This window comes from Microbacterium sp. AISO3 (assembly GCF_002204305.1).
In the GTDB taxonomy this organism is placed as follows: Bacteria; Actinomycetota; Actinomycetes; order Actinomycetales; family Microbacteriaceae; genus Microbacterium; species Microbacterium arborescens.
The window spans coordinates 46,781-102,206 of the sequence record NZ_NHRF01000002.1 but is presented as its reverse complement, the minus strand read 5'-3'; the positions used below and the strand labels follow the sequence as shown (position 1 = coordinate 102,206).

General features: G+C 69.8%; 57 protein-coding genes (2 of these 57 cut by a window edge). 15 read left to right on the top strand and 42 right to left on the bottom strand.

The genetic code is table 11. The features are described from left to right. Window positions 1–1,328 carry the 3' portion of a long-chain-fatty-acid--CoA ligase gene (locus CBF90_RS03285; protein WP_088379926.1) on the top strand. 370 nt of this gene lie to the left of the window's left edge, so 1,328 of the gene's 1,698 nt are visible here — the last part of the coding sequence; its start codon lies off the left edge, out of view; its stop codon occupies window positions 1,326–1,328. A 343-nt stretch (window positions 1,329–1,671) separates the two neighbouring features. On the opposite strand, the gene ligA is transcribed toward CBF90_RS03285, so the two are convergent. Together ligA and CBF90_RS03275 are read right to left on the bottom strand one after the other, a co-directional pair. Beyond that, entirely contained in the window at window positions 1,672–3,984 is a 2,313-nt protein-coding gene (gene ligA / locus CBF90_RS03280; RefSeq protein WP_088379925.1) for an NAD-dependent DNA ligase LigA, read from the bottom strand. 9 nt (window positions 3,985–3,993) lie between these two features. Continuing rightward, window positions 3,994–4,668, bottom strand: a complete 675-nt coding sequence (locus CBF90_RS03275) for a DUF4166 domain-containing protein (protein WP_088379924.1) — start codon at window positions 4,666–4,668, stop codon at window positions 3,994–3,996. A 25-nt stretch (window positions 4,669–4,693) separates the two neighbouring features. On the opposite strand from CBF90_RS03275, the gene CBF90_RS03270 reads away from it, so the two are divergent. Beyond that, window positions 4,694–5,710 carry an epimerase gene (locus CBF90_RS03270; protein ID WP_064956626.1) on the top strand — a complete coding sequence of 339 codons (1,017 nt, stop codon included), beginning with the start codon at window positions 4,694–4,696 and terminating at the stop codon, window positions 5,708–5,710. Here the strand turns inward: CBF90_RS03270 and mnmA are convergent. Beyond that, the gene (gene mnmA, locus CBF90_RS03265; protein WP_023950924.1) at window positions 5,667–6,764 is read right to left on the bottom strand and encodes a tRNA 2-thiouridine(34) synthase MnmA; all 1,098 of its coding nucleotides are present in this window, start codon (window positions 6,762–6,764) and stop codon (window positions 5,667–5,669) included. The two genes, CBF90_RS03270 and mnmA, sit on opposite strands and share 44 nt — an antisense overlap. 9 nt (window positions 6,765–6,773) lie before the next feature. Then, on the bottom strand, window positions 6,774–7,961 hold the full coding sequence (locus CBF90_RS03260; RefSeq protein ID WP_088379922.1) for a cysteine desulfurase family protein: 1,188 nt from the start codon (window positions 7,959–7,961) through the stop codon (window positions 6,774–6,776). Between the two features lie 44 nt (window positions 7,962–8,005). Between CBF90_RS03260 and glgX the strand changes: the two genes are divergently transcribed. The 3 genes from glgX to glgB are packed head-to-tail and all read left to right on the top strand — an operon-like array spanning window position 8,006 to window position 14,363. Then, window positions 8,006–10,075: a glycogen debranching protein GlgX gene (gene glgX, locus CBF90_RS03255; protein WP_088379921.1), complete on the top strand. Its 2,070-nt coding sequence runs from the start codon at window positions 8,006–8,008 to the stop codon at window positions 10,073–10,075. A gap of 47 nt (window positions 10,076–10,122) precedes the next feature. Next, window positions 10,123–12,207, top strand: a complete 2,085-nt coding sequence (locus tag CBF90_RS03250) for an alpha-1,4-glucan--maltose-1-phosphate maltosyltransferase (RefSeq protein ID WP_088379920.1) — start codon at window positions 10,123–10,125, stop codon at window positions 12,205–12,207. Next, window positions 12,204–14,363 (top strand): 1,4-alpha-glucan branching protein GlgB, encoded by a 2,160-nt coding sequence (gene glgB, locus CBF90_RS03245; RefSeq protein ID WP_071918144.1) that lies wholly within the window; start codon window positions 12,204–12,206, stop codon window positions 14,361–14,363. The genes CBF90_RS03250 and glgB overlap by 4 nt, the downstream gene beginning before the upstream one ends. A gap of 63 nt (window positions 14,364–14,426) precedes the next feature. Here the strand turns inward: glgB and CBF90_RS03240 are convergent, their stop codons facing one another. Further along, window positions 14,427–15,368, bottom strand: a complete 942-nt coding sequence (locus CBF90_RS03240; RefSeq protein ID WP_088379919.1) for a tetratricopeptide repeat protein — start codon at window positions 15,366–15,368, stop codon at window positions 14,427–14,429. Then, window positions 15,369–17,153 (bottom strand): glycosyl transferase, encoded by a 1,785-nt coding sequence (locus CBF90_RS03235; protein ID WP_172407782.1) that lies wholly within the window; start codon window positions 17,151–17,153, stop codon window positions 15,369–15,371. A 155-nt stretch (window positions 17,154–17,308) separates the two neighbouring features. On the opposite strand from CBF90_RS03235, the gene CBF90_RS03230 reads away from it, so the two are divergent. Then, window positions 17,309–18,379, top strand: a complete 1,071-nt coding sequence (locus CBF90_RS03230) for an AI-2E family transporter (RefSeq protein ID WP_023950933.1) — start codon at window positions 17,309–17,311, stop codon at window positions 18,377–18,379. A 3-nt stretch (window positions 18,380–18,382) separates the two neighbouring features. On the opposite strand, the gene CBF90_RS03225 is transcribed toward CBF90_RS03230, so the two are convergent. The 9 genes from CBF90_RS03225 to rpsB all read right to left on the bottom strand — a co-directional run bounded on the left by CBF90_RS03225 (window position 18,383) and on the right by rpsB (window position 24,931). Beyond that, on the bottom strand, window positions 18,383–19,102 hold the full coding sequence (locus CBF90_RS03225; RefSeq protein WP_088379917.1) for an alpha/beta hydrolase: 720 nt from the start codon (window positions 19,100–19,102) through the stop codon (window positions 18,383–18,385). Beyond that, window positions 19,099–19,380, bottom strand: a complete 282-nt coding sequence (locus tag CBF90_RS18740; RefSeq protein ID WP_023950937.1) for a hypothetical protein — start codon at window positions 19,378–19,380, stop codon at window positions 19,099–19,101. The genes CBF90_RS03225 and CBF90_RS18740 overlap by 4 nt, the downstream gene beginning before the upstream one ends. A gap of 9 nt (window positions 19,381–19,389) precedes the next feature. After that, complete coding sequence (locus CBF90_RS03215; protein WP_242435573.1) at window positions 19,390–20,055, bottom strand: transglycosylase SLT domain-containing protein; 666 nt, start codon at window positions 20,053–20,055, stop codon at window positions 19,390–19,392. A 63-nt stretch (window positions 20,056–20,118) separates the two neighbouring features. Next, on the bottom strand, window positions 20,119–20,688 hold the full coding sequence (locus CBF90_RS03210; RefSeq protein ID WP_023950941.1) for a DivIVA domain-containing protein: 570 nt from the start codon (window positions 20,686–20,688) through the stop codon (window positions 20,119–20,121). Continuing rightward, on the bottom strand, window positions 20,685–21,695 hold the full coding sequence (locus tag CBF90_RS03205; RefSeq protein WP_064956631.1) for a phosphatidate cytidylyltransferase: 1,011 nt from the start codon (window positions 21,693–21,695) through the stop codon (window positions 20,685–20,687). The genes CBF90_RS03210 and CBF90_RS03205 overlap by 4 nt, the downstream gene beginning before the upstream one ends. Window positions 21,696–21,700: 5 nt before the next feature. Continuing rightward, window positions 21,701–22,255, bottom strand: a complete 555-nt coding sequence (frr, locus tag CBF90_RS03200) for a ribosome recycling factor (protein ID WP_064956632.1) — start codon at window positions 22,253–22,255, stop codon at window positions 21,701–21,703. A 54-nt stretch (window positions 22,256–22,309) separates the two neighbouring features. Further along, window positions 22,310–23,029, bottom strand: coding sequence for a UMP kinase (pyrH, locus tag CBF90_RS03195; protein WP_023950947.1), 720 nt, complete (start codon window positions 23,027–23,029; stop codon window positions 22,310–22,312). An 87-nt stretch (window positions 23,030–23,116) separates the two neighbouring features. After that, window positions 23,117–23,944, bottom strand: coding sequence for a translation elongation factor Ts (gene tsf, locus CBF90_RS03190; protein WP_023950948.1), 828 nt, complete (start codon window positions 23,942–23,944; stop codon window positions 23,117–23,119). A gap of 105 nt (window positions 23,945–24,049) precedes the next feature. Then, window positions 24,050–24,931, bottom strand: a complete 882-nt coding sequence (gene rpsB, locus CBF90_RS03185; RefSeq protein ID WP_088379916.1) for a 30S ribosomal protein S2 — start codon at window positions 24,929–24,931, stop codon at window positions 24,050–24,052. Between the two features lie 277 nt (window positions 24,932–25,208). Between rpsB and CBF90_RS03180 the strand changes: the two genes are divergently transcribed. Continuing rightward, the gene (locus CBF90_RS03180) at window positions 25,209–25,727 is read left to right on the top strand and encodes a murein hydrolase activator EnvC (RefSeq protein ID WP_088380043.1); all 519 of its coding nucleotides are present in this window, start codon (window positions 25,209–25,211) and stop codon (window positions 25,725–25,727) included. Window positions 25,728–25,730: 3 nt separating this feature from the next. Here CBF90_RS03180 and CBF90_RS03175 read toward each other — a convergent pair whose 3' ends face one another. From CBF90_RS03175 to CBF90_RS03130, 10 genes are all read right to left on the bottom strand, one after another. Further along, window positions 25,731–26,303, bottom strand: a complete 573-nt coding sequence (locus CBF90_RS03175; RefSeq protein ID WP_088379915.1) for a DUF3060 domain-containing protein — start codon at window positions 26,301–26,303, stop codon at window positions 25,731–25,733. Window positions 26,304–26,383: 80 nt separating this feature from the next. Then, window positions 26,384–27,295: a tyrosine recombinase gene (locus tag CBF90_RS03170; RefSeq protein ID WP_088379914.1), complete on the bottom strand. Its 912-nt coding sequence runs from the start codon at window positions 27,293–27,295 to the stop codon at window positions 26,384–26,386. 58 nt (window positions 27,296–27,353) lie between these two features. Further along, window positions 27,354–28,553, bottom strand: a complete 1,200-nt coding sequence (dprA, locus tag CBF90_RS03165) for a DNA-processing protein DprA (protein ID WP_088379913.1) — start codon at window positions 28,551–28,553, stop codon at window positions 27,354–27,356. After that, window positions 28,550–30,094: a YifB family Mg chelatase-like AAA ATPase gene (locus tag CBF90_RS03160; RefSeq protein ID WP_088379912.1), complete on the bottom strand. Its 1,545-nt coding sequence runs from the start codon at window positions 30,092–30,094 to the stop codon at window positions 28,550–28,552. Before CBF90_RS03160 ends, dprA begins: the two co-directional genes overlap by 4 nt. Beyond that, complete coding sequence (locus CBF90_RS03155; protein ID WP_088379911.1) at window positions 30,091–30,453, bottom strand: YraN family protein; 363 nt, start codon at window positions 30,451–30,453, stop codon at window positions 30,091–30,093. Before CBF90_RS03155 ends, CBF90_RS03160 begins: the two co-directional genes overlap by 4 nt. A 90-nt stretch (window positions 30,454–30,543) precedes the next feature. Beyond that, a complete protein-coding gene (locus CBF90_RS03150; protein WP_023950963.1) occupies window positions 30,544–30,867 on the bottom strand; it encodes a DUF2469 family protein in 324 nt (107 codons plus the stop codon). A 63-nt stretch (window positions 30,868–30,930) separates the two neighbouring features. Then, entirely contained in the window at window positions 30,931–31,590 is a 660-nt protein-coding gene (locus CBF90_RS03145; protein WP_088379910.1) for a ribonuclease HII, read from the bottom strand. Then, complete coding sequence (lepB, locus tag CBF90_RS03140; protein ID WP_023950967.1) at window positions 31,587–32,330, bottom strand: signal peptidase I; 744 nt, start codon at window positions 32,328–32,330, stop codon at window positions 31,587–31,589. The genes CBF90_RS03145 and lepB overlap by 4 nt, the downstream gene beginning before the upstream one ends. 141 nt (window positions 32,331–32,471) lie before the next feature. Further along, window positions 32,472–32,819 (bottom strand): 50S ribosomal protein L19, encoded by a 348-nt coding sequence (gene rplS / locus CBF90_RS03135; protein ID WP_023950969.1) that lies wholly within the window; start codon window positions 32,817–32,819, stop codon window positions 32,472–32,474. 155 nt (window positions 32,820–32,974) lie between these two features. Next, window positions 32,975–33,469 (bottom strand): hypothetical protein, encoded by a 495-nt coding sequence (locus CBF90_RS03130; RefSeq protein ID WP_064956776.1) that lies wholly within the window; start codon window positions 33,467–33,469, stop codon window positions 32,975–32,977. Window positions 33,470–33,521: 52 nt separating this feature from the next. Here CBF90_RS03130 and map point away from each other — a divergent pair, with 52 nt between their 5' ends. Then, complete coding sequence (gene map / locus CBF90_RS03125) at window positions 33,522–34,304, top strand: type I methionyl aminopeptidase (RefSeq protein ID WP_023950973.1); 783 nt, start codon at window positions 33,522–33,524, stop codon at window positions 34,302–34,304. Between the two features lie 29 nt (window positions 34,305–34,333). Here the strand turns inward: map and trmD are convergent, their stop codons facing one another. The 4 genes from trmD to rpsP are packed head-to-tail and all read right to left on the bottom strand — an operon-like array spanning window position 34,334 to window position 36,319. Further along, window positions 34,334–35,038: a tRNA (guanosine(37)-N1)-methyltransferase TrmD gene (gene trmD / locus CBF90_RS03120; protein ID WP_088379909.1), complete on the bottom strand. Its 705-nt coding sequence runs from the start codon at window positions 35,036–35,038 to the stop codon at window positions 34,334–34,336. Window position 35,039: 1 nt separating this feature from the next. After that, complete coding sequence (gene rimM / locus CBF90_RS03115) at window positions 35,040–35,657, bottom strand: ribosome maturation factor RimM (RefSeq protein ID WP_023950976.1); 618 nt, start codon at window positions 35,655–35,657, stop codon at window positions 35,040–35,042. A gap of 1 nt (window position 35,658) precedes the next feature. Further along, window positions 35,659–35,889, bottom strand: a complete 231-nt coding sequence (locus CBF90_RS03110; RefSeq protein ID WP_023950977.1) for an RNA-binding protein — start codon at window positions 35,887–35,889, stop codon at window positions 35,659–35,661. 4 nt (window positions 35,890–35,893) lie between these two features. Further along, a complete protein-coding gene (rpsP, locus tag CBF90_RS03105; protein ID WP_023950978.1) occupies window positions 35,894–36,319 on the bottom strand; it encodes a 30S ribosomal protein S16 in 426 nt (141 codons plus the stop codon). A 183-nt stretch (window positions 36,320–36,502) separates the two neighbouring features. Here rpsP and CBF90_RS03100 point away from each other — a divergent pair, with 183 nt between their 5' ends. Further along, the gene (locus CBF90_RS03100; RefSeq protein WP_023950979.1) at window positions 36,503–37,672 is read left to right on the top strand and encodes a glutamate--cysteine ligase; all 1,170 of its coding nucleotides are present in this window, start codon (window positions 36,503–36,505) and stop codon (window positions 37,670–37,672) included. A 16-nt stretch (window positions 37,673–37,688) separates the two neighbouring features. Here the strand turns inward: CBF90_RS03100 and ffh are convergent, their stop codons facing one another. Next, window positions 37,689–39,242 (bottom strand): signal recognition particle protein, encoded by a 1,554-nt coding sequence (gene ffh / locus CBF90_RS03095; RefSeq protein WP_064956639.1) that lies wholly within the window; start codon window positions 39,240–39,242, stop codon window positions 37,689–37,691. Window positions 39,243–39,275: 33 nt separating this feature from the next. Further along, complete coding sequence (locus CBF90_RS03090; RefSeq protein WP_172407781.1) at window positions 39,276–39,842, bottom strand: TetR/AcrR family transcriptional regulator; 567 nt, start codon at window positions 39,840–39,842, stop codon at window positions 39,276–39,278. Between the two features lie 58 nt (window positions 39,843–39,900). Here CBF90_RS03090 and lipB point away from each other — a divergent pair, with 58 nt between their 5' ends. Then, window positions 39,901–40,539 carry a lipoyl(octanoyl) transferase LipB gene (gene lipB, locus CBF90_RS03085; protein ID WP_023950982.1) on the top strand — a complete coding sequence of 213 codons (639 nt, stop codon included), beginning with the start codon at window positions 39,901–39,903 and terminating at the stop codon, window positions 40,537–40,539. 14 nt (window positions 40,540–40,553) lie between these two features. Then, on the top strand, window positions 40,554–41,558 hold the full coding sequence (lipA, locus tag CBF90_RS03080; RefSeq protein ID WP_036304889.1) for a lipoyl synthase: 1,005 nt from the start codon (window positions 40,554–40,556) through the stop codon (window positions 41,556–41,558). Window positions 41,559–41,585: 27 nt separating this feature from the next. Here the strand turns inward: lipA and CBF90_RS03075 are convergent, their stop codons facing one another. The 4 genes from CBF90_RS03075 to smc are packed head-to-tail and all read right to left on the bottom strand — an operon-like array spanning window position 41,586 to window position 46,970. Next, window positions 41,586–42,029, bottom strand: coding sequence for an MSMEG_6728 family protein (locus tag CBF90_RS03075; RefSeq protein WP_023950987.1), 444 nt, complete (start codon window positions 42,027–42,029; stop codon window positions 41,586–41,588). 1 nt (window position 42,030) lies between these two features. Next, a complete protein-coding gene (locus CBF90_RS03070; protein ID WP_023950989.1) occupies window positions 42,031–42,531 on the bottom strand; it encodes a DUF2004 domain-containing protein in 501 nt (166 codons plus the stop codon). Window positions 42,532–42,586: 55 nt separating this feature from the next. Beyond that, entirely contained in the window at window positions 42,587–43,459 is an 873-nt protein-coding gene (gene ftsY, locus CBF90_RS03065) for a signal recognition particle-docking protein FtsY (RefSeq protein WP_023950991.1), read from the bottom strand. Window positions 43,460–43,463: 4 nt separating this feature from the next. Continuing rightward, window positions 43,464–46,970 carry a chromosome segregation protein SMC gene (smc, locus tag CBF90_RS03060; RefSeq protein WP_088379908.1) on the bottom strand — a complete coding sequence of 1,169 codons (3,507 nt, stop codon included), beginning with the start codon at window positions 46,968–46,970 and terminating at the stop codon, window positions 43,464–43,466. Between the two features lie 370 nt (window positions 46,971–47,340). Between smc and CBF90_RS03055 the strand changes: the two genes are divergently transcribed. Together CBF90_RS03055 and CBF90_RS03050 are read left to right on the top strand one after the other, a co-directional pair. Further along, complete coding sequence (locus CBF90_RS03055) at window positions 47,341–47,592, top strand: hypothetical protein (protein ID WP_023950993.1); 252 nt, start codon at window positions 47,341–47,343, stop codon at window positions 47,590–47,592. 48 nt (window positions 47,593–47,640) lie between these two features. After that, window positions 47,641–48,768, top strand: a complete 1,128-nt coding sequence (locus tag CBF90_RS03050; RefSeq protein WP_023950994.1) for a GNAT family N-acetyltransferase — start codon at window positions 47,641–47,643, stop codon at window positions 48,766–48,768. Here the strand turns inward: CBF90_RS03050 and mutM are convergent. The 6 genes from mutM to CBF90_RS03020 all read right to left on the bottom strand — a co-directional run bounded on the left by mutM (window position 48,716) and on the right by CBF90_RS03020 (window position 53,790). Continuing rightward, window positions 48,716–49,612, bottom strand: coding sequence for a bifunctional DNA-formamidopyrimidine glycosylase/DNA-(apurinic or apyrimidinic site) lyase (mutM, locus tag CBF90_RS03045; protein WP_064956645.1), 897 nt, complete (start codon window positions 49,610–49,612; stop codon window positions 48,716–48,718). The genes CBF90_RS03050 and mutM overlap by 53 nt on opposite strands. Beyond that, window positions 49,605–50,297 (bottom strand): ribonuclease III, encoded by a 693-nt coding sequence (gene rnc, locus CBF90_RS03040; RefSeq protein ID WP_023950996.1) that lies wholly within the window; start codon window positions 50,295–50,297, stop codon window positions 49,605–49,607. Before rnc ends, mutM begins: the two co-directional genes overlap by 8 nt. An 11-nt stretch (window positions 50,298–50,308) precedes the next feature. Then, window positions 50,309–50,518, bottom strand: coding sequence for a 50S ribosomal protein L32 (gene rpmF / locus CBF90_RS03035; protein WP_013586329.1), 210 nt, complete (start codon window positions 50,516–50,518; stop codon window positions 50,309–50,311). 2 nt (window positions 50,519–50,520) lie between these two features. Beyond that, the gene (locus tag CBF90_RS03030) at window positions 50,521–51,018 is read right to left on the bottom strand and encodes a DUF177 domain-containing protein (protein WP_052007726.1); all 498 of its coding nucleotides are present in this window, start codon (window positions 51,016–51,018) and stop codon (window positions 50,521–50,523) included. Between the two features lie 105 nt (window positions 51,019–51,123). Continuing rightward, entirely contained in the window at window positions 51,124–51,621 is a 498-nt protein-coding gene (gene coaD, locus CBF90_RS03025) for a pantetheine-phosphate adenylyltransferase (RefSeq protein ID WP_023951000.1), read from the bottom strand. 9 nt (window positions 51,622–51,630) lie between these two features. Then, window positions 51,631–53,790 carry an ATP-dependent DNA helicase RecG gene (locus CBF90_RS03020; RefSeq protein WP_064956646.1) on the bottom strand — a complete coding sequence of 720 codons (2,160 nt, stop codon included), beginning with the start codon at window positions 53,788–53,790 and terminating at the stop codon, window positions 51,631–51,633. A 57-nt stretch (window positions 53,791–53,847) separates the two neighbouring features. On the opposite strand from CBF90_RS03020, the gene CBF90_RS03015 reads away from it, so the two are divergent. Then, window positions 53,848–54,459, top strand: coding sequence for a 1-acyl-sn-glycerol-3-phosphate acyltransferase (locus tag CBF90_RS03015; protein ID WP_064956647.1), 612 nt, complete (start codon window positions 53,848–53,850; stop codon window positions 54,457–54,459). Then, a complete protein-coding gene (gene rsmD, locus CBF90_RS03010) occupies window positions 54,456–55,052 on the top strand; it encodes a 16S rRNA (guanine(966)-N(2))-methyltransferase RsmD (protein WP_023951006.1) in 597 nt (198 codons plus the stop codon). The genes CBF90_RS03015 and rsmD overlap by 4 nt, the downstream gene beginning before the upstream one ends. On the opposite strand, the gene CBF90_RS03005 is transcribed toward rsmD, so the two are convergent. Next, window positions 55,022–55,426 carry the end of a thiamine-monophosphate kinase gene (locus CBF90_RS03005; RefSeq protein ID WP_088379907.1) on the bottom strand. It continues 693 nt past the right edge of the window, so only the last 405 of its 1,098 coding nucleotides appear in the window; the start codon falls outside the window, past its right edge; the stop codon is at window positions 55,022–55,024. The two genes, rsmD and CBF90_RS03005, sit on opposite strands and share 31 nt — an antisense overlap.

Sequence of the window (55,426 nt, the reverse complement as noted above, 5' to 3'; positions counted from 1 at the left end):
GCGCGAAGGTCGCCATCGTCTGGAGCAAGCTCGTGTCGGTGCTGCTCGACTTCCCCGACGATCTGGCGCTCAACGCCGTGATCGCCGTCGACATCACCACGGCTATGCCGTTCCACATGCGCGCGGCGCTGCGCCTGCCCATCGCCAAGGCGCGGGAGTCGCGCGAGGCGCTCACCTCTCCCGTGGCCCGCAATCGCGTGCACGGATTCTGGTCGGATGCCGAGCGCCACGATCCCCTGCCGGCAAGCCACGTGGGTCCGACCACGGGCGATCTCGCGCTCATCCAGTACACGAGCGGCACGACCGGCAACCCCAAGGGAGCGGCGCTCACGCATCGCAACCTCCTGGCGAACGCCGCCCAGGCGCAGGCGTGGACCCCGACGATCGAACGCGGCGCGGGGTGCGTCGTCTACGCCGTGCTCCCGATGTTCCACGCGTACGGCCTGACGCTCTGTCTTACTTTCGCGATGTCGATGGGCGCGCGGCTCGTCCTCTTCCCGAAGTTCGATCCGGCACTCGTGCTCGCGGTGCACAAGCGCCATCCGGCCACTCTCCTACCCCTGGTACCGCCGATCGCCGAGCGCCTGCTCGCGGCGGCCGATGCCGCGGGAGTGTCGCTCGCGGGAACGCAGGTCGCGATCTCCGGCGCGATGGCCCTCCCTCACGAGCTCGTGGTCCCGTTCGAGGCATCGACGGGCGGATACCTCGTCGAGGGATACGGGCTGTCGGAATGCTCCCCCGTCCTGATGGCCAATCCCGTGGCCGAGAACCGCGTCCCCGGCACCGTCGGCCTGCCGCTTCCGGGCACGGAGTGCCGCGTCGTGGACCCGGACGAACCGACGCGCGACGTCGAGCCGGGCGGGCGGGGCGAACTGCTGGTCCGCGGCCCCCAGGTGTTCACCGGTTACTACGGCAAGCCCGAGGAGACGGAGAAGGTCTTCGTCGACGGCTGGTTCCGCACGGGCGACATCGTGACCATCGACGAGGCAGGATTCGTGCGGATCGTCGACCGGATCAAGGAACTCATCATCACCGGCGGCTTCAACGTCGCCCCGACCGAGGTCGAGATCGCGCTGCGTCAGCACCCGCAGATCGCCGATGCCGCCGTCGTCGGCCTCCCCAGCGAGCACTCCGGCGAGGAAGTGGTGGCCGCGGTGGTCGCCGCCCCGGGGGCGACGATCGACGAGGCCGACGTGAAGGACTTCTGCCGCGGCATCCTGACGCCCTACAAGGTGCCGCGCCGGGTGGTCGTCGTCGACGAGCTCCCGAAGTCGATGATCGGCAAGGTGCTGCGCCGCCAGGTCCGCGATCGGCTCCTCGCGGGCTGATCCCGGACCTCCGCTCAGGCGCGGAAGGTCCCCGGCACGCGATGCGCCCAACCGGTGAACGACACCACCTCCCCGACCGTGAGGTCCGACCCGGCCCGCACGCGCGCCACGACGTCGTCGATGAGAGGCCCGCGTTAGCGTCATTCAGCCCGAAGACGAGCACCTCGGGGTGACCGAGCCCGAACAGCCCGATCGAGGAGGCGAAGCTCGGCTGACGGCGCGGCGGTGCTCCCGGTCAAGCCAGGCGATCTCCTGCGGGGTGAGCTGATCTGACAAGCGGCCTCCGTGAGATCGCCGTCACTGTAGGTCGGGCCGCGGACACCCGCGCTGAGTCATCCCCTGCTCAGGAATCGAGGGCGTCCGGTCCCTGCTCGACGAGGATGCGGAACTGCGCGGCATCGATGATCCGCACGCCGAGCTGCTCGGCCTTCGCGAGTTTGGATCCTGCGCCCGGCCCCGCCGCGACGAAGTCGGTCTTCTTCGAGACGGACGACCCGGCTTTGCCGCCGGCGGCGAGGATGGCCTCCTGTGCACCTTCGCGGGTGTATCCCTCGAGTGATCCCGTCGCCACGACGGTGATGCCCTCGAGGACTCCACCCTCGACGACGGCTGCGCCGGGCCCGGGGTGCCCCGGCACTTCGAGCCGCGCGCCGGCCGCTTCCCACCGTTCCACGATCTCGCGGTGCCAGTCGACCTCGAACCAATCGATCAGAGAGTCCGCGATGATGCCGCCCACGCCCTCGACGGCCGCCAGCTCGTCCCGCGTCGCGGCGCGGATCGCTGCGATCGAGCCGAACCACTGCGCGAGGGCGCGCGCCGCCACCGGACCGACGTGGCGGATGCTGAGCGCGACGAGGAACCGCCAGAGCTCCTTGGTCTTGGCCTTCTCGAGTTCGTCGAGGAGCTTGAGTGCCTGCGCGGACGGTTGCGGGCCGGTCAGTCCCTCCTTCTTCTCGGCGGCCGAAGGGTTGCGCCGGAACGGAGCGCGCCGCACGGGCTCGCCCGTCTTGTCGTCGACGCGCGGCTCACCCGTCTCAGAGTCACGGACGATGACCTCGATCGGGACGAGCTGTTCGAGAGTCAGGTCGAACAGCGCAGCCTCGGTGACCAGCGGCGGGGTGGCCTCGCCCAGCGGTTGCGTGAGGGCTGCTGCCGTGACCTCCCCGAGTGCCTCGATGTCGAGGGCGCCACGAGACCCGACGTGCTCGACGCGACCACGGACCTGCGCCGGGCAGGAGCGCGCGTTCGGACAGCGGAGGTCGATGTCGCCCTCTTTGGCGGGGCGCAGGGGCGAGCCGCACTCGGGGCAGTTCGTGGGCATGACGAACGCGCGCTCGGTCCCGTCGCGCAGCTCGACCACGGGTCCGAGCACCTCCGGGATGACGTCGCCCGCCTTCCGCAGCACGACGGTGTCGCCGATGAGAACGCCTTTGGCCCGGACGACGTCCTGATTGTGCAGGGTCGCCTGCCGCACGACGCTGCCCGCGACGCGGGCCGGTGCCATGACGGCGAAGGGCGTGGCCCGGCCGGTACGGCCGACCGACACGACGATGTCGAGAAGCTTGGTGTTGACCTGTTCCGGCGGGTACTTGTACGCGATCGCCCACCGGGGTGCGCGGCTGGTCGCACCCAGCTCGTCGTGCAGCGCCAGTTCGTCGATCTTGACGACGACGCCGTCGAGCTCGTGCTCGACGCTATGGCGGTTCTCGCCGTAGTGCGCGACGTAGCCGAGCACACCCTCGATGCTCTCGTGGGTCTGCGAGTGCGGGCTGATGGGCAGACCCCACTCGGCCAGCAGCGCGTAGATCTCACTCTGCGACGACACCGGCGGGTTCTGCCACGCGCCGATGCCGTGCACGTAGAGCCGGAGCGAACGGACGCGGGCCTCGGACGCTTCGAGCTCGAGGCCCGTCTTCTTGTCGAGCTGCTGGCGCAGCCCCCCGCTCGCGGCGTTGCGCGGGTTGGCGAAGGCCGGGAATCGGCGCTCGGCACTGATGCGGGCGCGCTCCTCGTCGAACGCGCGGGAGCGGGACCGCGCATCCTCGACCACACGATCGCGCATCTCGGCCTGGAGCGCGTTGAGCTGGGCGAACTCGGCCACGGGGATGAAGATCTCGCCGCGCACCTCGACGATCGCCGGGTGCCCGTCTCCTGCGAGTCGCTCGGGGATGCCGCTCACGCGGAGCGCGTTCACGGTGACGTCCTCGCCGACCCGTCCGTCGCCTCGCGTGGCGGCAGATGTCAGCACGCCGTTTTCGTAGCGCAGACTGATCGCGAGCCCGTCGATCTTGAGCTCCGACAGCCAGCGCACCGGACGCCCAGCTGCCGCTGCTGCTTTGACGCACCAATCGGTCAGCTCTTCGGGTGAGAAGACGTTATCGAGGCTCAGCATGCGCTCGGCGTGCGTCACGGGCGCGAACAGCGTCGACTCGGCGGCGCCGACCGTCTGGGTGGGCGAGTCCTGCGACTGCAGTTGGGGATGCAGCCTCTCGAGCTCGTCGAGACGGCGCATCCACGCGTCGTACGTCGCATCGTCGACGACCTCGGCATCGCGACCGTAGTACGCGTCGCGCGCCGCGGTGATCCGCTCGATCAGGTCACGCGATTCTGCGCGTGCCTCGTCGAGGGTGATCTCGGGGAGTTCTCCGTCTGCCACCTCGTCAGTCTAGGCAGGGGGTACGACGCGCTGGACGGGGTTTCCGTGGCGCGGTTCGATGCGGTACGTGAACGAGCCGCGGTACCGGAAGATCTCGCCCACGAGACACGCCCGCACTCTGACGTCCACCCATTGCACGGCGGCATCCGCGGGGTCGGCCGTCTCGACGATCGTGACCCCCGCCACGGTCGGAAGCGGCAGCCGCAGGGCGCCGCAGCGCACGGCGAGAGCCACGGACCGCAACCGCATGCCGGTGGAACCGGCCTCGGCACGCAGACGTACCTCCAACCCGCTGCGACGGCCGAGGCGGTCGATGATCTCCCCCGACCTCGGACTGGTCATCGTGTCCACCATCCGGCGTCGTGCGCCGGCGAAGAAGAAGTCGCGCTCCCCACGGAGCGTGCCGTCGCGCTGGGGCGTGTTCGTGATCGCGAACGGTACGTCGGTGCCCGCCTCCGGGAACATCACGCCGCGCCGCGCGAACAGGCTCATCAGCGGCCGCAGCCAGTGGGGCCCGCGATAGCCCGCCTCGTCGTAGACACCCCGGCCACGGCCCACGCTCCCGGCGGGTACCGGGCCGAAGTAGGTGCGCAGCACGGAGGGCAGGCTCAGGAGATCCGCTCCGAGCGCTCGCTCGTAGATCGAGCGCGGGTCCTCGGGTGCCGCCGCATTCCTACTGAACATGTTCAAAAACTACTACGATGGCGTCATGATCGACACCCCACGCCGCGCCGTCGTCTCCGGCGCCTCCGGCTTCATCGGCGCCGCGGTCGTCGAGGCTCTGACCACCGACGGCTACACGGTCGACACGATCGGCCGTACCGCGGAGACCACGTGGGAGGACACCGGCGCCATCGAACGGCTGGTGGACGGCGCAGACCTCCTGGTCAACCTCGCGGGCAGATCTGTGGACTGCCGCTACACCGACCACAACCGCGACGAGATCCTGCGCTCCCGCGTGGCGACGACGCAGACCCTCTCGGACGCCGTCCGCCGCGCCGCACTCCCCCCGCGGCTGTGGATCAACGCGTCGACGGCGACGATCTACCGTCATTCGGTCGACCGCCCGAACTCCGAATCCGCCGGGGAGCTCGGAACCGGGTTCTCGGTCGATGTCGCGCGGGCCTGGGAGGCCGCGTTCTTCGCCGAGGATCTTCCCGGAACACGCCGCGTCGCCCTCCGAATGGCCATCGTGGTGGGCGCGGGACCCGCCACCGCCATGTTGCTGACGCTCGCGCGCCTGGGACTCGGTGGCCCACAGATCGACGGTCCGATCATCCCGCACCGTCGCTATCGCGGCATCGGCGATCACCCGACCGGGAGCACCGCACCCTGGTATCGCACACGTGGGCGACAGCGTTTCAGCTGGGTGCACATCGACGACGTCGTGGGCTCGCTCCGGTGGATCGACGCGCACGAGGACCTCCAGGGCGTCGTCAACGTCGCCAGTCCGCACGCGTCGGACAACCGCACGCTCATGCGAGAGCTGCGCTCGATCGTCGGGATGCCCTTCGGCATCCCCTCCTGGAGGTGGATGCTCGAACCCGCCATGTGGCTTCTGCGCACCGAACCGGAACTGGTGTTGAAGAGCCGCTGGATCGTCCCCGAGCGCCTCGTCGACGCGGGGTATCGGTTCCGCTACACCGCGCTGGGCGACGCGCTCGGAGACGCCGCCGACTCCATCACGCGTCGACCGGGACGGCCGAGACGGTCCGGTCGATCGTGAACTGTCCGAGCACGCGCGATCCCTCATAGATCACGGCCGTCTGCCCCGGAGCCACACCGTCGAACGGCGTGTCGGGGATGACCACGATCTCGTTCTCGGTGATCTCGGCCCGCGCCGGGACCGGGTCGGCGTGCGCACGGATCTGTGCGTCACAGGCGAAGACCCGCTCGGACGGAGCCCGCCCTGCCCACGTGAACCGGCCGCCCGCGATCTCGGCGGTCGCCAGCGCCTCCTTCGGCCCCACCACGACGCGGTTGTCGACCGGCCGCACCTCGAGAACGAAACGCGGCTTGCCATCCGGCGCCGGAACTCCCAGCTGCAGCCCCCGGCGCTGACCCACGGTGAACGCGTGAGCGCCCTCGTGGCGCCCGACAACGGCTCCCGTGCGATCGACGATCTCGCCGGCCTCCGCCCCGACCTTCTCGGCGAGCCACCCGCGGGTGTCGCCGTCGGGGATGAAGCAGATGTCATGGCTGTCGGGCTTCTGCGCCACCGTCAGACCGCGCTCGGCCGCCTCGGCGCGCACCTCCGCCTTCGAGGGCGTCGACCCGAGCGGGAAGTACGTGTGGGCGAGCTGCTCCGCGGTGAGCACGCCGAGCACATATGACTGATCCTTCGCGGCATCCGACGCGCGATGCAGCTCGCGCCCCTCGGGACCGTCGACCAGGAGAGCGTAGTGACCGGTGCACACCGCATCGAAGCCGAGCTCGATCGCGCGTTCGAGCAGCGCCGCGAACTTGATCTTCTCGTTGCATCGCATGCACGGGTTCGGCGTCCGTCCGGCGCGGTACTCCGAGACGAAGTCGTCGATGACATCGTCACGGAATCGCTCGGAGAAGTCCCAGACGTAGAACGGGATGCCGAGCAGATCCGCGGCACGGCGCGCATCCATCGCGTCCTCGATCGTGCAGCAGCCGCGGCTGCCGGCGCGCAGGGTGCCGCCCGCGCGCGAGAGGGCGAGGTGCACGCCCACGACGTCGTGTCCGGCGTCGACGGCTCGGGCCGCGGCGACCGCCGAATCGACGCCGCCGCTCATCGCAGCCAGTACTCGCATCGCTCCAGTCTACGTGCGGCTCGCACGCCCGGCTCGGGCGGCGACCGCACGCCGGTGGACGTCGGGAAGGGCGGCCAGGAAGGCGTCTACATCCGCCTCTGTGCTCGTGCGACCGAGGGTCAGACGCAGCACGGCCCGCGCGTCGTCCGCCTCACGGCCCAGCGCGAGCACGACGTGCGACGGCTCGGTGACGCCCGCCTGGCACGCCGACCCCGTGGACACCGCGATCCCGACGGTGTCGAAGAGGAACAGCAGCGTCTCGCCGATCGTGCCCGGAAAGAGCACGTGCACGTTCCCCGGCAGCCGGTCATGACGGTCGCCCAGGATCTCGGCCGAGGGGACGAGCGAGCGGATGCCCTCGATGAGGCGCTCACGGAGGCCCTCGAGCCGGACTGCCTCGTGGACGCGCTCGGCCTCGGCGATCCCGAGCGCCGCGGCGAACGCCGCCGCACCGGCAACGTCCTGGGTGCCCGCGCGAAGCCCCCGCTGCTGCCCGCCCCCGTGGGCGAGGGGCGTCAGCTGCGCGTGGCGCGATACGACCAGCGCGCCGGTGCCCACGGGAGCGCCGACCTTGTGGCCGGACACGGACATCGTCACCAGGCCATGCGACGCAGAGCCCCCACCCCGCCAGGCGGCGAAGTCGAGGGGAATGCTGCCGAGGGCCGCGACCGCGTCCAGGTGCAACGGCACCGCCGCGTCGCGCGCCGCCCGGGCCAGAGCGGCCGCGTCGTTGCGCGTCCCCACCTCGTTGTTGGCGACGAGTGCGGTCGCCAGCGCGGCCCCGGGCAGCGCCGCGGCGAACACCGCGGGATCGATGCGGCCGACGCGATCGAGGCCGACGGGGCGCACCGCGGCGCCCCAGCGCGACGCGAGCCACGCGACGGCGTCGATCGTCGCGTGGTGCTCGCCGTCGGGCAGCACGATCGGCCCCGTGGCGGGACCGTCGGCGGCGAGCCAGAGGCCCTTGACGGCCAGATTGATCGCCTCGGTCCCGCCCGATGTGAAGACGACCTCGATCGGCTCGCACCCGAGCGCTGCGGCGACGGCATCCCGCGCGTCCTCCAGGAGGCGACGAGCAGCTTGACCCGCACCGTGCACCGACGAGGCGTTGCCGAGGGTCTCGTGCGCCGAGAGCCAGGCGTCGCGCGCTTCCGGCCGGAGCGCGGTCGTCGCAGCGTGATCGAGATAGACGACCATCCCACCTCCTCGGGCGTTCACCGTCGCTCATTACTGTAGAACGCATGCCCGACAGCACCAGCCCGGCCGGACTGCACGACCCCCGCCTCACCGACCTCGGCGTGACCCTCCATGATGACGGCGGCACCATCCGCGTCTGGTCCGAGCGGGCGACGTCGATCGACGTCGTGCTGTTCGACGACGACGACCTCGACTGGGCCGTGGACGAGCGGCCGCTCTCGCCCGTCGGCGGGGGCGTCTGGGAGGCCGAGATCGAGACGCTGCGCGCCGGCGTCCGGTACGCCCTGCGGGTCGACGGACCCCACGGACCGGGCGACGTCTTCAACCCGCAGACCCTGCTGCTCGACCCCTACGGACGGGGCATCGTCTCCGGAGCTCCGGGCGATCATCGCTCGGTCGTCGTCGATCCCGCATTCGATTGGGGCGGGATCCGCAAGCCCCGCGTGCCGCGCGACAGGACGGTCATCTACGAGGCCCACGTGAAGGGCCTCACCAAGCGGCATCCCGACATCCCGCCGGCGCTGCACGGCACCTATGCCGGTCTCGGTCACCCCGCCATGATCGACCACTTCCTCTCACTCGGCGTGACGAGCGTCGAACTGCTGCCGATCCACGCATTCGAGAGCGAGCCGCGTCTCCTCGCTCTCGGGCTGACCAACTACTGGGGCTACAACACCCTCGGATACTTCGCGCCGCACGCCGCGTATGCGACCCAGGACGCCCGCCGCAGCGGCCCTACCGCCGTCCTGAAAGAGTTGAAGCGCACGGTGCGGGCGCTCCACGCGGCCGGCATCGAGGTCATCCTGGACGTCGTCTACAACCACACCGCCGAACTGGAGCTGGGCGGGCCGCGCTCGAGCTTCCGGGGAATCGACAATCGTGCCTATTACCGGCAGCACGACGACGGCGCGTACATCGACGTGACCGGTTGCGGCAACGCGGTCGACACATCGACGGACGCCGCTGCCCGGCTCGTCCTCGACTCGCTGCGGTACTGGAGCGAGGACGTGCAGATCGACGGGTTCCGCTTCGACCTCGCCGTCACGCTCGGTCGGAACGCCCAGCACGTGTTCGACCCCCAGCATCCGTTGCTGCGCGCGATCGCCGAAGACCCCGTGCTGGGCGAAGACAAGATCATCGCCGAGCCCTGGGATGTCGGACTCGGCGGATGGCACACCGGCGGCTTCGGCGACGGATGGCAGGAGTGGAACGACCGGTACCGCGACGGCGTCCGCAACTTCTGGCTCAGCGACATCGACTATCTGCGACGCGCCGGCACCTCGCCGGCGGGCGTGGGAGGTCTCGCCACCCACCTCGCGGGCTCAGCGCCCTCGTTCGGCGCGGAGCGCGGTCCGCTGGCCGGGGTGAACTTCATCACGGCGCACGACGGCTTCACGCTGCGCGACCTCGTGTCGTACGACGTCAAGCACAACGACGCCAACGGCGAGGAGGGCAGGGACGGCGCCGAGACGAACCGGTCGTTCAACCACGGCGCGGAGGGCGAGACCTCGCTCGATCACATCGTTGCCGCGCGTCGCCGCGCCATGCGCAACCTCGTGGGAACCCTGCTGCTGTCGGCCGGGGTGCCGATGCTGACGGCGGGTGACGAGATGGGCCGCACCCAGCTCGGCAACAACAACGCCTACTGCCACGACAGCTCCCTGACCTGGCTCGACTGGCAGCTCGCGGACTGGCAGGTCGACCTCCTCGCCCACGTGGGGGCGTTGACCCGACTGCGCGCGGAGAACCCCGCGCTCCGCCCGGTGCGATACGCGGACCCGGACGACGAGGTGCCCGAGGCGTCGGTCATGCACTGGTTCGACGCTCAGGCAGAGCCGATGACGGAGGCGAGGTGGACCGATCCGGAGCAGCGCACCCTGCAGTACGTCGCGACCTCGACGCCGGCCCACGAACCCGGCAACCGCGTGCTGCTGGTCATCCACGGGCGGGAGGATGACGCCGAGGTCGTGCTGCCCGCCGTCGGATCGGCATCGTCGTTCCTGGCGCTGTGGTCGAGCGCCGACGAGCGACCGCTCGAGAACGGTGCTCGATTCGCCCCGGGCGACCGTCTGGCCGTGTCCGGACCGACGATGCTTTTGCTCAGAGCCGAGTGAGGCGCAAGCCCGTTTTTCGAACTCGCGCACCGCGATAGGTTCGAGCCGTGGCATCAACGACGCGCACGACCTCACCCGCCCCGTTCCGCAGCACCGCCGAGATCCCCCGCCGGACCGTCGAGCCGCTTCCGTCTGCCGGCGACACGGTCACCGGACGCATCCCGCTCCAGCGACCGGCCCCCTCGGTTCCCGGCGACCGGTTCCGGCCCTCGGCCTTCAGCGGCGAAGCCGTGCCGTTCCGCGTCACGGCGTTCCGCGAAGGCCACGACTCGATCGGCGTGCATCTGCGACTGTTCTCGCCCGATGGACGAGAGTCGTTGCACCGCCTGAATCCCCTCAACGACGGGTTCGACCGATGGTCCGTCCTCATCGCCCCTCTCGCGGAAGGCGTGTGGCGGTTCCGCTACGAAGCGTTCGGCGACGACTTCGCCACGTGGCAGCACGCGGCCGCCATCAAGATCGCGGCCGGTGTCGACGTCGCCCTCATGCGCGAAGCCGGGGCTGTGCTGCTCTCGCGCGCCGCCGCTGACAAGACCCGTCCCGCGGCCGAGCGTCGCATCCTCGACAAGGCCGTCGCGCGACTCCGGGATGCCGCCGCCGATGCGGTCGATGCGCTCGCGGTCGTCCGCAGCGCGGATCTCGCGAACATCTTCGCCGACCGCCCGGTGCAGTCCCTCGTCACCGTCGGCGACGAGCACGAGCTGCTCGTCGAGCGCGAGCGCGCCGGAGTCGGCGCCTGGTACGAGTTCTTCCCGCGGTCGGAGGGCGCCGAGCGGCTCCCCGACGGCACCGTGCGCAGCGGCACCTTCGTCACCGCACGCGACCGGTTGCCCGCGGTCGCCGCGATGGGATTCGACGTCCTCTACCTCCCCCCGATCCACCCGATCGGGCGCACCCACCGCAAGGGCCCCAACAACACCCTGACGGCCGGTCCCGGCGACCCCGGGTCGCCCTGGGCCATCGGCGGCCCCGAGGGCGGTCACGACGCCGTGCATCCCGACCTGGGGACGCTCGAGGACTTCCGCGGCTTCCTCGCCGCGGCCTCCGAAGCCGGTCTGGAGGTCGCGCTCGACCTTGCGCTGCAGGCTTCCCCCGACCACCCCTGGGTCGCCGAGCACCCCGAGTGGTTCACGACCCTCCCCGACGGATCGATCGCGTACGCCGAGAACCCGCCGAAGAAGTACCAGGACATCTACCCGGTCAACTTCGACAACGACCCCGCGGGCATCCGCGCCGAGGTCCTGCGCGTCGTCCGGCACTGGATCGCCCAGGGCGTTCGGATCTTCCGCGTCGACAACCCGCACACCAAGCCGCTGCAGTTCTGGGAGTGGCTCATCGCGACCATCGCAGACGAGACCCCCGGGGTCGTCTTCCTCGCGGAGGCGTTCACCCGCCCCGCTCCCATGCAGGGCCTCGCGATGGCCGGATTCCAGCAGAGCTACTCGTACTTCACCTGGCGGAACACCAAGGAGGAGCTCGAGGAGTTCCTCACCTCCGTGGCTCACGACACGGCGGACTTCATGCGCCCGAACCTCTTCGTGAACACCCCCGACATCCTCACGGAGTACCTGCAGTACGGCGGACGCCCCGCCTACAAGATCCGCGCCGCCATCGCCGCGACCGCCGGCGCCTCGTACGGGGTGTACGCGGGATTCGAACTCGTCGAGAACGTCGCCCGGCCCGGCTCGGAAGAGAACATCGACAACGAGAAGTACGAGTACAAGTTCCGCGACTGGGCGGATGCCGAAGCGCGCGGCGAATCGCTCGCGCCGTTCCTCGCCCGCCTGAACGAGATCCGCCGGGCCCATCCTGCACTGCGGCAGCTGCGAAACCTCTCGTTCCACTGGTCCGACGACGACGCCATGGTGGTCTTCTCGAAGCACCTGCCCGCCGCGCTGACGGCCGACGGTGCGGCCGACACGATCCTGGTCGTCGTCAACGTCGATCCTCACTCCGCGCGCGAGACGACCGTGCATCTCGACACCTCGGTCTGGGGCGTCGCGCCGGGCGATGAGTACGAGGTGGAAGACCTGCTCACCGGATCCGTCTGGACCTGGAACGACCACAACTATGTGCGCCTCGACGCCTTCGTCGAACCCGTCCACATCCTCCACGTGAAGGAACGCCGATGAACGCCCCCGCAGACCACGTCCTCGACTCGGTCGCCACCGGCTCGTACCACGCGCCGCACGATGTCCTCGGCGCCCATCAGGCGGCCGACGGCTGGGTGATCCGCGTCCGGCGTCCCCTTGCGCGCACGGTCACGGCCGTGTTCGCGAATCAGCCGGAGGCGTCGTTCCGCCACCTCCGCGGCGGAGTGTGGGAGGCGGCCCTCGACGCACGCCCCGAGGCCTATCGCGTGGTCGCGACCTACGACGACGCGCCGGCGTGGGTGGCCGACGACCCGTACCGTCACCTCCCGACTATCGGCGAGCTCGATCTGCACCTCATCCGCGAGGGCCGTCACGAGGAGCTGTGGCGAGTGCTCGGCGCCCATGTGCGTCTGCACAACGGCGTCCCCGGCGTCTCGTTCACGGTCTGGGCGCCCAACGCACGCGCAGTCCGCGTGATCGGAGACTTCAACGGCTGGGACGGCCAGGGCCACGCGCTGCGATCGATGGGAGACTCCGGCGTCTGGGAGCTGTTCGTTCCGGGACTGCCGGCCGGCACGGTCTACAAGTTCCAGATCCTGACCGGTGACGGCGCGTGGATCGACAAGGCCGACCCGATGGCGCGGCAGTCGGAGGTCCCTCCCGCGACGGCCTCGATCGTCGCTGAGAGCGCATACGAGTGGGAGGATGCCGCGTGGCTCGAGCGCCGCGGCACCTCGACGCCCATCTCGCAGCCGATGTCCGTCTACGAGGTGCACCTCGGCTCCTGGCGGTCCGGCCTCGGCTACCGCGAGGCGGCCGATCAGCTCATCGACTACGTCCGCGCGCAGGGCTTCACCCATGTCGAGTTCCTCCCGCTGGCCGAGCATCCGTTCGGCGGCTCGTGGGGGTACCAGGTCTCGGGTTACTACTCCCCGACCAGCCGCTTCGGGTCGCCGGACGACCTGCGCTACCTCATCGACCGGCTGCACCAGGCGGACATCGGCGTCATCATGGACTGGGTCCCGGGCCACTTCCCGAAGGACGCCTTCGCCCTCGCGCGCTTCGACGGCCAGCCGCTCTACGAGCACCCGGATCCGCGCCGCGGCGAGCACCGCGACTGGGGAACGCTGATCTTCGACTACGGCCGCAACGAGGTGCGGAACTTCCTGGTCGCGAACGCGCTCTACTGGTTCGAGGAGTTCCACGTCGACGGCCTCCGGGTCGATGCGGTCGCCTCCATGCTCTACCTCGACTACTCGCGCGAGGAGGGCCAGTGGGAGCCGAACGTCCACGGCGGACGCGAGAACCTCGAGGCGATCTCGTTCCTCCAAGAGGTCAATGCGACGGCCTACAAGCGCTATCCCGGCATCGCTATGATCGCCGAGGAATCCACGAGCTTCCCGGGCGTGACTGCTCCCACCGAGTGGGGCGGCCTCGGCTTCGGGTTCAAGTGGAACATGGGCTGGATGAACGACTCGCTCCAGTACATCAAGCGGGACCCGATGTATCGCGGGCACCACGAGGGCGAGCTGTCGTTCTCGTTCGTCTACGCCTTCAGCGAGAACTTCGTCCTGCCGATCAGCCACGACGAGGTCGTGCACGGGAAGGGCAGCCTGTTCACGCGCATGCCCGGCGATCACTGGCAGAAGCTCGCCAACATGCGCGCCTACCTGGCCTACATGTGGGGCCACCCGGGAAAGCAGCTGCTGTTCATGGGGCAGGAGTTCGGGCAGATGTCGGAGTGGTCCGAGTCGCGCGAGCTCGACTGGTGGATGCTCGATCAGCCGGCCCATCGCGGCCTGCACGCGTTCGTCGCGGACATGAACCGCACCTACCGCGAGCAGTCGGCCCTGTGGTCACGCGATTCGGACGGCGAGGCCTTCTCTCGCCTGGGTGCGCCGAACTGGAACCCCAACGTCATGGCGTTCGCGCGCCGCGACCACCACGGGAACACCGTGGCCGTGATCTGCAACTTCTCGGGAGTCCCGCTGCACGACTACACGCTCGAGCTGCCCGCGGACGGCGCGTGGCGCGAGGTCCTCAACAGTGACGCCGAGGAGTACGGCGGCTCGGGTGTCGGCAACTTCGGAACCGTGCACGCGTCCGACGGACGCGCGACGATGGTCATTCCGCCACTCGGTGTGCTGTGGCTGCACCACGCCTCCGAAGAGGTGCCCGCAGTCTCGGAGAGCTGACACCAACGCGGCGGGCCCGGGGCATGTCACGATGGTGACGGCCCCGGGCCCGTGTCGTCGGCGTCAGAACATCAACGATGTCAGGCGGCGACGCGCGGCGAGAACGCGCGGGTCGCCGTCTCCCACGAGCCCGAAAAGCTCGAGAAGCCGATCGCGCACCGTCGCCCGAGCCTCACCGTCGGCCGCCGCGAAGAGATCGAGCAGTCGCCCGAAGGCATCATCGACGTGCCCGCCGGCAACGTCGAGGTCGGCGACGCGAAGCTGCGCCTCGACGTCCAGCGGAGCGGATGCCGCGGCGGCGCGCGCCTCTCCGAGATCGAGCCCCTGCACGCGATCGAGCAGCTTCACCTGCCCGAGCCCGGCCTGAGCGTCGGCATCGCGGGGGTTCTCCGCGAGCGCGCGCTCGTAGGCGCTGATGGCGCGCGGGTAGTCGCCGGCCTCGATCGCGGCATAGGCCTCGGCGTGCAGCGGGGGCAGCGGGGCCTCGGCGTTCTCTTCAGCCGACTCCGTTCCCTCGTCCGCCGGAACGGTGCCGGTCACACCGTGCTGGGCGGCGAGCTGCAGCAGCTGCGCGAACACTTCGCGTACCTGCTGCTCGGGAACGGCGCCGGTGAACAGCGGCACGGGCTGGCCGGCGACGAGCGCGACGACCATGGGAATGGACTGGGCCCGGAACCCCTGCGCCAGCTGCGGGTTCGCGTCGACGTCCACCTTCGCCAGGACCACCCGGCCGGCGAGCTCCGTGACGACCTTCTCGAGGACCGGGCTCAGCTGCTTGCACGGCCCACACCACTCCGCCCAGAGATCGACGACGACCGGGACGGTCCGCGAGAGCTCCAGGACTTCGCCGAACGTCTGGTCGGTCACGTCGAAGATCAGACGCGAACCGCCGCCCGCCGGCTGCTCGGCGGCGGCGCCGGCCGGAGCAGGCGCCGCGGGACGATGACGCAGCGACGACAGATCGAGGGCTCCGCGGAGCACGGCACTGGGAGACGGATCGCTCATTCAGACAACCTTCGCTGAGAGGACATTGGAACGGTAACCGAGGAACTGGATCGGCTCGGACGAGCCCGCACCGGGCACGAAGAAGAACAGCTGGTCGGCGTAGGTCGTGGTGAAGCCGGTCGAGGACTGCGACACGCCGGTCAGGGCGCTGGCCACGGGGTTGGTGTCGGGGACGTTGATGACGGCGTCGGGATTGCTCGGCGTGAACGTGTGGTCCTCGGTGATCGTCACCGCGACGACCGCGCCGCTCTCGAGCGTCTGCAAGGCGATGGGCGCCTGCGTGCCGGCCTGCGTCGTGAAGGAGACCGTTCCCGTCTCGGCACCGGTCTGATTGAAGTCGTTGACGATCTGCTCGCGGTTCGACGCGACGCCCGAGCGGAAGGCATCCCCCTCCGCCTCGAAGAGTCGGGCGTACGGGCTCGCGTCACCGTTGGTGAGCAGGTCCGCATACGCCGCGGCGAGATCCTTCGGCGGCAGCACGAGGAACGGCGAATCGGGTGCGACTTGCGCAGCACCGAGGTAGGCCGGCGCGAGCTCCGGGAACGAGTCGGTTGCCAGCTCCGCGATGTAGCCGAGCTTGTAGTTGGACCACGGGTCCTGCTGGCTGACCGTCATGATCGTGTCCGACGCGCCTTCGCCGCCGTCGACGACCGCGAGGAAGGTCCGAGGCCACTTGTCGAAGGTCTCCGGCAAGAGGATCTCGAGCGGCTCGGCCGGAACGGGAGGCAATGGCGCCCGATCCGCGATCTTCGACCGCAGGGTGTAGTTGGTCTCGCGCTCCGCGAGAGCGGGTCCGGCGAGGCGCGTCGCCGCCAGCGCGGCGTCGGCGCTCGCGTCGGCCGTCGAGACGTCCTCGGCGATGCGGGTCAGAATGCGCTCCGCCTGCTGCTGGGTCACGGCGGGTGGCGCCTGGTCGGGATCCGCGACGACCGTCGCGGTGGGAGAGGGCGTCGGGCTCGGCGCGAGCTGGGGCCAGGCGTCGGCGGAACACCCGGACAGCGCGACGACCGACACGAGCGGAAGGGCGAGCAGCGCCTGCCGGCCGCGGGTGAGTCGTCGGCGCGGCGGCGTCGACGAGATGACGCCCTTCGCCTCGTCCTCCACGGTGAGGTCGATGGGCTGCGTGGCGGTCATGGGGAGGCCCTTCCGTCGCGGACCGCGCGACCGGCGCAGGTGGCGCCAGCCGAGCGCGTACATGACGATGCCGAAGGCGAGGAGGATCCCGCCACCGACGATGAGCGGGCCGGCCCACGGCGTGTTCGACTCGATGGGCCAGGTCACCTGGATGTCGGCGGGCGCGGCGGCCGTACCGTCCGACGCGATGAGGACGCTCATGTCCTCCGGCAGCTGCAACGAGGTCGTCAGTGCGTCGTCGCGCTGGAACTCCTCGAGCCACAGGTCCGAACCGACGGGTGACGGCATCGCGGGGACGGTGCCGTCCGCACTCGGCGAGGGCGCGGAGGCGGCGGCGACCTCGGTCGTCGTGATGGCGCCCTCCTCGTCGACGCCGAGCCGCGTGTAGTCCGTGCGCGCGAGCCACGCGGTCACGTCGGAGGTCCGGCCGTACGCGGCGAAGACGGTGCCGGAACCCTGCACGCTCAGCGACTGGGCTCCCGGCCGCGATGTCAGGACAGACCCGTCGATGAGCGTGAACGGCGCGTCCGCGGCCACTGTCACCGACTCGGTCACGCTCTCGGGTCCGCGCAGGATCGTACGCTGCGCGATGCCCGCACCGATCATGACGGTCGCCAGGACGAACGCGACAACAGCCCACACGAAACGCACGAAGAAACACCTCTCCACATCCGGAACGGGACCACCGAACGCTTGATCGACGTTCCAGAGTATCGAAAACGACCTGAAAAGGTCGTGAAAGGGGCGCCTCCCGGCGAAACCCCGCACGGATCGTAAAGTGAGGTGATTCGACCCCGGAGGCGTTCGTGAAGATCCAGAACCCGTTTCGCACCGCGCTGATCGCCACCCTCGGCGTCGGCGTCGGCATCGTGATCATCGGGGGGATCCAGACCCTCTCGACGATCCTCCTCTATGTCGGCACCGCCCTCTTCCTCGCGCTGGGTCTCGATCCCGTGGTCTCCTGGCTCGAGCGACGACGACTGCCGCGCTGGGCCGCGCTCCTCATCACGTTCGCCGCACTCCTCGCCGCCTTCGCCGGCATCATCCTGATGGTCGTGCCGATCATCGTGTCGCAGATCAGCCAGCTCGTCGCGGCCATCCAGGATCTCGTCACCAACGGCAACTGGGACCCGGTCAACGCCGTCAAGGACTGGCTGACCGTCACGTTCCCGCAGCTGAACGTCGACGAGCTCTTCCAGTACCTCTCCGACTGGTACAACTCGCTCGACATCGGGGCGATCGGCGGGTCCATCACCGGGTCGATCATCCTCATCGGCGGCGGGATCATCAGCGGCTTCACGGGCGCCGTCATCGTGCTGATCCTGACGATCTACTTCACGGCATCGACGCCCAACCTGAAGGCCGCGGTCTATCAGCTCGTCCCGGCATCGCGGCGTCCGCGTTTCATCGACCTCGCCGAGCAGATCACCGCATCCGTCGGCTTCTACGTCATGGGCCAGGTGTCCCTCGGCGTCATCAACGGTGTGCTCAGCGCGATCTTCCTGAGCGTGATCGGGGCGCCGTTCCCCGCCGTGCTCGCGGTCATCGCCTTCTTCTTCTCGCTCATCCCGCTCGTGGGAACCCTCACAGGCTCGGCGATCATCGTGCTGACCTGTCTGATCCCGGGGCTTTCCGAGCCCCAGACGGCGCTGTGGGCGGCGATCTGGTACCTCGTCTACATGCAGGTCGAGGCGTACTTCATCTCTCCGCGCATCATGAATCGGGCGGTCTCGATCCCCGGTGCCGTCGTGGTCATCGCGGCCTTGGCCGGGGCTGCGCTGGGGCAGCTCCTCGGAGCGCTCGTGGCGATCCCGGTGGCAGCCAGCATCCTGATCATCTACCGTCAGGTCGTCATCCCGCGGCAGAACGAACGCTGACGATCAGTCGTCGTCCCACTCCTCCGCGAGCGGCAGGGCGTCGGGGTTGACGGCGGCGACGATCTCGGTGAGGACGCGACGGGTCTGGTTCTCCCCCACCCACAGATGCTTCCCGCCCTCGACCGCGATGAGGGTGGCGTGCGGGATCGCCGCGAATCGCTCGCGCGCTTCGGCCGGCCTGAGGTAGTCGTCGAACTCGGGCACGACGATCACGACGTGTCGCTCATCGTCGGCCCAGGCAGCGACCTCGTCGGCGGTGGCGCGGTGCAACGGCGGCGAGAGCAGGATCACGCCCTCGATGTCATGGTCGCGCCCGTACTTGAGGGCGAGTTCCGTGCCGAACGACCAGCCGACGAGCCAGGGTCGGGGCAGTCCCCGCTCGCGCACGAAGGCCATCGCGGCGGCGACATCGAAGACCTCGCCGACACCGCCATCGAATGCACCCTCGCTCGTGCCACGCGGCGAGGTGGTCCCGCGCGTATTGAAACGCAGCACCGCCAGGTCGGCGAGGGCCGGGAGCCGGCCCGCAGCCTTGCGCAGGATGTGCGAGTCCATGAAGCCGCCCGCTGTCGGGAGCGGATGCAGCGTGACCAGCGTCGCGACCGGGTCGCGGTCCTGCGGCAGCGCGAGCTCACCCACCAGCGTCAGGTCGTCGAGCGTGTGCAGCTCGATGTCCTCGCGCCGCGCCGGGAGCTGAACGGGTCCACGGATCTCGAAGCTCATGCGATCCTCCAACATGCTGAATGCCAATGCCGACGCGCGGCCAGATCCGCGGCGTCGCCCAGGACGCCGTCCGCGCGCCAGGCGACCACGTGCGCCGTCCCCGGCGTGATGTCACGCCCGCAGCCGGGGCACGTGTAGGTCTTCTGCGCCTGCGCCGCCGACACGGGTTGGACGGTCCATTCGACGCCACGACGCGTCTCCGACCGCTTCCAGCCGCTCAGCAGCCGCTCGAGCGAGTCATCGCGCGGCTCCGGCCGTCGCCTGTTGGAACGGGGCATGGGGCACCGTCACCACCAGTGGTTGCTGGACCAGAATGCGTACGCCTCGCTCCAGCTGCCGTAGCGCCCCACGGCGTAGCCGTTGGCCCACCTGAGGTTGTCGACGGGGTCGTATCCGCTGCCCGGGACCTTGCTGCAGGGATAGGCCTGCACCAGCCCGCACGCGCCCGACGAGGCGTTCGTGGCGTTCGGGTTCCAGCTGCTCTCGCGCGAGACGATGTAGTCGACGTATCCCCAGTCGCCCTCGGGGATGCCGGCGGCGCTCAGCCAGTCGGTCGACGATCCGCCACCGCTGTACATGACCGGCGCGGATCGCGACGTCCCCGCGCTCTCACCGTCGACCGGGGTCGGGGTCGGCGTCGGCGTCGGGGTGGGCTTGGGCGCCACGTAGACGGTGAATCCGCTGCGGTCGAGGTGCGCCGGGGCGGGAGCCACGGCGTCGGTTGCGAGCGCCTGAGCGTCACCGCGGGAATCGGCCCACAGCGAGACGACCTCGACCGGCTTCTCCTGCGCGGCCGCGAGCGCCGTCCCGAGCGGGGCGAGGGCTCCGCCGGCCATGCCGAGCGCTGCGACGGCCGCGAAGACGGCGGACACTCCGCGCCGGCGCGACCAGCGCGCGGGGGCCGACGACGACGGGACGCGCGCGACCGGTGTGCGCGTCGTGCGTCGGGTCACAGTCCAGCGAGAAGTCACAATGCCCTCGAGTTTAGCGAGGCGGGGGTCATCTCTCCATCAGACTCACCCGATGGCGAGGATGACGGACACGACCCCGTCGAGCACGGCGTCCACCTGCGCTTCGCGGTAGCCACCGCGCTGCATCCGGAAGGCCACCGAGCGCACCTGCTCCACGGTGAGGGGCTCGCCGGACTCGAGGTACCGCGCGATGCGGTCCGCGACGAGATCGACCTCGTCCATCCGGTAGCCGTAAGACAGCACGCTCACGCGGTCGAACCGCCGGCGCTGGGGGCGAGACAGCCGGTCGAGGATCTCCTGAGCGAGATTCCGCGAGCGACCGACCCACGCGCGGGCACCGGCGCGCGACAGGGCGCGTTCCCGCTCCCGTGCGGCAAAGGCATCCTCGATCCGTCCGATCGCCGCATCGACGGGCGCGACGGCGTATCCCCCGCGCACGAGCGGAAATGCGGTCGCGCGGATCGCGGCGGAGTCGAGTTCATCCTCGTCCGACGATTCGAACGCCTCGCGAGCGCGACGCAGGAAAGCGTCGACGGCGGCCCGGTCGTATCCCTTCGCGCGCCCGTGCACCTCGGGGAACGGGCTCGCGGACAGGGAACTCTCGGTCGAAGTCATGACATCACCAGGGGGGACAGAGCGTGGAACAGGACGAGCGCGACGACGGTGGACGGCAGGATGGAATCGAGACGGTCGAGCACTCCCCCGTGGCCCGGCAGCCACGAGCTCATGTCTTTGATCCCGAGATCCCGTTTGATCATCGATTCGGCCAGGTCGCCCACCGTCGCGGAGCCGAGGATCACCAGACCGATGATCACCCCCGTCCAGGCGGGCAGTCCCAGAAGCAGCCAGGCGAAGCCGACCGCGACGAGCACGGCCACGACGCCCGCTCCCGCGAAGCCCTCCCAGGTCTTCTTCGGGCTGATCCGCGGGGCCATGGGATGCTTGCCGAACGCGAGGCCCGCCGCATAGGCGCCGGTGTCGGCACCGACCACCACCGCGATCATCGCGAGCACCCAGAACTCACCGCCGTCCTCACGCAGGAGGATCAGCAGCAGACTGCCGAGGAAGGGCACGTAGAGCTGCACGAAGCCGCTGATGAGCACGTCGCTGAGCACCTGCCCGTAGCGGCGGCTCTCGACGCTCACCATCTGCGCCATGAGGCGCCAGACGATGACCGACACGACGGCGGCGAACACGACCACCCAGTGGGTGCCGGCATCGAGGAGGAAGCCGGCCGCCAGGACCGCGGCGCCGGCCACGAGCTGCGGCACGACATCGACCCGACGGCCCGCGGCCTGCAGGGCCCGGACCAGTTCGAACACGCCGAGAAGAGCGACAGGGATCGCGAAGAGGACGAAGACCCACTTCACGAAGATGAGCGACCCGATGACCACGACGCCGATCGCGATGCCGATCAGGATCGCCACGAACAGATTGCGCCCCGTACGCGCGTTGATGCGCTCGTTGGCCTGCTCGAAATCAGCGCGAGCCTTGCCGATCTGGTGCTCGAACTCCGTCCGAGCGGCGCGCACCTGATTCTGGAACGTCGAATCACCGTGCTCGCGCGAACGGGAGCGCTCCCGCTCTGATCGAGACGGGGCGTCGTCGCCGGGTGCGCTCATCGGTCTCAGACCTCGAGGAGCTCGGCCTCTTTGCGCTTGAGCGCGTCGTCGATGAGGTCGACGTGAGCGCGCGTGAGCCCGTCGAGCTCCTTCTCTGCGCGCACGAGCTCGTCCTCGCCGACCTCGCTCTTGAGACCGTCGAGTTCGTCCTTCGACTTGCGCCGGATGCCGCGGAGGTGGACCTTGTGGTCCTCGCCCTTCGAGCGGACGAGCTTCACGTACTCCTTGCGGCGCTCCTCGGTGAGCTCGGGCATGGTGACGCGGACGATGTTGCCGTCGTTCGTCGGGTTCACGCCCAGGTTCGGGGTGTCGCGGATGGCCTGCTCGATCGCCTTCAGCGCCGACTTGTCGTAGGGCGTGACGATGATCGTCCGCGCCTCGGGCGTGTTCAGCGAGGCGAGCTGAGCGAGCGGAGTCGGCGACCCGTAGTAGTCGACGAGGATCTTCTGGAACAGCGCCGTGTTGGCCCGCCCCGTTCGCACGGTGGAGAAGTCCTCCTTCGCCGCCTCGACGGCGCGTTCCATGCGGGCTTTCGTGTCAGCGAGGATCTCGGGGATCACGTCACTCCATTCGTCGGTACGTCCGGTCAAGTCTAGTCTGCGGGCGGATGCCGCTCACACGGTGACGAGCGTGCCGATGCGCTCGCCCAGCAGGGCGCGGGTGACGTTGCCGGCCGGCTCCATGCCGAACACGCGCATGTCGATGCGGTTGTCCATGCAGAGGCTGAAGGCGGTCGAATCCACGACCTTGAGCCCGCGCTGCAGCGCCTCGCCGTACGTGATGCTCTCGATCTTCTGCGCCGTCGGATCCTTCTTCGGGTCGGCGGTGTAGACCGCGTCGACGCCGTTCTTGGCGACGAGCACCTCGTCTGCCTTGATCTCGAGCGCGCGCTGGGCGGCGACGGTGTCGGTCGAGAAGTAGGGCAGGCCCGCGCCGGCTCCGAAGATCACGACGCGCCCCTTCTCCATGTGGCGCTCCGCGCGGCGTGGGATGTAGGGCTCGGCGACCTGCGTCATCGAGATGGCCGACTGCACACGCGTCGCAGCCCCCGCCTGCTCGAGGAAGTCCTGCAGCGCGAGGGCGTTCATGACGGTGCCGAGCATGCCCATGTAGTCGGCACGGCCGCGGTCCATACCGCGCTGGCTCAGTTCGGCTCCGCGGAAGAAGTTCCCGCCGCCGACGACGATCGCGACCTCGACCCGGTCGACCGCCTCGGCGATCTCGCGGGCGATCTGACCGACGACGTCGGGGTTGACGCCCAGCTGGCCGCCCCCGAACGCCTCGCCCGAAAGCTTCAGCAGGACGCGACGGCGCCCGGTCTTCTCATCGTTCATCGTGTCCCTCTCGTCGCTGTGTTGCAGAGTATCGCCCGGATGGGCATGGAAAAGGCCCGCATCCGAGGATGCGGGCCTTTCGGGCAATTACGCGCCGACCTTGAACCGAGCGAAGTCGGTGATGGTGATGCCGGCATCCTTCGCGACCTGCGCGACGGACAGCTTGTTGTCCTTCGCGTAGTCCTGGTCGAGCAGGGCGACCTGCTTGAAGAACGCGCCCACGCGGCCCTCGACGATCTTGGGCAGAGCAGCCTCGGGCTTGCCCTCGTTGCGGGAGATCTCGGTGACGATCTCGCGCTCCTTCTCGACGTCGGCCTCGGGAACGTCCTCGCGCGACAGGTAGCTGGGGTTCGCGAACGAGATGTGCTGCGCGATCGAGCGAGCCGTCTCGGCGTCCGAGCCGGAGTACGCCACGACGACGCCGATCTGCGGGGGCAGGTCCTTGCTCGTCTTGTGGAGGTAGATCTCGAACGCGTCGCCGGTCAGCGTGCGCACGCGGCGCAGCTCGACCTTCTCGCCGATGATGGCGGCCTCATCGTTGATGAGCTGCTCGATCGTCTGACCCGAAGCGTCGGCGGCGAGGGCGGCCTCGACCGAGTCGGCGGATGCGGCGGCAGCAGCGTCGGCGACCTTGTCGGCCAGCGCGATGAAGCGGTCGTTCTTCGCGACGAAGTCGGTCTCGCAGGCGAGCTCGACGAGGGTGACCTTGCCGTCCTGCTCGCGCGCGACGACGAGGCCCTCGCTCGTGGAGCGGTCGGCACGCTTCGCGTTGCCCTTCGCGCCCTTGAGGCGGAGGATCTCGACGGCCTTCTCGACGTCGCCGTCGGCCTCTTCGAGGGCCTTCTTGGTGTCGACCATTCCGGTGCCGAGCTGCTCGCGAAGAGCCTTGATGTCGGCGATGGTGAAGTTTGCCATGAGTGGCGGCTCCTTCTGTCTGTGGGAGATCTCGTGGATGCCGATCGGCGCGGCCGGGCTCAGCCGCGGCCGCGCCGATCGTAGCGGGTCAGGAAGACGCGCTGATTACTTCTCGGTGGCCTCGGCGGCGACGGTCTCGGTCTGCGCCTCGGCGCCGGCCTCGTCGGCGGGCGTCTCGGTCGCGGCGACCTCGGCGGCAGCGCCCTCGACCACAGCGGTCTCAGCCGGAGCGCTCTCGAGCAGCTCGCGCTCCCAATCGGCGAGGGGCTCGGCCTCGGCCGACTCGTCGGACGGCTGGTGACGCTGGATGAGGCCCTCGGCCGCGGCGTCGGCGATGATGCGCGTGAGCAGGCTCACCGAGCGGATCGCGTCGTCGTTGCCGGGGATCGGGTACTGGAACTCGTCGGGGTCGGCGTTCGTGTCGAGGATGCCGATCACGGGGATGCCGAGCTTCTTGGCCTCGTCGATGGCGAGGTGCTCGCGCTTGGCGTCGACGACCCAGATGGCCGACGGGGTCTTCTGCAGGTTGCGGATACCGCCGAGCGACTTGTGCAGCTTGTCGAGCTCGCGCTTCTTGAGCAGCAGTTCCTTCTTGGTGAAGCCGCTGGCAGCCGGGTTCTCGAAGTCGAGCTCCTCGAGCTCCTTCATGCGGGCGAGGCGCTTCGAGACAGTCTGGAAGTTGGTCAGCAGACCACCGAGCCAGCGCTGGTTGACGTAGGGCTGCCCCACGCGGGTCGCCTGCTCGGCGATGACTTCCTGCGCCTGCTTCTTGGTGCCGACGAAGAGGATCGTGCCGCCGTGGGCGACCGTCTCCTTGACGTACTCGTAGGCGCGGTCGATGTACGACAGCGACTGCTGCAGGTCGATGATGTGGATGCCCGAGCGCTCGGTCAGGATGAAGCGCTTGACTTTCGGGTTCCAGCGGCGGGTCTGGTGCCCGAAGTGAACGCCGCTGTCGAGCAGCTGGCGAATGGTGACGACGGCCATGGCCGTTCTCCTTCTGTTTCGGTTGATTCGCCGGGCCGACGGCCCGGTACTCCTGGCGCCCGACGCACTTCCGCTCGCCGCCGGAGCGGGAGACCTGGGGAAGATGCGCCACGATCGGAGAACCGATCGCTCAGGGCACGCGTAGTCACCTCGACGAGCGAGGTGCGGTGATCAGTGTAGCAGTGAGCCGCTCCTCCCCGAGGCGCGCGGCGGTCGGCTTCTCCACGTGTCGGCTCTCCGCACCGTCCGCGCTCGGCACGGGCTCGAGACTCGGCACATGATCCGCCGTGTCGTCCGAAGCCTCGCCGCAGCTCTCGTCGTGGTGAGCCTGCTCCTCCTCGGCGATCCCGGGTCCGACCCGGGTACCCATGCGGATGCCGTTCCCGCCCCGCCGTCGGGGTGGACGATGCCACTCCGACAGCCCACGGTCGTCCGTGGATTCGAAGCCCCCGCGCACGAATACGCGCCCGGTCACCGCGGCGTCGACCTGTCGGGCCCGGACGCCGAGGTCCTCGCCCCGGCCGGCGGGACGATCGCCTTCGCCGGCCCGGTGGCGGGCCGGCCCGTCGTGACGATCGATCACGATGACGGCCTGGTGACCAGCCTCGAGCCGGTCGAGACGACGCTCGCGCCGGGAACCGCGGTGGCCCGCGGAGAGCCGGTGGGCACCGCGGCCACCGGTGGTCATGTCGGCGACCGCGGCATCCATTTCGGCATCCGCCGCCACGGGGAGTACATCAACCCGCTCATCATGGTCGCCGGCCTGGCCCGGCCGGTCCTCTTGCCGTGCTGCTGAGCGTCAGCCGATCGCGTTGCGGTCGCCGCTCTGCGTGACCGCCCCGAGACGGTCGGCTTCGACCCGGTTGTCGTTGCCCGACACCGACACGGCGCCGACCTCATCGGCCTCGACGGTGTTCCGGTCGCCCGCGACGGCGAGAGCGCCGACGACGGCGGCATCGACGTCAGCGGACTGCCCCGTGACCTCGAGCGAGTCGACGGAGCCGAGGTCGATCTCGAGGCGATCGCCGCTCGCGACCACACGGCCGATACGCGCTCGTTCCAGGTCGACGTCGAGCGCGGTGCCTTCGATCCGGACCAGATCGCATTCGCCGGCGAAGGAGACGTCGAGGTCGTTTCCGCGGATCGTGAGCACGCCGTCGACACACGAGACTTCACCTGCCTCGGGCGCAGCGGGAGCCGTCGCGCCCGGCGACACGTCCGAGGTCGTCGGTGACACGGGAGAGGGGGCGGGTGCCGTCCGGGGCGCGGTGGGGCGGACGATACGGTCGGGCTGGTCCGAGGATGCCGGTGTGCACGATGCCAGCATCGCGACGAGCGCGATCGCCCCCACGACGACGGCGGGCGTTCTCATACGCGTCTCCTCACGGTGTTCCCGGTCCCTCACGGTGAGCCCGGTGGCTCCACGCTACGACGCTCCGGCACGGCGCACCGTCAGGCCCGAGGATGAGCTTGGCGATAGGCGGCGGCGAGCCGCTCCCCCGACACGTGCGTGTAGATCTGCGTCGTGCCGAGGCTTGCGTGCCCGAGGATCTCCTGAACGGCGCGCAGGTCGGCGCCGCCATCCAGCAGATGCGTCGCGGCGGAATGTCGCAGGGTGTGCGGCCCGACCGCATCCACCCCGAGTGCGGGGGCGAGCTTCTCCGAGACCGTCGCGTACACGCCGCGCGGGGTCAGCCGGCCTCCGCGTGAGCCGAGGAACACCGCGCGGGCCGCCCCCGTGGCGCTCGCGGCGCGCGCCGCGAGCACCGGGCGCCCGCGCACCATGTACGCCTGCACGGCGTCGAACGCCGGACCGCCCACCGGAACGACCCGGTCTTTATCGCCCTTGCCGGTGACGCGCGCCGTGCGCCGTGCGCTGTCGACGTCGTCCAGGTCGAGCCCGCACAGCTCGGACACGCGGATGCCCGTCGCGTACAGCAGCTCGAGGATCGCGTGGTCGCGGAGGAGGACCGGGTCTCCGTCGGCGGCCCGCACCCTCAGATCGTCCAGGACCGCCGCCATAGTCTGGGCGGTCGCGACCTTGGGCAGGGTTCGCGCGCGCTTCGGCGACGCGAGGCGCAGCGCGGGATCGCTGGCGATCGCGCCGCGCTCGGTCGCCCACGCGAAGAAGCCGCGCGCGGTCGCGGTTCGGCGAGCCAGTGTCGAGCGCGCGTCGCCCCGTTCACTCGCGCGCCAGACCCAGTCACGCAGCACCTCGATGTCCACCTCTTCGAGCTCGATGTCCCCCGACGCCGCAGCCAGATCGACGAGATCGTTGCGGTAGGCCCGGACGGTGTTCTCCGACAGCCTGCGGACGCGCAGCAGATGCTCCGCATACGCCTCCGCCGCCTCCGAGATGAGCATGCAGCCAGCATGACCGATACGCCGGTGCCGCCGGGCCAGGCTCGCGGGCCGCCGACCTTCAGCTCGCCGTTCGACGCCACCCACGCTCGTCGGACACGACTCGGCCGTCGAGCGTGAGGAGCCCCAACCAGGCGCTCACCTCCTCGCCGGCCACGCCGCAGCGCCGAGCGATCTCCGCGACGTTGCGGGGCGTTCGTGTGCTCAACGCGTCGAGCACCCTCGTGGCATCGTCTGTACGGCCGTCGCCCTCGACAGCCACGGCAGGGCCGGCCTGATTCGACCATCCGAGCATCTCCCGCACGTCTTCCGCGCTCGTGATGCACCGGCCGTCGTATTCGCGGAGGATCCGGTGGCATCCTGCCGAAGCCGCCGAGGTCACCGGCCCCGGCACTGCCCCGAGGGCCCGCCCGAGCGCCGCTGCGTGGCCCGCGGTGTTCAACGAACCCGACCGCCACCCCGCCTCGACCACCACGGTGGCATCGGAGAGCGCGGCGATGAGCCGATTGCGCTGCAAGAAACGCCACTTCGTCGGCGCCGTGCCGCATGGCACCTCGCTCACGACCACACCGCGCCGCGACACGTCCGTCAGCAGGCCGGCGTGCCCCGACGGGTACGCCTTGTCGACGCCGCCGGCCAGCACGGCGATCGTGACGCCGTCGACCGCGAGGCACGCCCGGTGCGCCGCTGCGTCGATGCCGATGGCGGCACCCGAGACGATCGTCGCACCGCCGACGGCGAGGTCTCCCGCGATCTCCGCCGCGACCTGCACCCCGTATGGCGTCGCAGCACGGGCGCCCACGAGCGCGACAGCCGTCGAGGCCGTCGTCGCCTTCGCCGCCGTCGCGAGCTCGTCCGTGTGCCCGCGTGCCCACAGGGCGACAGGAGCATGGATGCCGAGCTCGTCGACGTGCGCCGGCCACGCCGCATCCTCCGGGACGACAAGCCTGACGCCCACCCGCCGGGCCCGCTCGATCGGATAGTGATGGTCATCCTGGCGCGGCCGCCAGCGGGCACACGCGCGGCGCCAGTCCCCCACGCTCAGGTCGAGTTCCGGCGGAGGCGCGTCATCGCGCAGGGCGCAGTCGAGCGCACGGGCAGCTCCCAGCCGTTGGATCGAGAGTCCAGCGACGCCGTCACCGGGTTCCGCGAGCACCGACCACCGGGCCCGGGCCCAGCGCTCCTCACGGCTCTCGGGGTCCTCGAGGTCATCGGCAGGCACGAGCCCCGCCAGCGCGGCGCGCGCGTCGTCGCCGCTCACTGCTGCAGCCCCTTCTTGAGGAACAGCGCGCGCCCGACGTCACCCGCGGTCAGGCGCTCGCGACCGGCGAGGTCGGCGACCGACCACGCCACCCGCAGCACCCGGTCGTAGCCGCGCAGCGTGAGTGCGCCGCGCTGGAGCGCCGCATCGAGGGGAGCGCGGACGCGCGGCTCGGGTGCAAGCGGTCCATCGCGCAGCCAGGCTCCGGAGACAGCGGCGTTCGTCCGCCAGGGCGTCGCCGCCAGCCGCGCTGCAGCCTGCGCTCGCGCGGCCGCGACCTGCTCCCGCGCTTCGGCCGTGGTCATGTGCGCAGGAGCGCGCGCCGTCAGGTCGGCCAGCGAAACCCGCGCGAGCGAGAGCTCGATGTCGATGCGGTCGAGCAACGGACCCGAGAGGCGACCCAGATAGCGGCGGATCGCGAGCGAGGGGCACGAGCACGTGCCGCCGCGGACGCCGTACTGTCCGCACGGGCAGGGGTTGGTGGCGAGGACCAGCTGGAACCTCGCCGGAAGCGTCGCCCGGAACCCCGCCCGGTGGATGTCGATCGATCCTGCCTCGAGCGGCTGACGGAGAGAGTCCAGCGCGTGGGCACTGTACTCCCCAGCCTCGTCGAGGAACAGCACACCTCCACTCGCCCGAGCGATCGCTCCCGGCCGCAGCGACCTGCTGCCACCGCCAACGAGCGCCGCGACGCTCACGCTGTGATGCGGCGCCTCGAACGGAGGCACTCTGCTCAGGCTGTCGACGACCGTGCCCGACAGCGAGCGTATCGATGCCACCTGCAGGGCGGTCTCGTCATCGAGCGCGGGCAGAAGCCCGGGCAGGCGGCGTGCGAGCATGGTCTTCCCGGCACCGGGCGGACCGCTCATGAGCAGATGGTGGCCGCCGGCTGCCGCCACGACGAGCGCGTCGATCGCCTCCTCCTGCCCCCGGATGTCCGAGAGATCGTCGACAGGCAACCCATCCCCGCTCGCTGCGTCCGCGGCCGGTACCGGCACCTCGGGAACCGCCTCGTCGTCGCCATCGATCTCGAGCCCGTGCCAGCGCGCGACGCCCGCAAGGGTGCGGCATCCGACGACGCGAATCCCGTCGACGAGCGCGGCTTCGGCTCGGCAGGCCTCGGGAACGATCACCGTCCGTCGTCCCGCCCGTGCCGCGGCGATGACAGCGGGCAGCACGCCCGGAACCGGGCGGAGGCGCCCGTCGAGGCCCAGCTCGCCGATGTGGACGGTGTCGGCGAGCGACGCCGGGTCCATCGGCAGCTCTGTCGCCAGCGCAGCCGCCGCGATGGCGACGTCGAAACCCGCCCCCTGCTTCGGCAGGCTCGCCGGCGAGAGGTTGACCGTCACGCGACGCCGCGACAGCGGCAGCCCGCTGTTCTGGCAGGCGTTGTGCACGCGCTGCTGCGCCTCGGCGAGGGCCCGGTCGGCGAGACCGACGATGCGGAACGCGGGCGTCTGATTCGACAGGTCGGCCTCGACCTCGACGAGGTCGCCCGCCAGACCCGTGAGCGAGACCGCCCACGTGCGGCCGAGGCTCACCGCAGATCCTCGACGTGCTCGAGCACCGCAGCCTCGACGTCGTCGCCGGTGATGCCGATGACGTCGAGGCGTATCCGGCGCCCGCGCACCTCCCCCGGATGCGCGGCGATCCACGCGCACGCGAGGCGCCACAACCGGTCCTTCTTGCGATCATCGACCGCCTCGAACGGGTGCCCGTACGCCGCGGTCCGCCGGGTCTTGACCTCGACGATGACGAGCTCGTCGCGCGACACCGCGACGATGTCGATCTCACCCTGCCGATCGCGCCAGTTGCGGTCGCGTATCTCGTAGCCGAGGCGGGTCAGGTGCCGCGCAGCCCGCTCTTCACCGGCGCGGCCCCGGTCGTCTTTCGCTGCCATACGAGAACTCTCGCGGGGCGACGGAGAGCCTGGGCGCCATAGCTCCGCGACCGTGCAGAACGGGCTCGGAGACGGTCCTGGGGAGGAAGGTCAGCTGTCGAGCGAAAGCTCGTCGGGCAGCTCGAAGTCGCGACGCTGAAGCTCCTCGACGTTGACGTCCTTGAAGGTCAGCACCCGCACGGACTTCACGAAACGATCGGCCCGGTAGATGTCCCACACCCACACGTCGTTCATCGTCAGTTCGAAGTAGAAGTCGTGCTCGGTGTCGCGCCGGACGACATTGACGTCGTTCGCGAGGTAGAAGCGACGCTCGGTCTCGATCACATACTGGAACTGCGAAACGACGTCGCGGTACTCCTTGTAGAGCGCCAGCTCCAGCTCGCGGTCATAGTCTTCGAAGACTTCGTCATCCATGGTGCTTCCATCCTAGGCGGCGGCAGCACGACGTTCTCGTCCGGGCGACCCCGGGCACCGAGGTCAGAAGAGCGTCGGCGCGTCGGCGATCGCCCACGACGCCCGGTGATGACGCGATAACCCGTGCTCACGGATCGCCGCGCGATGGAGCGCGCTGGCGTAACCCTTGTTCCGCGCCCACTCGTACATCGGCGTCTCATCGTGCAGGTCGGTCATATGGGTGTCGCGGTCCACCTTCGCGATGACCGATGCCGCCGCCGCACTGGCGCAGTCACGGTCGGCCTTGATGATCGTCTTCACGGTCAGGCCCGGTCCGGCCATCGGGCTCACGTAGTCGTGGTTGCCGTCCAGGATGACGACGGTCTCCGGGGCGAAGGGGTCGACAGCACCGAGACCCTGGATCGCTCGGACTGCAGCGAGTCCGAGCGCCCGCATGATCCCCATCTCGTCGATCTCTCCCGGCGTGGCCGACCCCACCGCCGACGCCATGACCCAGTCGGCTGCTCGCACCGCCAGCTCGGGCCGGCGCAGCTCGGTCACGAGTTTCGAGTCGCGAAGCCCCTCGGGGATCCGGCGGCGCGCGCAGCGCGCGTCGAGCACGGCGGCACCGACCGAGACCGGGCCCGCCAACGCACCGCGCCCGACCTCGTCGAGAGCGATGACGAACTCGTGTTCGCGCAGCAGCCGCCGTTCGACGGTCAGCCGGGGCGCGACGACGGTCATCGTCCTTCGGGCGCGGGCACACCCGCGAAGACGTCGTGGTGGAAGTCGATGAGGCCGAAACGGTCGAGCGGCCAGGTGATGAGGAAGGCGCGCCCCACGACATTGTCGAGCGGGACGAACCCCTGCGAAGGCTGGTCGCGGTTGTAGCGCGAGTCCCGCGAATGATCGCGGTTGTCGCCGAGCACCCACAGCGAGTTCTCGGGCACCGTCACGTCGAACGGCACCTCCTGCGGAGCCGATTGCCCGTCCGCGAGCGAGACGTACGAGGACTCGTCGATGGGAACGTCGTTCACCGTGATCTGGCCGACGGCATTGCAGCAGACGACATGGTCGCCCGGCATCCCGATGATCCGCTTGATCAGGTGATCCTTGCTGTCGGGAGCCGACAGCCCGACGACGGAGAGCACCCAGTCCATGCCCTCCACGAGCGGCGGGCGGGCGGGCTCGACCGTGGCCGGGAGCCATCCACCGGGGTCGCGGAAGACGACGACGTCGCCGCGGGCATACCCGCCGAATCGCGGCGTGAGCTGGTCCACCAGGATCCGGTCGTCCTTCAGCAGCGTCCGCTCCATCGACCCGGATGGGATGTAGAACGAACGGACGAGGAACGTCTTGACCAGGAACGACACCGCGAGTGCGATGGCGACGATCACGAGGATGTCGCGAAGCAGCAGGCCGAGGCGACGTGATCGTGAACGCGCAGGCTTCGGCGCCTGCGCGGCAAGGTCATCGGTGGTCATTCATCGCCTCTCATCCGACTCTCCCGCCGGGGAGCCTTACCCAGGGTCGCACATTCCGCGACCATCACCGGTCACCGCGCAGCGGAGACGACGGATGCCCCGAGCCTGAGCCCGGGGCATCCAGAGAATGCGTCGCTGCGATCAGCGGTCGCGCTTCTCCTTGATCTTGGCCTTCTTGCCACGCAGGTTGCGCAGGTAGTACAGCTTGGCGCGACGCACGTCACCGCGCGTGACGACCTCGATGTGGTCGATCACGGGGCTGTGGACGGGGAACGTACGCTCGACGCCGACCTGGAAGCTGATCTTCCGGACGGTGAAGGTCTCGCGCACACCGTCGCCGGAGCGGCCGATGACGACGCCCTGGAAGACCTGGATACGCGAGCGGTTGCCCTCCGTGATGTTGACGTGCACCTTGACGGTGTCGCCGGGGGCGAATGCGGGGATGTCGCTGCGCAGCGATGCTGCGTCGACGGAGTCGAGGATCTGCATGATCTGTTCTTCCTGCGACCGCCTCAGGTCGACCACGAGAGAGTTGAATAAGGATGCGGTGCCCCGGGCACCCGCCGGGCGCCGCTCCCCTGAGGCAGAGATCTGTCAGGGCACAAGCGTTCATTCTGCCATGCCGGGCCCGGCCGACCAAAACGTCAGCTGTCGCTGCGTCGGACCTCTTCGATGATCACGACCTTCTCGTCGGCACGACGTTCGGTCGTGGGCCGCATCGCCTCACGCAGGTAGGCGGGATCGGTGGCGACGGAGAACAGCGAGACGGGACGCGCTTCGCGGAAGAGCTGCCAGAGCGACACCCAGAAGACGCCGAGGAAGGCGGCGACTGCGGCGAGAAGCAGCGGCCAGAAGGCACCCTCGGGGTAGAACCCGATGGCGATGATGAGTGCGTGCCACAGCGTGAACACGAGTACGTCCCACCACGACAGCATCCGCGAGTGTCGAACGGTGCCCCGGGCCCGCACCAGCAACGTCGTCACGAGCTGACCGACGAGAACGGCCGGCACCGCGATGAAGAGGACCCAGAGGAACACCCAGCCGCTCGCGCCCGAGATGGCCCAGCCCACCACGAGCCACAGCGGCAGCACCAGAGCCGCCGGAAGGAGCCAATGGAAGAGCGCGCGTCGCAGCCACATGCTCCCGATGCTACGCCGGTCCGGCAGGATAGAAGCTGAAGAGAGGATCACGATGATCGAGCTGCGCACCCCTGCCGAGATCGAAGCGATGCGCCCCGCGGGACGTTTCGTCGCCGAGACGCTGGCGACCCTCCGCGACGAGACGAAGGTCGGCACGAACCTCCTGGCGATCGACCGGCGCGCGCACGACCTGATCCGCCGCGCCGGCGCCGAGTCCTGCTACATCGACTACCACCCGTCGTTCGGCGCCAGCCCGTTCGGCAAGGTCATCTGCACGTCGATCAACGACGCCGTGCTGCACGGCCTGCCCCACGACTATGCCCTCCGCGACGGCGATCTCGTCACACTCGACTTCGCCGTCTCCGTCGACGGCTGGGTCGCCGACTCCGCGGTGTCGTTCGTCGTGGGAACCCCGCGCGACGAGGACCTCGCACTGATCGACACGACTGAGCGCGCTCTCGACGCGGCGATCGGCGCCGCCGTGGTCGGCAACAAGATCGGCGACATCTCCCACGCGGTCGCGACGGTCGCGCGCGCCGACGGCCTGTCGATCAACACGGACTTCGGCGGCCACGGCGTCGGACGCGAGATGCACGGCGACCCTCACGTGCCCAACGACGGCAAGCCGGGCCGCGGCTACCCGCTGCGTGCGGGTCTCGTCGTCGCGCTCGAGCCGTGGTTCCTGCAGAGCACCGACAAGCTGGTCACGGATGCCGACGGCTGGACGCTCCGCAGCGCCGACGGATCGCGGGGTGCGCACTCCGAGCACACCGTCGCCATCACCGCGGACGGTCCGGTCGTCCTCACCGACCGGTCGTTCCTCGGCGTCGACTGACGCGTCCCTCGACCCGACCGGCTTCCGGCTCAGGCTTCGGAGTCGTCCGCGGGAAGCAGGTCGGGACGGCGCTCGCGCGTCCGCTCGACCCGCTGGGCGTGCCGCCACTCCGCGACGCGCCCGTGATGCCCGCTGAGCAGGACGTCCGGCACATCGTGACCGCGCCACGATGCGGGCTTCGTGTACGAGGGGTACTCCAGCAGCCCGTCCTCGTGAGACTCCTCCACGAGGCTCTCGGGATTGCCGACGACGCCGGGGATCAGTCTCCCGATCGCCTCGATCATCGCCATCGAGGCGACCTCTCCCCCGTTGAGGACGTAGTCCCCGAGACTCATGAGCCGGACATCGCCGAGCGTCGCCGCGTAGGTGAAGACGCGTTCGTCGATTCCCTCGTAGCGGCCGCAGCCGAAGACCAGGTGCGACGCTCCGCTCAGCTCGCGCGCGGTGCTCTGCGAGAATCGCTCGCCGGCAGGCGAAGGGAAGATGAACGTCGGGCGATCGCCCGCGTCCGCCACGATCGCATCCAGTGCAAGCCCCCACGGCTCGGGCTTCATCACCATCCCCGCACCGCCGCCATACGGGGTGTCGTCGACGGTGCGGTGCCGATCGGTGGTGTAGTCCCGCAGGTCGTGCACGCGGACGTCGAGGAGGCCGGCGCCGCGCGCCTTGCCGAGAAGGGAGACCTCGAGGACGTCGAAGAATGCGGGGAAGATCGTGACGACGTCTACGCGCACGTCAGTCCTCGGAGGGGGCGTCGTCGCCGTCCCGGTCGGATGCCGCGCCGGAGGCGTCGTCAGCTTCCTCGGCCGGAAGGTCTTCGAACAGCCCCGCCGGCGGGGTCACGATGACCCGGCCCGCAGCGACATCCACTTCGGGCACGATCGCCTTGACGAACGGCACGAGGATCTCGGTGTCGTCGCCGTCGCGCTGGACGATGAGGAGGTCCTGCGCGGGGAGATGATCGACGCGTGCGATGCGTCCGACCCGCTCGCCGTCGCGCACGACGTCGAGGCCGACGAGCTGGTGATCGAACCAGGCGTCATCCTCGACCGTGGCGTCGCCGTCCTGGTCGACCCAGAGGATGGCCTTGACGAGGCTCTCGGCGGCATCGCGGTCGTTGACGTCCTCGAGGAAGAGAACGGGGTGCGAGTTCATCCACCGGAACTCGCGGACGGTCACGGACTTGCCGTGCCAGGGAGACGCCTCGGGGACCTGCAACGTGAACGTCGCGCCCGGCACGAAGCGGCCGTCGGGATCATCGGTGTAGAGCTCGAGCTTGAGTGCGCCCTTGAGGCCGTGCGCCTTGACGAGGCGCCCGACGCGCAGCTGTGTGCGAGCGGGGTCGGCGGCCATGTCAGTCGTCCGCGACGTCGACGCGAACGCGCGTGCCGTCGGCAAGCGCGGAGATCAGCGCCCGCAGCGCCTTGGCGGTGCGTCCGCCGCGCCCGATCACCCGTCCCCGGTCGTCGGGGTGCACGCGCACCTCGAGGACCTCGCCGCGGGGCGACGAGGAGGAACGGATGACGACGTCATCAGGGTGATCGACGATCCCCTTGACGACGTGCTCGAGCGCGGCGGACAGCAACGGATTACTCCGCGTCGGTCGCGTCGGCGGCGGGAGCCTCGTCGGCGGGAGCCTCAGCGGCGGGCTCCTCGGCCTTCTTGGCGGCCTGCGGCTTGATGACCGACTTCTTCGACGCGTCTGCGACGAATTCGCCCTTGGCCTCGGCCGTGCGGACGGTCGAGACGGCGTTCTTGTCGCCCTTGAACTTGCCCCAGTCGCCCGTGAGCTTCAGCAGCGCGGTGACCTGCTCGGTCGGCTGAGCGCCGACCGACAGCCAGTACTGGGCGCGGTCGGAGTCGACCTTGATGATCGAGGGCTCCTCGGTCGGGTGGTACTGACCGATCTCCTCGATCACGCGGCCGTCGCGCTTGGTGCGCGAGTCGGCGACGACGATGCGGTAGTAGGGCGCGCGGATCTTACCGAGGCGCTTGAGACGGATCTTGACAGCCACAATTCTCCTGAGTGGTGTGATGTGAAGTGAACGTCGCCTGGAGCGTGGGGTGCACACCCGGCGGGAGCTCTGAGGGTGGACCTTCCCGCCGGATAGAGGGTCGAGCGAGCGGTCCAACCGTCTATTTTGCCAGATGATGACGGTCGTCGCGAACCGCACCGCACCGCGTGTCAGACTGAGCGCATGACGGTCCCCTTCGCCACGTCTGCCCGCTCCTCCGTGGGCATCGAGTGGGAGTTGATGCTCGCCGACCGCGACACCGGGGATCTCGCGCCCCGGGCGCCCGAAGTGCTCGCCGAGGTGGAGGATTCCTCCGCACTCGAGCGCTACACGATCACCGGCGAGCTGCTGACGAACACCATCGAGGTGACCAGCGGGGTCGGCGACACGGTCGCCGCGGCTGTCGACGACATCGATGACGCCATCCAGCGGGTGCGCGAATTCGCCGCACCGCGCGGCCTCGAGATGCTCTGCGCCGGAAGTCACCCCTTCGCCCGATGGTACGAGCAGCAGATCACCGACAAGACCCGCTACCACAAGCTCATCGAGCGGACCCAGTGGTGGGGCCGGAACATGATGATCTGGGGCATCCACATCCACGTCGGCGTCGAGGACGTCAACAAGGTGTTCCCCCTCATCAACGCACTGTCGCTCTACCTCCCCCACCTGCAGGCCCTGTCGGCGTCGAGCCCGTTCTGGGCCGGCGACCGCACCGGATACGCGTCCAACCGGGCCCTCGTCTTCCAGCAGCTGCCGACCGCCGGCCTGCCGTGGAGCTTCACACAGTGGAGCGACTTCGAGAGCTACCTCGACGGCATGGTCCGCACGGGCGTCATGGAGGACGCCTCGGAGGTGCGCTGGGACATCCGCCCCGCTCCCAAGTGGGGAACGATCGAGATCCGCGCCTGCGACGGGATGTCGACCCTCCCCGAGCTGGCGGCCGTGGCATCCCTCGTCCAGGTCCTCACCGAGCATCTCTCACGGCAGCTCGATGAGGGCCGCGAGCTCCCGACGATCCCGCCGTGGTTCGTCCGCGAGAACAAGTGGCGGGCAGCTCGGTACGGGCTGGACGCGCGTCTGATCGTCGATGCCGACGGCACTCAGCGCCACGTCGCCGACCACCTCCGCGACACGATGGCCGAACTCGAGCCGATCGCCGAAGAGCTGCACTGCGCGCGCGAGTTCCGTGGATTGAACACGATTCTCGATCAGGGGGCCAGCTACCTCCGTCAGACGCGCGTCGCGGATGCCGCCGACGGCGACCTTCGCGAGGTCGTCCAGCACCTGATCCGCGAGTTCCGCGACGGCCCCACGCTGCGCCAGCATTTGGCGAAGCCGGACGTCGGCCGCTGAGCCGGGCCCGCTCGACTCAGCCCTTGCCGAAGAGCTTCTGGATCTCGGCGAGGTCGGCCTCGCTCGGCTGAGCCTGCCCGGCTGCCCCCAGACCGAAGCCCGAGCCGGTCGGCGCGGTCGCGGTCGCGAGGCCCGCGTTCTCGGCGGCGCGCTTCGCGGGGTTGCCCGAACGGGAACCGCCCTTGTTCTTGGCCTGCTTGCCACGCTTGCTCGAGGCGCCGGGCTTGCCGCCCATCGGCCCCATCCCCGGGATGTTGGGAACGCCCCCGCGCGCGACCGTCTTCATCATCTTGGCCGCCTGCTCGAACCGCTGGACCAGCTGATTGACGTCGGTCACCGTCATCCCCGATCCGCGCGCGATGCGCAGGCGACGCGAGCCGTTGAGGACCTTCGGGTTGCGGCGCTCCGCGGGGGTCATCGACCGGATGATCGCCTCGGTGCGGTCGATCTCGCGCTCGTCGAACTGCTCGAGCTGCTGCTTCATCTGCCCCATGCCCGGCAGCATGCCGAGCATCTTCTTCATCGACCCCATCTTCTTCATCTGCTGAAGCTGGTCGAGGAAGTCTTCGAGCGTGAACTGCTCCTTCGCGAGCTTCTCGGCGACCGCGAGGGCCTCCTGCTCGTCGAACGCCTGCTGCGCCTGCTCGATCAGGGTGAGGATGTCACCCAGGTCGAGGATGCGGCTGGCCATGCGATCGGGGTGGAAGGGCTCGAGGTCGTCGAGGCCCTCGCCCGTGGAAGCGAAGATGATCGGGCGCTGAGTCACAGAGGCGACCGACAGAGCGGCACCGCCTCGGGCGTCGCCGTCGAGCTTGGAGAGGACGACGCCGGTGAAGTCGACACCCTCCTGGAACGCCTTGGCGGTGTTGACCGCGTCCTGACCGATCATCGCGTCGATGACGAAGAGCACCTCGTCGGGATCGGTGGCCTTGCGGATCGAGGCGGCCTGCTTCATCAGCTCCGCGTCGACGCCCAGGCGTCCCGCCGTGTCGATGATGACGACGTCGTGCTGCTGGCGGCGTGCATGCTCGACACCGTCGCGTGCGACGCGCACGGGGTCGCCGACGCCGTTGCCGGGTTCGGGAGCGTAGATGGCGGCACCGGCACGCTCGGCCACGACCTGGAGCTGGTTCACGGCGTTCGGACGCTGGAGGTCGCACGCGACGAGGAGCGGCGTGTGACCGTCCTTCTCGAGCTGCTTGGCGAGCTTGCCGGCGAACGTTGTCTTTCCCGAGCCCTGGAGACCCGCGAGCATGATCACGGTCGGCGGGTTCTTCGCGAACTGCAGGCGGCGCTGCTCGCCGCCGAGGATGCCCACGAGCTCCTCGTTGACGATCTGGACGACCTGCTGCGCCGGGTTCAGCGCGCGATTGACCTCGTCGCCGAGCGCGCGCTCGCGCACCTTGGCGGTGAACTCCTTGACCACCGCGAGAGCGACGTCGGCGTCGAGAAGCGCACGGCGGATCTCACGGACGGTCTGGTCGACGTCAGCCGCCGAGAGCTTTCCCTTGGTGCGGAGATTCCGGAAGGTCTCGGTAAGACGGTCGGAGAGCGTGCCGAAAGTTGCCATGATCCCTCGATTCTATGCGAGAGGGCGACCCGGTCAGCGCCCCCGGACGATGGCGATAGCTCGCCCCATCTCCTGAGCCAGGTCGGCGCGCCCCGCTCCCCCGCGGGCCCACGAGCGGACGGCGCCGAGCACCGCACCGCCCCAGGCCGCGCCGAGGATGTCGGCTTCGAGTGCCGCCATCCCCGAGCGGTGAAGGGCCGCGGCGACGGCACGCGCGACGCGGGCGGCCCGCAACGCGGCATCCCGCGCGAGCTCGTCCGACAGTCCCATCGCGACGTCGTTGACGATCGCCAGCGCCAGGGCGTCGGGGGCGAAGCCTCGGGCGAGGTCGCCGATCGCAGACGCGACCTCGTCGGCACCGCCGGCGCCCCGCAGAGCGAGCTCGAGCGCCCCGATGCGCTCGTCGAGCCCCGACCACAGGACCGCCGACTTCGATGAGAAGTAGTTGAAGAAGCTCGACCGGCTGACACCGGCACGCCGGGTGATGTCGGCGACCGTCGTCGCCTCGTAGCCGCGCTCGAGGAACAGCTCGCAGGCGGCCTCCGCAAGGGTTTCGCGGGACGACACGCGAGGCCGGCCCGCGCGGGTGGATGACGTCACCATCACAGCCTAGGCGTGTCGTATTGTTGGACGCAGTCCAGTATCTCGAGGAGGATCCGTGCTCGATGTCCGCGTCGTGGGGCTCGCCCCCGCCGTCGTCCCCTATGCAGAAGGCTGGGAGCTGCAGCGCCGCGTCCACGACGCCGTGGTCGCCGGCAGCCCGGACACGCTGCTCCTCCTCGAGCACGAAGCGGTGTTCACCGCGGGCGCGCGTACCGAGCCCGCGGAGCGACCGACCGACGGGACCGCCGTCGTCGATGTCGATCGCGGCGGAAAGATCACCTGGCACGGCCCGGGACAGCTGGTGGGGTACCCGATCCTGCGCCTGCCCGAGCCCGTCGACGTCGTCTCGCACGTGCGGAGGCTCGAGCGGGTCCTCATCTCAGCCGTCGCGGACCTGGGCGTCTCAGCCCGGCAGGTGGCGGGCCGAAGCGGCGTGTGGGTGAGCCAGGACGGCCGCGACGCCAAGATCGCGGCGATCGGCGTCCGGGTTCAGCGCGGCGTGACGATGCACGGCTTCGCGCTCAACTGCGACAACGATCTCGCGCCGTTCGAGCAGATCATCCCGTGCGGCATCACCGATGCCGGCGTCGCCTCACTCTCCACGGTCCTGGCCCGGAGGGTCTCGCCCGCCGACGTGGTGGACACCGTCACGAGTCGCTTCCGCGCCGAGTTCGAGACGGCGGTCGCGGCATGAGCGGCGGCTGCGCCGTGCCCGCCGCTCCCGCCGCGGGCGGGCCGGAGGGACGCAAACTCCTTCGCCTGGAGGTCCGCAACGCGCAGACGCCGATCGAGCGCAAGCCGGAGTGGATCAAGACGAAGGCCCGGATGGGCGAGGAGTATCGCGCGCTCCACGACCTCGTGCGCGAGGAAGGCCTGCACACCGTCTGCCAGGAGGCGGGATGTCCCAACATCTACGAATGCTGGGAAGACCGAGAGGCGACCTTCCTCATCGGCGGCTCGCAGTGCACACGACGGTGCGACTTCTGTCAGATCGACACGGGTAAACCGGCCGAGTACGACACCGACGAGCCGCGGCGCGTCGCCGAAAGCGTCAGCCGGATGCAGCTGCGCTACGCCACGGTCACCGGGGTGGCGCGCGACGACCTCGCCGATGGCGGAGCCTGGCTGCACGCGGAGACGGTGCGACGGATCCACGCGGAGAACCCGGGCACGGGCGTCGAGATCCTCGCGACCGACTTCAACGGCGACCCGGCGCAGCTCGACGAGGTCTTCGCGTCGCGACCGGAGGTCTTCGCGCACAACGTGGAGACGGTCCCCCGCATCTTCAAGCGGATCCGACCCGCGTTCCGTTACGAGCGCTCGCTCGGCGTGATCACGCGCGCCCGTGACGCCGGACTCATCACCAAGTCGAACCTCATCCTCGGAATGGGCGAGACCCCCGAGGAGGTCGTGCAGGCGCTCCAGGACCTCCACGACGCCGGCACCGACATCATCACGATCACGCAGTATCTGCGGCCGACGCCTCGTCATCTGCCGGTCGACCGGTGGGTCAAGCCAGAGGAGTTCGTCGGCTTCCGCGAAGAGGCGGAGCGCATCGGCTTCCTCGGGGTTCTCGCCGGACCACTCGTGCGGTCCTCCTACCGGGCCGGGCGGCTGTGGGCGCAATCGATGACCGCCAAGGGCCGGGAGATCCCCCCGCACCTCGCGCACCTCGCCGACTCCGCGCAGTCCGGGTTCGCGCAGGCCGTCTGACGAGTCGCCGACCCGTCCGCGTGCGACTCAGGCCGCGGTCGGGTCCGGCGGCCAGATGTACGGGAGGTCGTCGGGGACATCGCCGAAACGCGGGCGGTAGAACGCGGCATCCTTGCGCACGAGGTTGGAGCGGTGAGACAGGTGGAACGCCTCATCGCCCAGCCACGGCGGCATCTCGAGCTCGCTCTCGGGCATCCCGTCGACATCGGGAGCGAACCGCAGCAGTTGCGGCCGGACCGTATCCGGGCGACCGGCGGCGATCCACGCGTCCGTCATCGCCAGGCCGTACGCCGTGAGGGCCGGCAGATGGCCGCGCCACATCTTGGCGGCCGGGTGGTTGCGCCATCCGTATCCCGGGACGGTGTTGGCCCGCAGCAGCTGCAGCGTCTCGACGCGCTGCTTGCCCAGTCGAGCCGTGTCGAGCGCAGCCGCCGACTCGGCGAACGATGGGTAGGGCAGGAAGGTCTGCACGTCAGTCGGCGCTGGTGACCGACTGGATGCTGCCGTCGCTCGTGAGGTTGACCAGGAGCACCTCTTCGGTCGAGTCGGGGTCGAGCGCGTACTCCAGCACCGCGAACGGGTCCGATCCCCCGTGCTCGTCGGCCAGGATCGTCATGCTGATCAGCTGCAGCGACCGGATGACGTCCATGTGGACGTCGCCGGAGATATCCACCAGGTACGACTCGATGTCCTCTCCGAGCTCCTCCTGCTGCTGGAGGATGAACTCGGTCACCTCGCTCGTGCGGTCGTTGAGCTCCGACACCATCGCGTTTCGGGCGGAGAGGTCGATCGACTCGATCGCCGAGATCATCGCGGCAGCGACGTCGAGCGCGGCGGCGGACACGTCGTCCTGATCCGGGGCCGTGAGATCGACGGTGACCGTCTGGTCGCCGATCTCGACGTGATCCGACCAGAAGATCGATCCGTCCGGACCCGACTCGAGGAGTCCGAAGTAGTCGTGCTCGATCGCCATGTGTTTATGAAACCAGCCGTGAGGGTGCGGGGGAAGTGGAGATGCGGCGCGGCGCTCAGTCGACGAGAGCGGCTGCGAACACGTGCGGGGTGAAACCGGTGAGGTCGTTTATGCCCTCGCCCTGACCGAGCAGCTTGACCGGGATGCCGGTGCGCTCCTGGACCGCGAGCACGAAACCGCCCCGCGCGGACCCGTCGAGCTTGGTCAGGACGAGACCCGTCACGCCGGCGTGTTCGAGGAACGCCTCGGCTTGCATCACGCCGTTCTGGCCCGTCGTCGCATCCAGCACCAGCAGCACTTCGCTGATAGGCGCCTGCTTCTCGATGACGCGCCGGATCTTGGTGAGCTCGTCCATCAGGCCGCCCTTGGTGTGCAGGCGGCCGGCGGTGTCGACGAGCACGATCTCCGTGCCCGTCCGCTTGGCGTAATCGATCGTCTGGAACGCGACGGAAGCCGGGTCCTGGCCCTCCTGCTGCGGCCGGACGATCTGTGCACCGCCGCGTTCGGCCCACGTCGCGAGCTGGTCGACGGCCGCGGCACGGAACGTATCGGCCGCACCGACGACGACCGACCGGCCGTATCGCTGCAGGAACTTCGCGAACTTCCCGATCGTCGTGGTCTTCCCCACGCCGTTCACACCGACGACGAGGACGACGGCGGGACGCTCGGTCAGGCGCAGGGTCGAGTCGAAGGCTGCGAACCGCTCCTCGAGCGTCTCCTTCAGCATGCGCTGGAGATCACGGGGGTCGGTGGTGCGGTACCGCTCGACCTTGTCCCGCAGGTCGTCGACGAGACGCTCGGTGATGTCAGGCCCGAAGTCGGCGGTCAGCAGCGCCGTCTCGAGGTCGTCCCACGTGTTCTCGTCGATGGTCGGCTTGACGAAGAGCCCGCGCAGCGCGCGCGAGAGCGACCAGGGATTGTCGGCCATGCCCTCAGCCTACGGCGCCTGCGCGCTCGCGTACGCGCTGACCGACGACCGCCGACACGCCGTCCTGCCGCATCGAGACGCCGTAGAGGGCGTCGGCGATCTCCATCGTGCGCTTCTGGTGGGTGATCACGATGAGCTGGCTCGACTCGCGGAGCTGCTCGAACACGCCGAGCAGGCGACCGAGGTTCGCGTCGTCGAGCGCCGCCTCGACCTCGTCGAGGATGTAGAACGGGCTCGGGCGAGCCTTGAAGATCGCCGTCAGGAGCGCGACGGCGGCCAGGGACCGCTCGCCGCCGGACAGCAGCGACAACCTCTCGATCTTCTTGCCCACGGGTCGCACCGCGACCTCGATACCGGTCGTCAGCGGATTGTCGGGGTCGGTGAGCGAGATGCTGCCCGTGCCGCCCGGGAACAGGATCGGGAAGACCTCGCCGAACGCGATCTTGGTGTCTTCGAACGCGGCCAGGAAGATCGACTGCATCCGTTCGTCCAGCTCGCCGATGATGGTCAGCAGATCGGCCCGTGTCTGCGTCAGATCCGCAAGCTGTTCGGTGAGGAATGCGTGGCGCTGCTCGAGCGCGGCGTACTCCTCGAGCGCCAGAGGATTGACCCGCCCGAGCTGCGCGAGCTTTCGCTCCGCTTCGGCGAGGCGACGCCGCTGCGCGTTCCGATCGAAAGGCACCGGCTCGCCCGAATCATCGAGGACGGGCTGGTCCGGCCCATATTCCGAAACAAGAATGTCCTCGTCGAACCCGAGTTCCGAGGCGACACGCTCGAGCAGGCTCGTCACGTGCAGCTTCTTCTCGTGCATCTGCATCTCGAGTCCGTGGACCGACTCGGTGAGGGCTGCGAGTCGGCTGCGCGCCGATTGATCCTGACGGCGCAGCTCTGCGAGCTCGCTCGTGATCTCGCTCCGCGCCTGCTCGGCGCGACCCAGCTCCACGCGGGCGGCCGCGACCGACCGGTCGATCGACTCGAGCAGCGGGGGCAGCTGTGCGGCGACGGCGTCCGCGATCGCACGCTGCCGCCTCCGGATGACGGCGCGCCGGGCGGCTTCGGCGGCGGCTGCCCGCTCGCGCTCGCGCTGGCGTTCGAGCTGGACCACACGTGCCTCTCCGGCTCGCACGCGCTCCCGCAGGGTCTCGACGTCGAGCCGGGCGCGCATCTCGCGTTCGCGTGTCTGTTCGAGGGCTTCGAGGAGCCCCTCGCGCGCCGATGCGTCGAGGATCGGCCTCGGTGCCGCAGCCGCTGCCGCGAGCGCTTCCTCAGCCTCGCGAGCCGCCGATTCGGCCTCGGTCACGGCGGACACAGCGGGTGCGATACCCGCTTCGAGCCGATCGCACTCCGCGACGGCCGCCTCGTACCGCACGGTAGCCCGGTTGAACTTCTCCGCGTCGGCCGCGAGCGCCGCGTCGTGCGCCCGGAGGGTCTCGAGCGCCGTCCTCGTGCGGGCGCGTGCCTCGGACCACGCCGCCTGCGCTTCGGCCAGCGACTCGCGCAGCGCGTCGGCGACCACCCTCATCTCGCTGAGTCGCTCGGCCGCCGCATCGCGCTCGGCCGCGAGTTCGAGACGCGATCGCCCTTCGCCGGAGCCGGCCCGGACGGTGCGCCACGAGACGAGCTCACCCTGCTTCGTCACGACCACGGCACGCTCGCGCTCGTTCGCGACCCAGCCGTCACGGATGCGCACAGCGGCGTCGAGGTCATCCGCGACGAGCACATTCTCGAGTTGCCCGACGACACCGTCGGGACCGCTGACGATGTCGGTGGCGCGAACAGCACCCGGTGGAGCGGCGACAGCCTCTCCCCGCGCGGCGTCCGCCAGGACGATGTCGACCACGCCGAGGTCATCCGCGGAGGCGGTGGCCGCCGCCCGCAGCGCTGCCGCCACATCGACCGCGAGCACGCCTTCAGCGAGAGCCCCCAGAGCGGCAGCCACCGGGGCCTCGTAGCCCGGCTCGACCTTCAGGGCGTCGGCGACGAGGGATCGCAGCCCCTCGTCACCGCGCGAGAGGAGATCGGCAGCGGCATTGCGGACCTCGAGCGCGCGCCCGAGTGCCGCGGTCTGCGCCGTGAGCGACTCGACCTCGCGCTCGGCCGCGTGCAGCCTCTCGCGGATCCCCGCCAGCTCGGTCTCGGCGTCCGTGGCATCGCGCTGAGCCCGCTCGTAGGCGGCAGTGTGCTCGGCGGAGCTGATCTCGGGAGCCGCATCCGCCTGGACCTGCTCGAGGGCTGCCTCCGCCTCGGCGCGGCGCGCGCGAGCGGCATCGAGGCCCCGCTGCTGCCGTTCCACCGTCGCTCGAAGGGCCTCCAGCCGGGATGCTGCGGCCTCGGCCCGGCCGCGAAGCTTGGTCAGGCGCATGTCGTGCTCCGAGACGAGAGCGCTTTGGGCGGCGATGTCGGCGTCGAGCGCATCGAGTTCGGCGCGTGCCCGGATGACGTCGCGGGATGCCGCAGCAGCCGCATCCTGCGCATCACCGACGCCTGACGCGATGTCGTCGACCTCCTGCCGAGCCTCGTCGATGGCCGACTGCCCGACCGTGGCGACCTCTATCGAGAGCTGGCCGTCGTCTTCGAGGAGCGCTCGGCGCTGCGCTGCGAGCGTGTGCAACCCGCGTACCCGTTCCTGGACCTGTTCGAGCGCGAAAGCGGTGGCGCGTGCACGGTCGACGGCTTCGGACCGCTGCTCGGCCTCGAGCTCGTCGATGCGTCGTTTCACACCGTCGAGCCGGTCCTGCAGCACCAGCCGCTCGGCGTGCCGCTCATGCTCGTCCCGGGCGTGGTCGGCGAGCTGGGCACGCAGGGCGACGAGGTCATCGGCGAACAGCCTCGCCTTCGCGTCGCGGACGACGGCGGCGATCGTCGCCGCTTCGCGGGCGATCTCGGCCTGCTTGCCGAGCGGCTTCAGCTGCCGTCGCAGCTCGCCCGCGAGGTCGCTCAGCCGGGTGAGGTTCGTCTCCATCGCCTCGAGCTTGCGAACCGTCTTCTCCTTGCGGCGCCGGTGCTTGAGGATGCCCGCCGCCTCTTCGATGAAGCCGCGGCGGTCCTCCGCGCTCGCCTGGAGCACGGTGTCGAGACGGCCCTGCCCGACGATGACGTGCATCTCGCGGCCCAAACCGGAGTCGCTCAGCAGCTCCTGCACGTCGAGCAACCGGCACGTCTCGCCGTTGATCGCGTACTCGCTCGACCCGTTCCGGAACAGCGTTCGGCTGATCGTGACCTCGGCGTACTCGATCGGAAGCACGCCGTCGTGGTTGTCGATCGTCAGCTGCACCTCGGCACGACCGAGCGGACCGCGCGTCGCGGTGCCCGCGAAGATGACGTCCTCCATCTTGCCGCCGCGCAGGGTCTTGGCTCCCTGTTCTCCCATGACCCAGGCGAGGGCGTCGACGACGTTCGACTTGCCGGAGCCGTTCGGCCCGACGATGCAGGTGACCCCCGGTTCGAGCACGAACGTGGTCGGTTGGGCGAACGACTTGAAGCCCTTGAGCGTGACGCTCTTCAGGTGCATGTCGAACCCTCCCGGCGCTCGGTCAACGTCCACACGCTACCGGAGGATGACGCGCCGGACTTGACGCCGCACCGGACGGACCGCTAGCGTCACTTTCCGCATCCCTGACGAAAGGAGGTTCCCCGATGTTGATTTCTGTCACCGCGTTTAACGCTGTTGCTGTTCGTTCCGAGCACCGCGACCGTTTCGTCTGCGTTATCGGTGGAGCCGCCGTCGTCGGTGCTCCGCTGAACGTCTGAGTCTGCGAGTCCCTCGCCCCGTTCCGCCTTTCCGCCCCGCGTGATCTCCGCGCGCCGGGCAGCAGCCCCTGGCTGTCCCCGCGACGCACGTCGTCGCCATCGCACATCCGCCCTCTTCGAACGAGGACACCATGAACACCGTCGTACAACGACGTCCCGAGGTCGCGCCTGCGCGGCCTGTCATCCCCGAGCAGACTCTCGTCGGCCGTCCGACCCTCGCCCAGCGCGTTGCGCTGCGGATCGCACTGCGCCTCATCGTGTGGAGCGCGAACCGCGGCGCTAGCTCTGCGCCAGAGGTCGCGTACCGCCGCGAGCAGCTCGCCGCTCGAGAGGCACGCGAGCGCCACTGGGAGCGCGCGTACCTGCTCACTCCCTACCGTTGATCCGCGTGGGGTCTCGGCGACGAGACCCCACGCCATCGAAAGAGAACCATGAACGACATCACCGCGCAGCTCGAGCTGCGCTCTCTCCACATTCCCGACCGCATCGATGCGCCGGACGCCGCGGACTTCTGCGAGATGGTCCGCGTGCGCAATCTCGTGTACCGCGAGATCACCGGCAGCGATGACGACGCCGCCCGCCCCGACGAGCTGCTCCCCCACTATCGCCCGAGTCCGGACGAGACGCGGTTCAGCTGGCTCGCGGTCTGGGACGGCACAGTCGTCGGGCGCGTGGGGCTCGACGTCCCCCACGAGGCCGGATCCGATACGGCGTACTGGCTCATCGAACTGTTGCGTGACGTCCACGGCCGCGGGATCGGGTCGCACGCGCACGCTCTCATCGAGCGCACGGCCCGCGAGCACGGACGGCACGTTCTGCAGACGTACGCCGAGCATCCCGACCAGCCGGGCGACAGGATGGCCGCACCGACGGGGTACGGCGACATTCCGCGCGACCATGCCGCGCGGTTCCTCCTGCGGCACGGCTACACGCTCGAGCAGATCAACCGGAAGAGCGTGCTGGATCTGCCCGGCTCCGCCGCCGTCGTCGATGAGCACCTGGCGCGAGCCGCAGTCGCGGCCGCCGGGTATCGCGTGGTGCGATGGACTGTGCCGACGCCGCCGGAGTTCGTCGAAGGGTACGCCTGGCTCAAATCGCGCATGTCGACCGACGCCCCCGCCGCCGGCCTCGAGGTGGACGAGGAAGAGTGGGATGCCGCGCGCCTGGCCCGCCACGATGCGCGCTACGTCGAAGCGGACCAGACACTGCTCGTGACCGCTGCCCAGCACATCGAGACCGGTGAGCTCGCAGCCTTCAACGAGCTCATGATCAGCTCGGACCGCACCGGAGCGACCCACCAGCACGACACCCTCGTGGCGGCGACGCACCGCGGCCACCGGCTCGGGATGCTCGTGAAGTGCGCAGGGCTCGTGGCGTGGCGCGAGATCGCCCCCGGCTCGCCCCGCGTCATCACCTACAACGCCGAGGAGAATCGGCCGATGCTCGACATCAACGAGGCCCTCGGCTTCCGGCCGCTCTCGTACGAGGGTGCCTGGAAGAAGCGGCTCAGTAGCGGCGACGCTGGCAGCGCGGACAGTAGTGCGATGACCGATTGGTGAACGCGACCCGGACGATGGCCGAGCCGCATCGCGAGCACTCCGCTCCGGTGCGGCCGTAGGCCTCCAGAGAGTGGGCGAAGTAGCCGGCCTGGCCGTTGACGTTCACATACTGCGCGTCGAAGCTCGTGCCGCCCTCGGCGAGAGCCTTCGTCATGACCGCGACGACCGCTTCCAGGAGGCGTTCGCGCGCGGGGCGCGAGAGGAGAGATGCCGCGGTCTCCGGGTGGATGCGGGCCGCCCACAGCGCCTCGTCGGCGTAGATGTTGCCGATACCGCTGACCACGCCCTGATCGAGCAGAACGCGCTTGATGCCCGACGACCGCCGCGCCAGCTCTCGATGGAAGCGCGCGGCGTCGAACGCGGGGTCGAGGGGATCACGGGCGATGTGCCGCACCTGTCCCGGGATCAGGGCAGCATCCGTTCCGCGCCCGCCCGCGGCGCCATCCGCGGTCGGCTCGAGGTCGTCGACGGCCAGGGATCCGAAAGTCCGCTGATCGACGAAGAGCACGGACAGCTCGCCGTGCGCGGGGTGCACGATGTCCCAGCGGATCCGTTCATGACGCTCGGTGGGGGCGCCCGGCTCGCGCAGGAGCATCTGCCCGCTCATCCCCAGGTGGGCGACCACCGCGCGATCCGTGTCCGCCACGGGGAACCACAGGAACTTGCCGCGGCGCGCGGCCGCGGCAAGCGAGCGGCCGATCAGCTCCCGCTCGAAAGACTCCCGCGTCCCGGCGTGGCGCGTGAGCGCGCGCGCATCGAGGACCGTGCAGGCCTCGATGCGCGCGCCGACGACGGCCGGCTCGAGACCGGCACGGACGACCTCGACTTCGGGAAGCTCAGGCACGGGCCGACAGCACGTGCCACACAGCGAGGGCGGCGGCCATCTCGGCCTGCTTCTTGCTGCTTCCCACTCCCTCGCGTGACACGTCGCCGACGGTGACGGTCGCGGTGAAGACGCGGTGGTGGTCCGGCCCCGAGGCCTCGATGCCGTAGACGGGCGGCGCGACGCCCAGATGCGCGGCGAGCTCTTGCAGCGAGGTCTTCGGGTCCATCGCCGCCCCGTACCGCGCGGGGTCGGCCAGAAGCGGCGCCACCAGCCGAAGGACGAGTTCCTGCGCACGGTCCGGGCCCGCCGAGAGGAACGCCGCACCGATCACGGCCTCCATGGCGTCGGCGAGGATCGAGTCTTTGTCGCGACCGCCGGTCTGCGTCTCGCCGCGCCCCAGCATGATGTGGTCGCCCAGCCCGATCGTCCGCGCGACCTCGGCCAGGGCGACGGTCGAGACCACACTCGCTCGCCGCTTCGCCAGGGCGCCCTCGTCGAGATCCGGATGCGTGCGGAAGAGGTGCACGGTGACGGCCTGACCCAGGATCGAGTCGCCGAGGAACTCCAGGCGCTCGTTGTGAGGCGTCCCGCCGTTCTCGTACGCGTACGAGCGATGGGTGAGGGCGAGCGACAGAAGCTCGGGGTCGATATCGACCCCGAGCTTGTCGGTGAGCGCCGAGCGCTCGGTGATGTTCTCAGTCACGCCGCTCGTCGTCAGACGTCAGCGACCTTGCGACCCTTGTACTCGAGGAACAGCTCGGTGCCCTGCGAGTCGGTGACGACCTTCGCCTGGTGGGGACGGCTGTAGACGACCTTGCCGTTCTCGATGGTCTTGACGAGGGCGGGAGCCTCGGCCTTCCACTGCGCGCGACGCGAACGCGTGTTGGATCGGGAGACCTTCCGCTTCGGGGGGTTACCTGCCATGGCTAGCTCTTCTCTGTGTCGGGCGCGACGCGATGGTCTGCGTCGTCGTGGTCTGGGGTGTAGGCCGTCAGCGCGGCCCAGCGCGGGTCGATCTGCACCTGCTCCGCAGGCTCCGCTCCGGGCGTCAGCTTCTCACCCGTGACCGGGTCGAGCCCGGGGCAATCCGGCTGACACACCGGCTGGAACGGAAGCGCCAGGACGATCGAATCCCTGACCGGAGTTTCAAGATCCACGTGGTCGTCTTGAACCTCGAAGTCGGACGCTTCGTCCCCAGAATACCCGAAGAGCTCCTGAAACTCGATTCGGAGGGGGCGTGTCAGCTCCATGAGGCACCGACCGCAGACCCCTTCGTAGACAGTGTCCGCCTCCGCGGTCGCCAGGATGCCCTCGTGGACCGACTCGAGGCGCACCTCGAGTTCGATCGGCTGACCCGACGGGACGAACACGAGGCCCTCACCCCATTTGTCGGGCGCGGGCACGCTGAACGCGAACTCCCGCATCTCCCCCGGCTGGCGCACGATGTCGTGCACGGGGATGACGAATGGTCCGGTGACGTGCTTTCTACCCACGATCGACCATGGTAGTCGCCGTGGCGACGAGCGGACTCAGATGCCGCGGGATCCGGTGTCGAGGAAGCGCGCGACGGGCCCCGGGACGAACGGCGAGACGTCGCCACCGAGCGAGGCGACCTGCCGCACGAGCGAGCTCGAGACGAGCGCGTGCGCGGGGTCGGGAAGGAGGAACACGGTCTCGATCTGTGCGAGGTGCCGGTTGACGATCGCCATCGGCGTCTCGTAGGCGACGTCGACCTGCGAACGGATCCCCTTGACGAGGATCCCGGCGCCGACGTCGGTCGCGTAATCGACGAGCAGCCCCATGCTCCACGCGGCGACCACGATCTCGCCCTCGATCCCGGCGTCGTCGATCGACTGCTCGAGCAGCGCCTGCCGCTGCGCGATGGGGAGCATCGCTTCTTTGCCCGGGTTGTGCACGACCAGGACGTGAAGCTGGTCGTAGAGGGCCGCGGCACGACGGATGACGTCGAGATGGCCGAGGGTCGGCGGATCGAAGGAGCCGGGCACGACCGCGATCCGGTTGCTCATGCTCCGAGCCTAGTTCCTATGGAGCGCGCCGCGCTCGTCCTCGCCGAGCCGCCGCGCGATCGCAGCAGCCAGTCCCGGATGGCGGGAGAGGTCGGGGTCGTCGCCCAGCACCTCGGCTGCTTCCTCGCGCGCCTGCGCGATCAAGTCGGCATCGGCGACGACGCGGAGCAGGCGGAGCGAAGACCGGGCGCCCGACTGCGCATCGCCGAGAACGTCTCCCTCGCCGCGGAGCTCGAGGTCGACCTCGGCGAGGGAGAAGCCGTCGGTCGTCGCCGCGACGGCCTCGACCCGCGAACGCGCCGCCGTGTCGGGATCGGCCTCGGTGACCAGGAGGCAGAGACCGGGAACGCTTCCGCGACCGACCCGGCCGCGAAGCTGGTGCAGCTGCGAGACGCCGAACCGCTCGGCTTCGAGGATCACCATCGTCGAGGCGTTGGGCACATCGACGCCGACCTCGACGACCGTCGTGGCCACCAGCACGTCGATCTCACCACGGGCGAAGGCCTGCATCACGGCATCCTTCTCGTCCGCAGGCATCTTGCCGTGCAGCGTGGCCACCGTCAGATCGGCGAAGGAGGGATGCTGGGCGAGCATCGCGCTCGCCTGCACGACACCCCACCGCGTGCGCGCGCGCGTACCGTCTTCGAGCATGCCCGCGTCGTCGGTGTCGTCGACGACGGCCTTCTCGGCGTCGATCGCCGCACAGACGACGAAGGCCTGGCGCCCGGCGGCTACCTCTTCGGCCACACGCTCCCACACACGACCGAACCACCCGGGCTTCTCGGCCAGGGGCGCGACGAAGGTCGAGATGCCCGCACGCCCCGTCGGCATCGTGCGGATGGTCGACACGTCGAGGTCTCCGAAGACGGTCATCGCCACGGTGCGCGGAATCGGCGTCGCCGTGAGGACGAGCACGTGGGGCGAGGTTCCCTTGGCGCGCAGGGCCTCGCGCTGCTCGACCCCGAATCGGTGCTGCTCGTCGACGACGACGAGGCCGAGGTCGGCGAACGTCGTCGAGGCGCTCAGCAGGGCGTGGGTGCCGACGACGATCCGTGCCTGGCCGGATGCCGCGCGCAGCGCTGCCTTGCGCCGCTCGGCGGCCGGCTGCGCCCCCGTGAGCAGAGTGGGCATCAGCTCGGGTGCCAGCCGCGGCCCGAGCATCTTCGCGATGGATCGCACGTGCTGCGCAGCGAGCACCTCGGTCGGCGCGATCAGCGCGGCCTGCCCGCCCGATTGCGCGACCTGCAGCATCGCGCGCAGGGCGACGAGCGTCTTGCCCGACCCCACTTCCCCCTGCACGAGACGATTCATCGGCCATTCGTTCACGAGGTCTGCGGCGATCGCGTCACCGACAGCGATCTGGTCCGGCGTGCGCTCGAAGGGCAGGGAAGCGTCGAACTGCTCGAGCAGGTCGCCAGCGGGCCGGGAGGTCGCGGCGAGCTGGCGGACCTGGATGCGGTGCTGGAGGAGTGCTGCTTGCAGTACGAATGCCTCGTGCATCCGCAGGGCCGCGAACCCCGGCCGCACCTGTTCGGGAACCGTGGGCGTGTGGACCTGGACGAGCGCGGTGCGAGCGTCGAGGAGCTGATGACGTGCGCGCACCTCATCGGGGAGCGGATCGGGTACCTCGCCGAGCCGGGCGATGACGTCGGCGATGATCTTGCGCAGCTGCCAGCTGGTGATCGTACTCGTGGCGGAGTAGATGGGGATCGGTTCGAGGCTGCGCGCGACCGCCGTCACGCGCGCCTCGACCTCGTCGTCGAAAAGCTCGTAGTCGGGATGCGCGAACTGCTGCTTCCCCTTGAACACGCCGACCTTGCCCGAGAAGATGCCCTGCCGCCCGACCCGGAGCTCTTGGAGACGCCACTTCTGCCCGAAGAAGGTCAGCGTCGCCTCGCCGACGCCGTCGCTGATCACGACTTCGAGGAGCGAGCCGCGACGCTGACGCATCGGGCGCTCGGAGACCGACTTCACCTCGGCGACGATCGTCGCCATCTCGCCGACGGGCAGTGAGGAGATGGGCGTCAGCTCGCCACGACGGGCATAACGACGCGGATAGTGTGCGAGGAGGTCGCCGACGGTGGACATCCCGAAAGCACGCGAGAGGGTCGCCGCGACCTTCTCGCCCACGGCCTGCGGCAGCGGTGTATCGAGGTCGACCTGCGGCATGGACACGAGTCTAGGCAGGAGGTCGGACACGGTGCCGCCAGGCTCTACGGTAAGAGGATGCTCCGACGCGCGATCGCCCGCCTCTTCTGGACGTTCAGCCGCTGGCGCCTCGTCAGCACACCCGCCCCGACGAGGCCCACCATCCTCATCGGGGCGCCCCACACCTCCAACTGGGACTTCGTGCTCATGCTCGCCATCGCGTGGCGCCTGCAGATCCCCATCCGCTGGCTCGGGAAGAAGAGCCTCTTCCACGGGTGGCGGAGCGGTCCGATGCGGCGGCTGGGCGGCATCCCCGTCGACCGGGACGACCCGTCGCGCGTCGTGGACGACGTCCTCGCGCAGATCGCGGCGGGCGACGTCTTCGGGCTCGTCATCACCCCCGACGGAACCCGGACCTCGCGCACCGGATGGAAGTCGGGCTTCTACCGCATCGCACGCGCGTCGGGTCTGCCCGTCACGCTGGGCTACGTCGACCGCACCACGATGACCACGGGCCTGGGACCGACCATCGAGCTCACCGGCGACGTCGCCGCCGACATGTCGGTCATCCGCGCCTTCTACGCCGACAAGGCCGGCTTCCGCCCCGAGCTCCGCAGCGAGCCACGGCTGCGTGACGAAGAGGGCGGCGGCTTCCCGAAGGATGATGCCGGAAAGGCGGGACCCGCATGACACGCATCATCGCCGGCGCCGCAGGATCTCTCGCGCTGCGTGTACCCGATCGCGGCACGCGTCCGACGAGCGATCGCGTCCGCGAGTCCCTCTTCGGCGGACTCGACGCATCGGGCATCCTCGACGGCGCGCGTGTGCTCGACCTGTACGCGGGCTCGGGCGCGCTCGGCCTGGAGGCGCTCAGCCGAGGGGCCGCATCCGTCGACCTCGTGGAGAAGTCGGCCCCGGCCGCCGCCGTGACCGAACAGAACGCACGGACAGTCGCGCGAGCAGTCGCCTCGTCGCCGGTCAGGGTCCACCGCAGCAGCGCCGACACGTTCCTCGGGTCGGCGACCGGTCCGTTCGACCTCGTCTTCCTGGATCCGCCCTACGACCTCGACGACGACGCGCTCGCCGTCACGCTCGCGTTGCTCGCAGACCTCTGCGCGCCCGGAGCGGTCGTCATCGTCGAACGCGCCAGCCGCTCCCCCGAGCCGCGTGTTCCGGCGCGACTCGAGCCGTTGCGCACCAAGCGCTACGGCGACACGACCCTGTGGTGGTTCGAACGCGCGGTCGACGCGGATCAGCCCCCGGCACCGTCCCAGTCGCGGTAGGGGTCCCACCCGCCGGCCGAACGCTCCGGCAGCCCGTCGACGGTGAGCGGGTCGGGGCCCGCCGCGCCGACCGAGCCGATCGCACGGAAGCCCGCCGGGAGGATGGTGTTGGCCGGGAAGGTCGCGAGGAGCGCATGATCCTCCCCGCCGCGGAGCGCACGATCGCTGTCCGGGCCCAGCGCGAGACGTGCGATGTCGAGCGTGACCCCCGAGGCGCGCGCGAGCCGACGGGCATCGCGCACCAGGCCGTCCGAGACGTCCATCATCGCTGTCGCGCCCGCTCTCGCCGCCGCCGCGCCGGAGATGACAGTCGCAGCGAGGATCAGCGTGAGGCCGGAACGCGCCGTCGCAGGTACCTCAGGCTCGGTCATCGC

What these genes read in the sequence shown, in the direction of transcription:
- CBF90_RS03070 (WP_023950989.1), bottom strand. Translation starts at nt 42,531, where the DNA reads ATGGCGATCGAGCACGACTACTTCGGACTCCTCGAGTCGGGTCCGGAC.
- lepB (WP_023950967.1), bottom strand. Translation starts at nt 32,330, where the DNA reads ATGACCACCGATGACCTTGCCGCGCAGGCGCCGAAGCCTGCGCGTTCA.
- CBF90_RS03155 (WP_088379911.1), bottom strand. Translation starts at nt 30,453, where the DNA reads ATGGCAGCGAAAGACGACCGGGGCCGCGCCGGTGAAGAGCGGGCTGCG.
- ffh (WP_064956639.1), bottom strand. Translation starts at nt 39,242, where the DNA reads ATGGCAACTTTCGGCACGCTCTCCGACCGTCTTACCGAGACCTTCCGG.
- CBF90_RS03180 (WP_088380043.1), top strand. Translation starts at nt 25,209, where the DNA reads ATGATCCGCCGTGTCGTCCGAAGCCTCGCCGCAGCTCTCGTCGTGGTG.
- smc (WP_088379908.1), bottom strand. Translation starts at nt 46,970, where the DNA reads ATGCACCTGAAGAGCGTCACGCTCAAGGGCTTCAAGTCGTTCGCCCAA.
- CBF90_RS03015 (WP_064956647.1), top strand. Translation starts at nt 53,848, where the DNA reads ATGCTCCGACGCGCGATCGCCCGCCTCTTCTGGACGTTCAGCCGCTGG.
- glgX (WP_088379921.1), top strand. Translation starts at nt 8,006, where the DNA reads ATGCCCGACAGCACCAGCCCGGCCGGACTGCACGACCCCCGCCTCACC.
- tsf (WP_023950948.1), bottom strand. Translation starts at nt 23,944, where the DNA reads ATGGCAAACTTCACCATCGCCGACATCAAGGCTCTTCGCGAGCAGCTC.
- CBF90_RS03050 (WP_023950994.1), top strand. Translation starts at nt 47,641, where the DNA reads ATGAACGACATCACCGCGCAGCTCGAGCTGCGCTCTCTCCACATTCCC.
- CBF90_RS03210 (WP_023950941.1), bottom strand. Translation starts at nt 20,688, where the DNA reads ATGACTTCGACCGAGAGTTCCCTGTCCGCGAGCCCGTTCCCCGAGGTG.
- CBF90_RS18740 (WP_023950937.1), bottom strand. Translation starts at nt 19,380, where the DNA reads ATGCCCCGTTCCAACAGGCGACGGCCGGAGCCGCGCGATGACTCGCTC.
- CBF90_RS03270 (WP_064956626.1), top strand. Translation starts at nt 4,694, where the DNA reads ATGATCGACACCCCACGCCGCGCCGTCGTCTCCGGCGCCTCCGGCTTC.
- CBF90_RS03055 (WP_023950993.1), top strand. Translation starts at nt 47,341, where the DNA reads ATGAACACCGTCGTACAACGACGTCCCGAGGTCGCGCCTGCGCGGCCT.
- rimM (WP_023950976.1), bottom strand. Translation starts at nt 35,657, where the DNA reads ATGGCCGCCGACCCCGCTCGCACACAGCTGCGCGTCGGGCGCCTCGTC.
- CBF90_RS03205 (WP_064956631.1), bottom strand. Translation starts at nt 21,695, where the DNA reads ATGAGCGCACCCGGCGACGACGCCCCGTCTCGATCAGAGCGGGAGCGC.
- CBF90_RS03260 (WP_088379922.1), bottom strand. Translation starts at nt 7,961, where the DNA reads ATGGTCGTCTATCTCGATCACGCTGCGACGACCGCGCTCCGGCCGGAA.
- rpsB (WP_088379916.1), bottom strand. Translation starts at nt 24,931, where the DNA reads ATGGCCGTCGTCACCATTCGCCAGCTGCTCGACAGCGGCGTTCACTTC.
- rsmD (WP_023951006.1), top strand. Translation starts at nt 54,456, where the DNA reads ATGACACGCATCATCGCCGGCGCCGCAGGATCTCTCGCGCTGCGTGTA.
- glgB (WP_071918144.1), top strand. Translation starts at nt 12,204, where the DNA reads ATGAACGCCCCCGCAGACCACGTCCTCGACTCGGTCGCCACCGGCTCG.
- rpmF (WP_013586329.1), bottom strand. Translation starts at nt 50,518, where the DNA reads ATGGCAGGTAACCCCCCGAAGCGGAAGGTCTCCCGATCCAACACGCGT.
- CBF90_RS03225 (WP_088379917.1), bottom strand. Translation starts at nt 19,102, where the DNA reads ATGAGCTTCGAGATCCGTGGACCCGTTCAGCTCCCGGCGCGGCGCGAG.
- CBF90_RS03020 (WP_064956646.1), bottom strand. Translation starts at nt 53,790, where the DNA reads ATGCCGCAGGTCGACCTCGATACACCGCTGCCGCAGGCCGTGGGCGAG.
- map (WP_023950973.1), top strand. Translation starts at nt 33,522, where the DNA reads ATGATCGAGCTGCGCACCCCTGCCGAGATCGAAGCGATGCGCCCCGCG.
- CBF90_RS03030 (WP_052007726.1), bottom strand. Translation starts at nt 51,018, where the DNA reads ATGCGGGAGTTCGCGTTCAGCGTGCCCGCGCCCGACAAATGGGGTGAG.
- CBF90_RS03170 (WP_088379914.1), bottom strand. Translation starts at nt 27,295, where the DNA reads ATGCTCATCTCGGAGGCGGCGGAGGCGTATGCGGAGCATCTGCTGCGC.
- rplS (WP_023950969.1), bottom strand. Translation starts at nt 32,819, where the DNA reads ATGCAGATCCTCGACTCCGTCGACGCAGCATCGCTGCGCAGCGACATC.
- CBF90_RS03130 (WP_064956776.1), bottom strand. Translation starts at nt 33,469, where the DNA reads ATGTGGCTGCGACGCGCGCTCTTCCATTGGCTCCTTCCGGCGGCTCTG.
- CBF90_RS03175 (WP_088379915.1), bottom strand. Translation starts at nt 26,303, where the DNA reads ATGAGAACGCCCGCCGTCGTCGTGGGGGCGATCGCGCTCGTCGCGATG.
- coaD (WP_023951000.1), bottom strand. Translation starts at nt 51,621, where the DNA reads ATGAGCAACCGGATCGCGGTCGTGCCCGGCTCCTTCGATCCGCCGACC.
- CBF90_RS03100 (WP_023950979.1), top strand. Translation starts at nt 36,503, where the DNA reads ATGACGGTCCCCTTCGCCACGTCTGCCCGCTCCTCCGTGGGCATCGAG.
- CBF90_RS03145 (WP_088379910.1), bottom strand. Translation starts at nt 31,590, where the DNA reads ATGACCGTCGTCGCGCCCCGGCTGACCGTCGAACGGCGGCTGCTGCGC.
- pyrH (WP_023950947.1), bottom strand. Translation starts at nt 23,029, where the DNA reads ATGAACGATGAGAAGACCGGGCGCCGTCGCGTCCTGCTGAAGCTTTCG.
- CBF90_RS03275 (WP_088379924.1), bottom strand. Translation starts at nt 4,668, where the DNA reads ATGTTCAGTAGGAATGCGGCGGCACCCGAGGACCCGCGCTCGATCTAC.
- ftsY (WP_023950991.1), bottom strand. Translation starts at nt 43,459, where the DNA reads ATGGCCGACAATCCCTGGTCGCTCTCGCGCGCGCTGCGCGGGCTCTTC.
- CBF90_RS03150 (WP_023950963.1), bottom strand. Translation starts at nt 30,867, where the DNA reads ATGGATGACGAAGTCTTCGAAGACTATGACCGCGAGCTGGAGCTGGCG.
- CBF90_RS03240 (WP_088379919.1), bottom strand. Translation starts at nt 15,368, where the DNA reads ATGAGCGATCCGTCTCCCAGTGCCGTGCTCCGCGGAGCCCTCGATCTG.
- mnmA (WP_023950924.1), bottom strand. Translation starts at nt 6,764, where the DNA reads ATGCGAGTACTGGCTGCGATGAGCGGCGGCGTCGATTCGGCGGTCGCC.